This is a genomic window from Natronorubrum tibetense GA33, from assembly GCF_000383975.1.
GTDB lineage: Archaea > Halobacteriota > Halobacteria > Halobacteriales > Natrialbaceae > Natronorubrum > Natronorubrum tibetense.
On sequence record NZ_KB913019.1, the window covers coordinates 173,015 to 230,685 of the forward strand.

Annotated in this window: 40 protein-coding genes and 1 pseudogene (2 of these 41 running past the window's edge); 22 read left to right on the forward strand and 19 right to left on the reverse strand. The window is 59.5% G+C overall.

Features of this window, described 5'->3' with window-relative positions; all coding sequences use genetic code 11:
• Both NATTI_RS0122745 and NATTI_RS0122750 read left to right on the forward strand, forming a co-directional pair.
• Window positions 1–1,439 carry the 3' portion of a hydantoinase/oxoprolinase family protein gene (locus tag NATTI_RS0122745; RefSeq protein ID WP_006091307.1) on the forward strand. The gene continues 655 nt to the left of window position 1, outside the view, so 1,439 of the gene's 2,094 nt are visible here — the last part of the coding sequence; its start codon lies off the left edge, out of view; it ends in the stop codon at window positions 1,437–1,439.
• 6 nt (window positions 1,440–1,445) lie between these two features.
• Window positions 1,446–3,281 carry a hydantoinase B/oxoprolinase family protein gene (locus NATTI_RS0122750; RefSeq protein ID WP_019992186.1) on the forward strand — a complete coding sequence of 612 codons (1,836 nt, stop codon included), beginning with the start codon at window positions 1,446–1,448 and terminating at the stop codon, window positions 3,279–3,281.
• Between the two features lie 69 nt (window positions 3,282–3,350).
• On the opposite strand, the gene NATTI_RS0122755 is transcribed toward NATTI_RS0122750, so the two are convergent.
• Window positions 3,351–4,781, reverse strand: coding sequence for an amidase (locus NATTI_RS0122755; RefSeq protein ID WP_006091311.1), 1,431 nt, complete (start codon window positions 4,779–4,781; stop codon window positions 3,351–3,353).
• A 254-nt stretch (window positions 4,782–5,035) separates the two neighbouring features.
• On the opposite strand from NATTI_RS0122755, the gene NATTI_RS0122760 reads away from it, so the two are divergent.
• The 4 genes from NATTI_RS0122760 to NATTI_RS0122775 all read left to right on the forward strand — a co-directional run bounded on the left by NATTI_RS0122760 (window position 5,036) and on the right by NATTI_RS0122775 (window position 11,214).
• Complete coding sequence (locus tag NATTI_RS0122760) at window positions 5,036–7,060, forward strand: hydantoinase/oxoprolinase family protein (protein ID WP_006091312.1); 2,025 nt, start codon at window positions 5,036–5,038, stop codon at window positions 7,058–7,060.
• A 2-nt stretch (window positions 7,061–7,062) separates the two neighbouring features.
• A complete protein-coding gene (locus NATTI_RS0122765) occupies window positions 7,063–9,033 on the forward strand; it encodes a hydantoinase B/oxoprolinase family protein (protein WP_006091314.1) in 1,971 nt (656 codons plus the stop codon).
• A gap of 146 nt (window positions 9,034–9,179) precedes the next feature.
• A complete protein-coding gene (locus NATTI_RS0122770) occupies window positions 9,180–9,632 on the forward strand; it encodes a GNAT family N-acetyltransferase (RefSeq protein WP_006091315.1) in 453 nt (150 codons plus the stop codon).
• Window positions 9,633–9,801: 169 nt separating this feature from the next.
• A complete protein-coding gene (locus tag NATTI_RS0122775; protein WP_006091316.1) occupies window positions 9,802–11,214 on the forward strand; it encodes an aspartate aminotransferase family protein in 1,413 nt (470 codons plus the stop codon).
• Between the two features lie 30 nt (window positions 11,215–11,244).
• Here NATTI_RS0122775 and NATTI_RS0122780 read toward each other — a convergent pair whose 3' ends face one another.
• Window positions 11,245–11,760: an Lrp/AsnC family transcriptional regulator gene (locus NATTI_RS0122780; RefSeq protein WP_006091317.1), complete on the reverse strand. Its 516-nt coding sequence runs from the start codon at window positions 11,758–11,760 to the stop codon at window positions 11,245–11,247.
• A gap of 111 nt (window positions 11,761–11,871) precedes the next feature.
• Window positions 11,872–13,221: an aminotransferase family protein gene (locus NATTI_RS0122785; protein ID WP_006091318.1), complete on the reverse strand. Its 1,350-nt coding sequence runs from the start codon at window positions 13,219–13,221 to the stop codon at window positions 11,872–11,874.
• Between the two features lie 176 nt (window positions 13,222–13,397).
• Here NATTI_RS0122785 and NATTI_RS0122790 point away from each other — a divergent pair, with 176 nt between their 5' ends.
• The gene (locus NATTI_RS0122790) at window positions 13,398–14,879 is read left to right on the forward strand and encodes a CoA-acylating methylmalonate-semialdehyde dehydrogenase (RefSeq protein ID WP_006091319.1); all 1,482 of its coding nucleotides are present in this window, start codon (window positions 13,398–13,400) and stop codon (window positions 14,877–14,879) included.
• Between the two features lie 181 nt (window positions 14,880–15,060).
• Here NATTI_RS0122790 and NATTI_RS0122795 read toward each other — a convergent pair whose 3' ends face one another.
• The 3 genes from NATTI_RS0122795 to NATTI_RS0122805 all read right to left on the reverse strand — a co-directional run bounded on the left by NATTI_RS0122795 (window position 15,061) and on the right by NATTI_RS0122805 (window position 18,255).
• Window positions 15,061–16,098, reverse strand: coding sequence for an LLM class flavin-dependent oxidoreductase (locus NATTI_RS0122795; RefSeq protein ID WP_006091320.1), 1,038 nt, complete (start codon window positions 16,096–16,098; stop codon window positions 15,061–15,063).
• Complete coding sequence (locus NATTI_RS0122800) at window positions 16,095–17,333, reverse strand: Zn-dependent hydrolase (RefSeq protein WP_006091321.1); 1,239 nt, start codon at window positions 17,331–17,333, stop codon at window positions 16,095–16,097. Before NATTI_RS0122800 ends, NATTI_RS0122795 begins: the two co-directional genes overlap by 4 nt.
• A 151-nt stretch (window positions 17,334–17,484) precedes the next feature.
• The gene (locus tag NATTI_RS0122805; protein ID WP_006091322.1) at window positions 17,485–18,255 is read right to left on the reverse strand and encodes an IclR family transcriptional regulator; all 771 of its coding nucleotides are present in this window, start codon (window positions 18,253–18,255) and stop codon (window positions 17,485–17,487) included.
• A 205-nt stretch (window positions 18,256–18,460) separates the two neighbouring features.
• Here NATTI_RS0122805 and NATTI_RS0122810 point away from each other — a divergent pair, with 205 nt between their 5' ends.
• Entirely contained in the window at window positions 18,461–19,117 is a 657-nt protein-coding gene (locus tag NATTI_RS0122810; RefSeq protein WP_006091323.1) for an isochorismatase family protein, read from the forward strand.
• Here the strand turns inward: NATTI_RS0122810 and NATTI_RS0122815 are convergent.
• Window positions 19,086–19,838, reverse strand: coding sequence for an SDR family NAD(P)-dependent oxidoreductase (locus NATTI_RS0122815; RefSeq protein ID WP_006091324.1), 753 nt, complete (start codon window positions 19,836–19,838; stop codon window positions 19,086–19,088). The two genes, NATTI_RS0122810 and NATTI_RS0122815, sit on opposite strands and share 32 nt — an antisense overlap.
• Window positions 19,839–19,987: 149 nt before the next feature.
• On the opposite strand from NATTI_RS0122815, the gene NATTI_RS0122820 reads away from it, so the two are divergent.
• Window positions 19,988–21,403, forward strand: a complete 1,416-nt coding sequence (locus NATTI_RS0122820; protein WP_027119280.1) for a dihydroorotase — start codon at window positions 19,988–19,990, stop codon at window positions 21,401–21,403.
• Window positions 21,404–22,104: 701 nt separating this feature from the next.
• Here NATTI_RS0122820 and NATTI_RS0122825 read toward each other — a convergent pair.
• Window positions 22,105–22,644 (reverse strand): ABC transporter ATP-binding protein, encoded by a 540-nt coding sequence (locus tag NATTI_RS0122825; protein ID WP_338045773.1) that lies wholly within the window; start codon window positions 22,642–22,644, stop codon window positions 22,105–22,107.
• A 602-nt stretch (window positions 22,645–23,246) separates the two neighbouring features.
• On the opposite strand from NATTI_RS0122825, the gene NATTI_RS0122835 reads away from it, so the two are divergent.
• Window positions 23,247–24,386, forward strand: coding sequence for a tyrosine-type recombinase/integrase (locus NATTI_RS0122835; RefSeq protein WP_006091327.1), 1,140 nt, complete (start codon window positions 23,247–23,249; stop codon window positions 24,384–24,386).
• 22 nt (window positions 24,387–24,408) lie between these two features.
• On the opposite strand, the gene NATTI_RS0122840 is transcribed toward NATTI_RS0122835, so the two are convergent.
• Complete coding sequence (locus NATTI_RS0122840; RefSeq protein WP_006091328.1) at window positions 24,409–24,594, reverse strand: hypothetical protein; 186 nt, start codon at window positions 24,592–24,594, stop codon at window positions 24,409–24,411.
• 898 nt (window positions 24,595–25,492) lie between these two features.
• On the opposite strand from NATTI_RS0122840, the gene NATTI_RS0122850 reads away from it, so the two are divergent.
• Both NATTI_RS0122850 and NATTI_RS0122855 read left to right on the forward strand, forming a co-directional pair.
• Entirely contained in the window at window positions 25,493–27,079 is a 1,587-nt protein-coding gene (locus NATTI_RS0122850; RefSeq protein ID WP_019992190.1) for a succinic semialdehyde dehydrogenase, read from the forward strand.
• A complete protein-coding gene (locus NATTI_RS0122855) occupies window positions 27,067–28,155 on the forward strand; it encodes an SDR family oxidoreductase (RefSeq protein WP_006091331.1) in 1,089 nt (362 codons plus the stop codon). Before NATTI_RS0122850 ends, NATTI_RS0122855 begins: the two co-directional genes overlap by 13 nt.
• Before the next feature lie 428 nt (window positions 28,156–28,583).
• Here NATTI_RS0122855 and NATTI_RS0122860 read toward each other — a convergent pair whose 3' ends face one another.
• Complete coding sequence (locus tag NATTI_RS0122860) at window positions 28,584–34,088, reverse strand: carboxypeptidase regulatory-like domain-containing protein (protein ID WP_006091332.1); 5,505 nt, start codon at window positions 34,086–34,088, stop codon at window positions 28,584–28,586.
• 328 nt (window positions 34,089–34,416) lie between these two features.
• Here NATTI_RS0122860 and NATTI_RS0122865 point away from each other — a divergent pair, with 328 nt between their 5' ends.
• The 3 genes from NATTI_RS0122865 (at window position 34,417) to NATTI_RS25825 (ending at window position 39,516) form a co-directional block, all read left to right on the forward strand.
• Entirely contained in the window at window positions 34,417–36,345 is a 1,929-nt protein-coding gene (locus NATTI_RS0122865; RefSeq protein ID WP_006091333.1) for a sensor histidine kinase, read from the forward strand.
• 185 nt (window positions 36,346–36,530) lie between these two features.
• On the forward strand, window positions 36,531–38,228 hold the full coding sequence (locus NATTI_RS0122870) for a bacterio-opsin activator domain-containing protein (RefSeq protein WP_006091334.1): 1,698 nt from the start codon (window positions 36,531–36,533) through the stop codon (window positions 38,226–38,228).
• Between the two features lie 274 nt (window positions 38,229–38,502).
• Complete coding sequence (locus NATTI_RS25825) at window positions 38,503–39,516, forward strand: tyrosine-type recombinase/integrase (protein WP_006091335.1); 1,014 nt, start codon at window positions 38,503–38,505, stop codon at window positions 39,514–39,516.
• A gap of 154 nt (window positions 39,517–39,670) precedes the next feature.
• Here NATTI_RS25825 and NATTI_RS0122880 read toward each other — a convergent pair whose 3' ends face one another.
• From NATTI_RS0122880 to NATTI_RS0122895, 4 genes and pseudogenes are all read right to left on the reverse strand, one after another.
• Entirely contained in the window at window positions 39,671–39,988 is a 318-nt protein-coding gene (locus NATTI_RS0122880; RefSeq protein ID WP_006091336.1) for an RPA12/RPB9/RPC11 RNA polymerase family protein, read from the reverse strand.
• Between the two features lie 166 nt (window positions 39,989–40,154).
• Window positions 40,155–40,859: pseudogene (locus tag NATTI_RS27200) on the reverse strand (IS4 family transposase); the annotation flags it as partial.
• A 467-nt stretch (window positions 40,860–41,326) separates the two neighbouring features.
• Window positions 41,327–41,998, reverse strand: a complete 672-nt coding sequence (locus NATTI_RS27205; RefSeq protein ID WP_241434369.1) for a hypothetical protein — start codon at window positions 41,996–41,998, stop codon at window positions 41,327–41,329.
• Window positions 41,999–42,155: 157 nt separating this feature from the next.
• Window positions 42,156–42,344 carry a DUF5786 family protein gene (locus NATTI_RS0122895; protein WP_006091339.1) on the reverse strand — a complete coding sequence of 63 codons (189 nt, stop codon included), beginning with the start codon at window positions 42,342–42,344 and terminating at the stop codon, window positions 42,156–42,158.
• Between the two features lie 318 nt (window positions 42,345–42,662).
• On the opposite strand from NATTI_RS0122895, the gene NATTI_RS0122900 reads away from it, so the two are divergent.
• From NATTI_RS0122900 to NATTI_RS0122910, 3 genes are all read left to right on the forward strand, one after another.
• Window positions 42,663–43,520, forward strand: a complete 858-nt coding sequence (locus tag NATTI_RS0122900; protein WP_006091340.1) for a hypothetical protein — start codon at window positions 42,663–42,665, stop codon at window positions 43,518–43,520.
• Window positions 43,521–44,002: 482 nt separating this feature from the next.
• The gene (locus tag NATTI_RS26285) at window positions 44,003–44,665 is read left to right on the forward strand and encodes a DUF7504 family protein (RefSeq protein WP_152423968.1); all 663 of its coding nucleotides are present in this window, start codon (window positions 44,003–44,005) and stop codon (window positions 44,663–44,665) included.
• Window positions 44,666–44,841: 176 nt separating this feature from the next.
• Window positions 44,842–45,051 (forward strand): dodecin family protein, encoded by a 210-nt coding sequence (locus NATTI_RS0122910; protein ID WP_006091341.1) that lies wholly within the window; start codon window positions 44,842–44,844, stop codon window positions 45,049–45,051.
• 777 nt (window positions 45,052–45,828) lie between these two features.
• Here the strand turns inward: NATTI_RS0122910 and NATTI_RS0122915 are convergent.
• Window positions 45,829–47,730, reverse strand: a complete 1,902-nt coding sequence (locus tag NATTI_RS0122915; RefSeq protein WP_049806295.1) for a beta-CASP ribonuclease aCPSF1 — start codon at window positions 47,728–47,730, stop codon at window positions 45,829–45,831.
• Window positions 47,731–48,543: 813 nt separating this feature from the next.
• Window positions 48,544–50,187, reverse strand: a complete 1,644-nt coding sequence (locus NATTI_RS0122920) for an ATP-binding protein (RefSeq protein ID WP_006091343.1) — start codon at window positions 50,185–50,187, stop codon at window positions 48,544–48,546.
• A 120-nt stretch (window positions 50,188–50,307) separates the two neighbouring features.
• Here NATTI_RS0122920 and NATTI_RS25835 point away from each other — a divergent pair, with 120 nt between their 5' ends.
• Window positions 50,308–50,943 carry an IS6 family transposase gene (locus tag NATTI_RS25835; RefSeq protein WP_081630556.1) on the forward strand — a complete coding sequence of 212 codons (636 nt, stop codon included), beginning with the start codon at window positions 50,308–50,310 and terminating at the stop codon, window positions 50,941–50,943.
• 250 nt (window positions 50,944–51,193) lie between these two features.
• On the opposite strand, the gene NATTI_RS0122930 is transcribed toward NATTI_RS25835, so the two are convergent.
• Both NATTI_RS0122930 and NATTI_RS0122935 read right to left on the reverse strand, forming a co-directional pair.
• Window positions 51,194–51,610, reverse strand: a complete 417-nt coding sequence (locus tag NATTI_RS0122930) for a PIN domain-containing protein (RefSeq protein WP_006091345.1) — start codon at window positions 51,608–51,610, stop codon at window positions 51,194–51,196.
• Between the two features lie 9 nt (window positions 51,611–51,619).
• Window positions 51,620–51,850: a hypothetical protein gene (locus NATTI_RS0122935; RefSeq protein WP_006091346.1), complete on the reverse strand. Its 231-nt coding sequence runs from the start codon at window positions 51,848–51,850 to the stop codon at window positions 51,620–51,622.
• Window positions 51,851–53,294: 1,444 nt separating this feature from the next.
• On the opposite strand from NATTI_RS0122935, the gene NATTI_RS0122950 reads away from it, so the two are divergent.
• The 3 genes from NATTI_RS0122950 to NATTI_RS0122965 all read left to right on the forward strand — a co-directional run bounded on the left by NATTI_RS0122950 (window position 53,295) and on the right by NATTI_RS0122965 (window position 56,677).
• Window positions 53,295–55,148, forward strand: coding sequence for an alpha/beta fold hydrolase (locus NATTI_RS0122950; RefSeq protein ID WP_006091348.1), 1,854 nt, complete (start codon window positions 53,295–53,297; stop codon window positions 55,146–55,148).
• A 387-nt stretch (window positions 55,149–55,535) separates the two neighbouring features.
• Window positions 55,536–55,778: a YgaP family membrane protein gene (locus NATTI_RS0122960; RefSeq protein ID WP_006091350.1), complete on the forward strand. Its 243-nt coding sequence runs from the start codon at window positions 55,536–55,538 to the stop codon at window positions 55,776–55,778.
• Window positions 55,778–56,677, forward strand: a complete 900-nt coding sequence (locus NATTI_RS0122965; RefSeq protein WP_006091351.1) for a hypothetical protein — start codon at window positions 55,778–55,780, stop codon at window positions 56,675–56,677. The genes NATTI_RS0122960 and NATTI_RS0122965 overlap by 1 nt, the downstream gene beginning before the upstream one ends.
• Before the next feature lie 182 nt (window positions 56,678–56,859).
• Here NATTI_RS0122965 and NATTI_RS0122970 read toward each other — a convergent pair whose 3' ends face one another.
• Window positions 56,860–57,671: the 3' portion of an amidohydrolase family protein gene (locus tag NATTI_RS0122970; RefSeq protein WP_241434370.1), read on the reverse strand. It continues 241 nt past the right edge of the window; 812 of the gene's 1,053 nt are visible here — the last part of the coding sequence; its start codon lies beyond the right edge, outside the window — the gene reads right to left on this strand; it ends in the stop codon at window positions 56,860–56,862.

Consider the following 57,671-nt stretch of genomic DNA (forward strand, 5'->3'; position numbering starts at 1 on the left):
ACGCGCGGCTGGAACCCGTGCTATCGACGTACCTCAACCGCCTCAGCGACGGGCTCACCGACGAAGGGTTCGACGCGGAGGTACTCATTATGCAGTCCAACGGCGGGATGGCGAGCGTCCGGAACGTGGCCGAACGGCCCGTCACGACGCTCGTCTCCGGACCGGCTGCTGGGGTGCTCTCGGCGGAGTTCGAGGGGAACCACGTCGACGACCCCAATATGATCATGCTCGACATGGGCGGCACCAGCGCCGACATCTCGGTGATTCCCGGGCGCGTGCTCGAGCGCGACCCCCGGGACAGCACCGTGGGGGGCTATCCGACGATCACCCCGATGCTCGATATCGAGACCATCGGCGCGGGCGGCGGCTCGATCGCCTGGTTCGACGACGCGATGGGCTTCAACGTCGGACCGAAAAGCGCCGGCGCGGACCCGGGCCCGGCGTGTTACGCACAGGGGAACGACCAGCCGACGACGACCGACGCGCAGGTCGTCCTCGGACGGATCGACCCCAGCAGCTTCCTCGGTGGCGAACTCGACCTCGAGCCGGAGCGTTCGCGGGAGGCGCTACAGACGAAGCTCAGCAATCGCACCGATCAGGCGCAGTTCGAGACGCCCGAACAGGCCGCACTCGCGACGCTCGAGGTCGCGAATACGAACATGTACCGGGCGATCCGCGAACAGACCGTCCAGCGGGGGTACGACCCGCGGGAGTACACGATGGTCGCCTTCGGCGGCGCCGGGCCGATGCACGGCGCAAGCATCGCCGAGAAGCTGGACGTATCGACGGTGCTGGTTCCGCCGTCGCCCGGGATCGCGTCCGCCCGCGGGCTCCTGACGGGGAACGTCAAGTACGACTACCAGCAGACGGTCAGCAGTCCGCTCGAGGAGGTCGACGGCGAGTTCGTCGACGAGGCGTTCGACCGACTCGAGGCTCGCGGCCGCGAGCAGTTAGAGCGCGACGAGATCGATTCCTCGAACTGGACATTCAGATCGTCGGTCGACTGTCTGTACGACGGGCAGGGATACGAGCTGAACATCGACTTCGACGATACGGACGGCGACTGGCACGCCAGACTCCGCGAGCAGTTCGAGGCGAAACACGAGGCCGAGTACGGCCACTACTTCGAGGACGATCCCGTCGAACTCCTCAACGTGCGCGTGACCGCGATCGGCGACGTACAGTCCTATGCACCCCCCGAAATTGCGGCAACGGGGGATCTCTCTGCGGCCCAGACGACGGAGTCGACGGTCGTCTTCGGAACCGCCGACGAGCCCGAGGAGGTGACCGTTCCGCGATACGACCGCGCGAAACTGGCGACCGACCACGTGATCGGCGGGCCGGCCGTCATCGACGAGTTCGACAGCACGGTCGTCGTCAACCCCGGCTGGGAGGCCACCATCGGCGAGAACGGATCGATCAAATTGCGGACGGAGTGAGTGTTAATGACTGACAACCCCAACGAAACGGAGCAGGCGGCAGCAACGGACGACGAACACGCGGAGACGACGGCGGCGGACGTCCTCCGCGAACGAGACATCGATCCGGTGACGATGCAGGTCATCGGCGGCGAACTCGACACGATCGCCCAGGAGATGGGGTACAAACTCATCCGCTCGTCGTACTCCTCGATCATCCGCGAGAGCGAGGATATGGGCGCAGGGATCTTCACCACCGACTGTCGCGAACTGTGTGAGAGCGACTCCACGCCGATGCACGTCGGCTCGCTCATCGGCTATCTCGACGGCATGTACAAAACGTTCGAGGAGCGCGGTGTCGATCGCGAGGACGTGATCAACGAGGGCGATGTCTTCATTCACAACCACCCCCACTACGGCGCGAGCCACTCGCCGGACATCGCCGTCGCGGTGCCGATCTTCTACGAAGGAGAACACATTGCCTGGGCGGCGAACACTGCCCACCACCTCGACATCGGCTCGGCGACGCCCGGCCTCGCGATCGACCTCGAGGACATGTACGCGGAGGGAAGCCTGTTCCGAGCGACGAAGGTGTACGAGGAGGGCGAACGGGTCGACGGCATCTGGGATTTCATCGAGGACAACGTTCGAACTCCCCGAGAGGTCATCGGCGACCTGCAGGCCCAGATCTCGTCCTGTAACGTCGGTAAGGATCGCTACCTCGACCTCGTCGAGAAGTACGGACTCGAAGAGATCCAACACGCGGGCGAGGCGCTCATGGACTACGCCGAGGCGCTGTTGCGCAACGAGATTCGGACGATCCCCGACGGCACCTACTACGCCGAGGACTACCTCGACGACGACGGCCGCAACCGAGACGTACCGCTAAAAATCGCCGTCGAGGTGACCGTCGACGGCAGCGACATCACCGTCGACATGAGCGAGTCCGCCGATCAGACGCCGACGGGCTACAACATCCCGTTCCACGGCTCGACGGACGTCTGCATCTACTTCACGATCCGGTCGCTGCTGATGGACACGTTCGTCCGCGACGAGTACCTGCCACAGAACTCGGGGACGTTCGCGCCGGTCCACCCGAAGGCCCGACCGGGCTGTATGTTCAACCCGACGCCGCCCACGTCGGCGTTCGCCCGCATCAACCAGGTCGACAAGATGAGCGACCTCATCATCAAGGCGCTCGCCGATGCGATCCCCGAGCGGGTCTGTGCGGGCACCTGCGGCCAGGTGTACTTCGTGAGCTACGGCGGGACGAACGACGCGGGCGAGTACTGGGTCTACCTCGAGGTGAACGAGGGCTCCTACGGCGGCCGACCCGGTGCGGACGGGCTCGACGCGGTCGACGCGCTCGTGCATAACACGAAAAACCGGCCCGTCGAAGACATCGAACTCTCGCATCCGATGCGACTCGAGCGCTACGGGCTCCGCGAGGACGGCCACGGTGCCGGACGGACCCGCGGCGGCCACGGCATCGTTCGGGAGTCGCGCTTCCTCACGGACGCCGTGATGACGATGGAAGGGGACGGAAACAGCTACCGGCCGCACGGACTGTTCGGCGGCGGCGAGGGGACCCACGGCGACCTCAAGCACATCAAAGCCGACGGCGAGGTGCTCGACCTCCACTCGAAGGAGTCCGGCTACAAGTTCGAGGCCGACGACCGCGTGCTCATCAAGACGGCGAGCGGCGGCGGCTACGGCGACCCCCACGAGCGGCCGGCTGACACCGTCTACGAGGACTATCTCGACGGCCTAGTATCGGCGACCGACGCCCGCGAGGAGTATGGCGTCGTCATCGAGGACGGCACGCTCGATACGGCGGCGACGGCGGAACTGCGCGACGAGTAGTCGGGTCTGTTCTTCGGTTTTCACTCGCGAACGTCAGCACGGCGAACGTCAGAACGGTGCGTCGATCGATCAGTCTGCGACGCGCTCGAGTGCTCGCGCAACGCGCAGCGCCCGGTCGTCCTCGAACTGTGGGGCGACCGCCTGCGCGCTCACCGGCAGGCCGTCGACCGATGTCACCGGAACCGTCACGGCCGGCGTGCCGGCGATGTTGAAGGGAGCGGTGTTGCCGAGGATCGGAAGGAGATCCGCTCGAGTCGTGACCGTCTCAACTGCCGGCGGCCGAACGCGAAGCGTCGGCGTGACGAGCGCGTCGACATCGCCGAACGCCGCCTCGAGTCGGGCGGAGAAGGCAAGCCCCTCCTCGCGAGCGGCGGCGTAAGAGGCCCCGCCGCTGGTCATGTCGAGGAACGCGGGCGGGAGGATGCGCCTCGCGACGTGTTCACCGAGCCCCGCCTCCCGAGCCGACTCGAACGCCCGGCGGAGAGTTTCGTCGTAGCCCGTCCCCTGTCCTCTGGTGACGCCGTTGCCGGAGACGAGCCAGGAGAACTCCGCCGCGCCGATGTTCAGGTAGGCCGCTTCGGTGTCACCCAGGTCGAGTTCGACGGGTACCGTCTCGATTCCGAGCGTCGACAGCCGATCGGTAACCGTCCGGACGACGTCGGCAATCTCGTCCGAGGAACGCTCGAACGGCGTGTCGGGGATGCCGACGGTCAGACCGTCGACGTCCTCGAGTTCGTCGGCCGTCTCGAACGCGAGCGACCGATCGGCCGAGGTCGGATCGCGGGGGTCCGGGCCGGCCATCGCCGCGAGCGCGGCGGCGGCCGTCGAGACGTCCTGCGTCATCGGGCCGATCGTGTCCAGCGAGGGGGCGAAGTCGACGAAGCCGTACCGCGGCACGAGCCGATGAGACGGTTTGACGCCGACGATGCCACAGCAGGCCGACGGAATGCGGATGCTGCCGCCCGTATCGGAACCGAGTGCGAGATCGACGGTGCCAGCCGCGACGGCCGCCGCGCTACCGCTCGAGGAGCCGCCAGCGACGATATTGGGGTCGAGCGGATTTGTGACGTGGCCGAAGTCGCTGAACTCGCCCGTGGGCCCCATCGCGAACGGCTCCATGTTGGCCTTGCCGACGAGTTCGATTCCGGCCTCGAGGAGGCGGTCGACCGCTGGCGCGGTGAACGACGGGACCACCGAGTAGGCTGCGGAGCCGCAGGTCATCTCGAGGTCGGCGACGGCGATGTTGTCCTTGACCGCGAGCGTTTTGCCCGAGAGCGGGCCCGAGTCGGTGCGGACCTGCGGCTCGTCGAAGACGGCGAGTAGCGCGTTCTCCTCGTCCTCTGAGCGGCGGCCGACGCCCTCGCTCGTCCGGACGGCGGCCGTCGCGTGCTCCTCGCCGACGGTCGCCGACTCGAGGATCTCCTCGAGGATCGAATCGGGAATGTCGAACCCGAGGCGGTCGGCCTGGGCTCGCATCTCGGCAAGGCCGGACTCGCTCATCGTCGATCATCCTCGGCTCGACTCGGGTCAACGGTTGGACGCCATTGGTCGCCGCGCAGACGGTCGTTCGTGCTTCGAATCTGTCGGCCGTGCTGTCCGTGACACTGGAAACCCAGGCTCATGCGTTCGACTCTCCCCAGTCGGTCTTAGTCGTATCGGCGTCGGCCGCGTCGGTCGTGTTGCCCGTCCAGTCCCGGCGTTCCTGACTAAAACGTTATATACCACTTGCGTGTCCTACTACGTGGGATGATATCATGACTCGAGCCGGTATCGATATCGGCGGGACGTTCACCGACCTCATCGTGTTCGACGAGGAGACCGGGACGATTGAGATTACGAAAACGCCGTCGACGCCGGAGAACTCCGCGAAGGGGGTGATCAACGGGTTGACCAAGGCGGAGACGGATATCGCCGACCTGGATTTCTTCTCGCACGGCTCGACCGTCGGGACCAACGCGCTGATCGAACGGGAGCTACCCCGGACGGGCCTGATAACGACGGCAGGGTTTCGCGACGTCCACGAGATCCGTGACGCAACCAAGGAGGACGTCTGGGACGCCTACACGGATGTCGCAGACCCCTACGTGACGAGGCGGGATCGACTCGAGGTGACGGAGCGAATCGACTACAACGGGGACGTCCTGACGCCGCTGGACGAAGACGACGTTCGCGAGGCCGCTCGAGTCTTCGAGAAACGAGGTATCGATACCATCGCGATCTCGCTGGTCAACGCCTACGTCAATGGCGATCACGAGCGTCGAGTCCAGGAAATCGTCGAAACAGAGCATCCCGGCGCGTTCGTCTGTTGTTCCCACGAGATCCTCCCCGAGATGTTCGAGCACGAGCGGACGAGCACGACGATCGTCAACGCGGCGCTGGTGCCCGTTGTCAGGGAGTACTTGACCGACCTTGCTCGACAGCTTTCCGAACGCGGCTACGACAACGACGTGCTCGCGATGCACTCCGGCGGGGGCGTGATGACCACGGACGCGATCGCCTACTACGCGGCCCGGATCGCCAACTCCGGGCCGACGGCGGGGGCGATCGCGGGGCAGTACATCGCCGAGCAGTGCGGGTTCGACAACGCGATCGGCTTCGACATGGGTGGCACCAGCGTCGACGTCTCGCTCACCTACGGCGGCGATATCGAGATGACCGACGAGTGGGCCGTCGAGTACGGCTATCCGATCATGTTTCCCTCGACGGACATCGAGACGATCGGTGCAGGCGGCGGCTCGATCGCCTGGATCGACGAAGGCGGCTCGCTCCGCGTCGGACCCCGAAGCCAGGGCGCGGACCCCGGCCCCGCCTGCTACATGCGCGGCGGGGACAAGCCGACGATCACCGACGCGAACGTGTTGCTGGGCTGGGTCGATCCCGACAAGTTCCTCGGCGGGGAGATGGACGCGACCGCCGGCCCGTCTCGAGACGTGATCGAACGCGAAATCGCGGAGCCGCTGGATCTCGGTGTCACCGAGGCGGCCTCCGCGATCGAGCAGATCGCCATCGCGAACATGTGCAACGCCGTCAGGCTCGTCTCGACGAGCAAGGGCTACGATCCCCGCGACTTCGCGATCGTCGCCTTTGGCGGCGCCGGACCGATGCACGCCGCCCACGTGGCCGAGGAGATGAACATCCCAAACGTGATCGTTCCGCCGTACCCCGGGATCAACTCCGCGCTGGGCTGTCTGCTCGTCGATGTCGAACACGATCTCTCGAAGACGTTCGTCGCGAACGCGACCGAAGAGGTTGCCGACGACTTAGCGGAGACGCTCGAAGAGGTCGAGGCCGAGATTCTCGACCGACTGCGCGCCGAGGAGATCGAGGACGACGAGATCCGCCTCGATCACGAGGTCAAGATGCGCTACGCGGGCCAGTGGCGGTCGCTGGCCGTGCCGTGTTCGCTGCCGATCGAGAGTGTTGAGGCAATCCGCGAGCGGTTCCACGAGGAACACGAGCGCGTCTACGCCTACTCGGATCGCGACGCGACCGTCGAGATCTACGGCATCCGCGTCACGGGACGCGGCGTCGTCGAAAAGCCGTCGTTCCCGGAGATCGAATCGGGCGACCTCGAGGACGCCCACCTCGGCACGCGAGAGGTGTACTTCGAATCGGCCGGCGAGTTCGTCGAGACCGACCTCTACCAGCGCGAGCGACTGGGCGCAGGCGAGACGTTCAGCGGCCCCGCGATCGTCGAGCAGATGGACTCCACCGTGGTCGTCCCGCCAGCGGCCGAGGTAGAAGTCGAAGCGACGGGGAACCTGATCATCGAGATATAATCATGTCACAATCCAACGCACACACCGATATCGACCTCGACCCGGTCACCTTCGAGGTCCTGCGCAGCTCGTTTACGAACCTCGTCGACCGGATGGCCGAACAGATCCAGCGTACGTGTTACTCCTTCGTGATCTACAACCGCGACTTCAGCAACTGTCTGAACGACGCGGAGGGGAACACCGTGATGCAGGGCTCACAGGACATCGCCGTCCACGTGGGTACCCTCCACTACACCTGCAAGGAGACGCTCGAGTACTTCGAGGGGGACATCAATCCCGGCGACGTCTACATCGTCAACGACCCCTACCTCGGCGCGACCCACATCAACGACGTCCGTATCATGCGGCCGGTGTTCTACGACGACGAACTCATCGCCGTCACGCAGTCGAACGGCCACTGGGCGGACGTGGGCGGGCCGTCGCCGGGCTCGTTCAACATCGAGGCGAGCAGCTACTTCGCGGAGGGGCTACGCATTCCGCCGCTGAAGATCTGGGATCGCGGCGAGTTCCAGGAGGACGTCGCCAACCTGCTGGTGTCGAACATGCGCCTCTCGGAGGACCGCTTGGGCGACATGCGAGCCCAGACCGAGGCGACCAGGATCGCCGAGAAGCGCCTCCTCGAACTCATCGACAAGTACGGCATCGACACCGTCAAGACCGCGTTCGACGAGTCGAAGAACTACGTCGAGCGGATCATGCGCGAGCGGATCCGCGAGTTGCCGAACGGCACGTGGCGAACCCAGGACTACATCGACGGCGACCCCACCGAGGAGGAGGGGTTCGTCACGATCGACGTCGAAATGACGATTGACGACGACGAGGTCCACTACGACCTGTCGGGCTCGGACGAGTACATCGGCAACTTCCTCAACTCCACGTACGGGACGTCGTTCTCCGCGGTGATCGCCGGGACGAAGATGTTCTTCCCGGACGTGCCGCTCAATTCGGGGATGTACCGGGTCGTGGACGCGACGCTTCCCGAGGGAACCGTGGTTAACGCGCCGGAGCCCGTCCCCGTCACCGGCTCGGTCGCGGGGGCCTACGAAAAGGTCATGAACGCCATCTTCGAGATGTGGTCGGAGGTGCTTCCGGAACGGGCGATGGCCTGCGCGTTCAACCTCGAGTATCTGCTCTCGGGCGGCACCGACCGTCGCCCCGACCGCGACGGCGAGGAGTTCATGTGGTACGACTGGATGGCCGGCGGCTGGGGCGGACGGGACGGAATGGACGGCGCGAACGCGACCGCTCCGGTCTTCGGTGCGGGACTGGCCGTCCAGTCGCTCGAGGGACAGGAGCGGGACACGCCGCTGCTGACGAGCGAGCACTCGATCGTCACGGACTCCGCGGGTCCCGGCGAGTTCCGGGGCGGCTGCGGCGTCCGGAAGGGCGGCCGTCTCCTCGAGTGTGAGAACAGCGTGATCTCCTACTGTTCAGATCGGTCCCGATCGATTACGTGGGGGCTCAACGGCGGGCTGCCGGGAATTCCACACGGCGTGTCGCTCACGCGGGACGGCGAAACCGAGGATATGGGGACCGTCTTCTCCAACCGCCCGATCGAGGAGGGCGACGCGTTCGTTCGGCCCTCCTCGGGCGGCGGCGGCTTCGGCGATCCGCTCGAGCGCGACCCCGAGGCAGTCCGTGAGGACGTCATCGACGACTACGTCTCGATCGAACGAGCCGAAACTGACTACGGCGTGGTGATCGACGCCGTCGATCCAGACCTCTGCGAGTACGAGATCGATCGCGAGGCGACGGAGCAAGCACGCGAACACATTCGAGAAAACCGGGAGTCCTGGCTCGAGGCGGACCCCGAATCGGTCGCCGAACGCTACCGCGAGGGCGAACTCGACCAACACGATCTCGTCCGCCAGTACGGCGTCATCCTCGAGTGGGAGACGGAGGAGTTGCTCGAGCGTACGACCGAGCAGTTCCGCGAGATGCTCGGTCGGCGAGCCGCCGCGGAGTGGCAGTAGTGGAGTCTACAGCCGCCAGCGGCCTGACAAAACGCTTTTGCCGGTACTCCGTGTGTACACCACTGCTATCGATCGATCGTCGTCGTCGACGACACCGAGCGGTGGAGTCAGTCGGCCAGCGGCGGGACCGTCGAGGCGAGAGACAGATGAGTAAGATCACCATACAGCAGCTATCGACCGACGCGGAACGGCGCGAGGCGTTCCCGATTCTCAACGAACTGCGGACGCACTTGGACGAGGCGCTGTTCGAAGAACAGTACGAGCAGATGTACGAGGAGGGGTACCGACTGTTCGGTCTCTACGAGGACGGCGAGATCGTCGCCGTCGCGGGGGCCAAAACAGCGACCAACTTCTACCTCGGCAAGCACGCCTACGTCTACGATCTGGTGACCACCGAGTCCCGCCGCTCGGAGGGGTTCGGCGAACAGCTCCTCTCGTTCGTCCACGACTGGGCGGCGACGGAGGGCTGTGTGGCGGTCGAACTCGAGTCGGGCCACTGGCGCGACGAGGCACACCGGTTCTACACCGACGTGCTCGGTTACGAGAAGTACTGCATCTCGTTTAAGTACGATCTCACGGCTGACGACGAGGAGGGGTGAGCGAGTAGACGGAGAGATCTCGATCGCGAACCGTCGAACGGACGACTTTCAGGTGGCTGCGACCGATGGGAAACCGTGACTCGAAGAGCGATCATCGAGTGACGTTTCGGGAAACGTGTATGCGTATAGTTAACAAAAGTCTTTAGGACGCTCCACGAATCCCCTACCGATGACCCGAGGACCACCCATAACAGAGCTCCACTTCGATGAAGCGCCGCACGTCGACACGTCGATTCCGGGACCGCGCTCACAGCAGTTACTCGAGCGACAGGCGGAGATCGACAGCAGCGCCGTCGCGTATCCCAAATCCGTGCCGCTGGCGTTCGCCGAGGGCCAGGGTGCGACGATCAAAGACGCAGACGGGAACGTGTTTCTCGACTTCTTCGCCGGCATCGGCGTGTTGAACGTCGGCCACTCGAATCCCTACGTGCTCGAGGCGGTCAACGAGCAGACGAACGAACTCGTCCACACGATCGACTTCCCGACGGAAGCCCGACTGGACTTCATCGAGGCCATCGGCGAGATCGCGCCGCCGGGGCTGCGCGGGAACAGCAGGATGGTGTTCGGCGGTCCCTCGGGCAGCGACGCCATCGAGGGATCGATCAAGTTGGCGAAACACAACACCGGCCGCCACGGGCTCCTCGCGTTCGAGGGCTCCTACCACGGCGGGTCGGCCGGCGCCTTGAGTCTTACCGGCGGCCGGGGGTACAAGGCCGGCTACGAGCCGATGCTGCCCGACACGGTTCACGTACCGTATCCCGATCCCTATCGCGAGCGGCTCCCGAACGACGGCGCGACGGCGCTCTGTCCACAGGACGACTGCTGTGGACAGGTGTCCTGTGCGCGGTCGCTCGAGGCTGTCAAAGAGAAGTTCGAGGGGGCCTATAGTGGCCACGAGCCGCCGGCGGCGATCTGGGTCGAACCGATTCAGGGTGAGGGCGGCGTCGTCGTCCCACCCGCGGGATTCCTACAGGGACTGCGCGACATCGCGGACGACAACGACGCCCTGTTGATCTTCGACGAGATTCAGTCCGGCTTCGGCCGCACCGGCGAGTGGTGGGGCGGCGAGCACGCCGGCGTGACTCCCGACGCGATGACGATGGCCAAAGGGATCGGTGGCGCGGGCTTACCACTCGGCGCGATGTTGTACCACGAGAAGTTCGACACGTGGGGGCCGGGCGGCCACCTCGGAACGTTCCGCGGGAACCTTCCGGCCATGCGCGGCGGGATCGCCGCGATCGAATACATTCAAGAGCACGACCTGCTCGACCACGCGACCCAACTCGGGGAGTACATCCGGGACCGAATCCGGGCGGTCGACAGCCCCCTGATCGGTGAGGTCCGCGGGCGCGGGCTGTTCATCGGCGTCGAACTGATCGACGAGGACGGCCGGCAGAACGCGGAGATGGTCAAGGCCGTCCAGACCAGCTGTTACGAGCAGGGCGTGCTCGTCTGGAAGGCCGGCCGAGAAAACGGCGTGCTCCGACTCCTGCCGCCGCTCGTCATGACGAACGAACAGGCCGAGATCGGGCTCGATATCATCACCAACGCGCTCGAGTCCTCTACCGACGATAATCGCTAACCCAGGCGCCGCCGGTTTCGTCCGCAGAAATCAGTCAGTGCCGTCGACGGCGTTTCGCACCATCTCTTCGGACATATTCTCGACCGTCCGTGTACTCGTTTTCAGCTCTCTCATCACGAACTTCGAGGCCGTCTCGTTCACGCCGTCGATCGTGACAATTTCGTCGACGAGATCGTTCATTTGATCCCGGTTTTGCACCCGCGAGTGGACGACGAAGTCGACGTCCCCCATCGTGTAGTACACCTGAAACACGCCGTCGATCGCGGTGAGCGATTGTCCGATATCCTCGGCGTAGCCGCTCTCGTGGGCGACCGACACCTCCGTGATGACCACCATGTTGAGTCCCAGCGCGAGCGGGTCGATGTCCGCCGACACGGCGGTGATGACGTTGGCGTCTTTGAGCTTGTTCAGCCTGTAGTGAACCGCAGATTTCGACAGCTCGAGCTCTTCCGCTAGCTCCGCGAGATTTACGTCGGCATCGCGTTCGACCCGTTCGAGGATCGCAACGTCCGTCTCGTCCAGGGCTGGGAATTCGTTCGTGTCCATACCAGTCAGTTCGTCGCCAGCGGGTTACCCGTGCGATTCGCGTTCGACTGCGCTCGAGCGTCTGGCAACTGACGCCATCGGCGTCAGTCCGCACTCGAGGGACTCGAGGGCCTACCGATCCATCGCGGCGTCGGACACTTCGAGTGCGACGTCGAGCGCGGCGACGGCCTCGTCGACGTCGTCTTCGGTGATCGGGAGCGGCGGCGCGATGATGAGCGTGTTGATCATGTTGCCGACGTAGACGCCTTCGTCCCACGCCGCGGCGCTTACCTTGTCGACGACGGTCGATCCCATCGAAATCTTGTCGGAGCGGTGGCCAAAGGGCACGCGCTCGTCGGGGTCTTTCGTCAGTTCGATCCCGCGGAAGAGACCGACACCCCGCGTCTCGCCGACGCTCGGGTGGTCTTCGGCGAGTTCCTCGAGTCGACCCTCGAGATAGGTGCCGACCTGCCGGGCGTGTGGGATCAGCTCCTGATCCTGGTAGCTCGTGACAGCGGCGAGTCCGGCGGCACAGGCAAGCGGGTGACCCGCATAGGTGTGGCCGTGACAAAACATCTCGTCTTCGAAATGGTCGGCGATCTCGTCGGTGACGATCGTCGCGCCCAGCGGCGCGTACGCCCCGCTAAGCCCCTTCGCCATCGACATAATGTCGGGCGTCACGTCGAAGACGTCGCTGCCGAACCACTCCCCGGTGCGACCGAACCCGCTCATGACTTCGTCGCAGATGAGCAACGCGCCGTGGTCGTGAGCGATTCTCTTGAGTCGCGGGAGGTACTCCTCCGGCGGGACCAGGATCCCGTTCGAGCCGACGACGGGTTCAACGAGCACCGCCGCGACGGTGTCGCCCTCGAGCATCAGCATCTCGTCGATGTACTCGAGGCTCTCCATCGGTTCGAGGGTCGAACCGTAGGCGTACGGATCAGGTGCCTTGATCGTCCCCGGAACGCCAGGCTCAGCTAGGAGCCGCCGCGGGTCGCCGGTGACGCTGATCGAACCCGCAGTAGCGCCGTGGTAGGAGCGGTACCGCGAGATGATCTTCTGTTTCCCGGTGTACATGCGGGCGATCTTGATCGCGGCCTCGACGGCTTCGGTGCCGCTGGTCGAGAAGAACGTCTTCGAGAGGTTTCCCGGCGTCACCTCCGCGAGTTTTTCGCCGAGTCGCGCCCGCGGCTCGGTCGTAAAACCCGGCGCGAAGTACGCGCCCTCGTGGGCCTGTTCGGAGATCGCGTCCGCGACGGTGTCCGCGGAGTGACCGAGGTTCGAGCACATGAGCTGGCCCGAGAAATCGATGTACTCTCCGCCGTTAGCGGTGGTGAACCGAACGCCTTCGCCGCCGACGACCTCCGTCGGGGAGACCTCGCTCTGGAAGGACCAGGTCCCGAACACGTACTCCTTGTCGAGCCGTTCTATCTCCGTCGAATCGTCCGAAAGCACATCCTCCGTTGTCTGAGAATCTGACATTGATACGTCCCACATCGTCGCCACGGGTGATTAATCTTTATCAAAGCTCTAGCTGAGAAGACTATCTTCCAACTATTCCGAGCGTCGCAGAACACTGTCCAGTTGAAAGCGGTTCTAATTGAACGGAGTGGGGTGAATACCGAAGAGTTATTTCACCCGTCGTGGTATCCCTCCGCATGGTCGAGTTACAATCACTCTCGGCGACGGGTGACGTACAGAACTACGTCGGCGGCACGTGGAAACGCGCGGACGGCGACGACGGACAGGATGTTATCAACCCGGCGACCGGCGAAGAGCTCGCGTTCGTCCCGTTCAGCTCCGAATCGGACGTCGACGACGCCGTCGCGTCCGGTCTCGAGGCCTTCGAGGAGTGGTCGACGACGCCCGTCGAAGCCCGCATTCAGCCGCTGTTCGAGTTGAAGCAGTTGCTCGAGGACCACCAGGAGGAACTGGCTGAGCTTCTCGTCCAGGAACACGGGAAGACGCTGCCGGAGGCGCGGGGCGAACTCCGCCGCGGCATCGAGAACGTCGAAGTTGCTTGTGGCATCCCGTCGATGATGCAGAGCGGTTCCCTCCTGAACGCCGCTCCCGGAATCGACGAGAGCGCCGTTCGCAAGCCGCTGGGCGTCTTCGCCGCAATCACCCCATTTAATTTCCCCGGCATGATTCCGCTGTGGTTCCTGCCGTACGCCGTCGCGACCGGCAACAGCTTCATCTTGAAGCCGAGCGAACGCGATCCGTTGGTGGCCCAGCGCATGTTCGAGCTCATCGACGAGGCGGGCTTCCCCGACGGCGTCGTCCAGCTCGTCAACGGAAGCGTCGACACCGTCAACACGCTGCTCGAGCACGAGGACATCGCCGGCATCTCCTTCGTCGGCAGCACCCCAGTCGCAAAACACGTCTACGAAACCGCAGCGGCCCACGGCAAACGGGTCCAGGCCCAGGGCGGCGCGAAGAATCACATCATCGTCACCGAGACAGCGGACCTCGAGTTCGCCGCCCAGAAGACGGTCGCGTCGGCGTGTGCCTGCGCTGGCGAGCGGTGTCTCGCCAACGACGTCGTCGTCGTCGAGGAAGCCGTCTACGACGATTTTACCGACCTCGTCCTCGAGGAGGCCGAATCCCAGACGGTGGGGTACGGACTCGACGACAGCGTCGACATTGGCGCGCTCATTACGCCTGAACACGAGCAACACGTTCGCAACTTTATCGAGACAGGCATCAGCGAGGGTGCCGAACTGCTCCTCGACGGCCGCGACGTCACCGTCGAGGGTTACGAGGACGGCAACTTCCTGGCCCCGAGCGTCTTCGCCGGGCTAGAGACGGACATGGTGATCACCCGCGAGGAGATCTTCGGACCGGTGCTCGGACTGATGTCGGTCGCCGACATCGACGAGGCAATCGACGTCCTCAACGAGAGCCAGTTCGGGAACGCGGCGAGTCTATTCACCGGCAGCGGGCTCGACGCCCGCAAGTTCCGCCACCGCGCCGACGTGGGGAACTTAGGCGTCAACGTCGGCACCTCCGCGCCGATGGCCTTTTTCCACTTCGGGGGCCAGCGCGACTCGTTCTTCGGCGACCTCCACGCCCAGGGCGAGGACATGATCCACTTCTACACGGACAAGAACGTCTACATCGAACGCTGGCCGGACAACTGAGTCGCACCGGCGAACATCGTTTCTGACGAAACACCGACCGACGTTCGGTCGCGAACCGTTTTTGCGGCGCATTTTCGGCCGTTGCAACCGTCACGGCGGCAGCTCTCGTTCGGTAGCGTTGGACCGGAAAAAGAGGCGATAAACGGGATCTGGCGGCGATTCGGGCTCGAGCGCGTGTCGCTTACTCAGCTTTGAACTCGGCGAATACGTCGATCACTTCCTTCATGTTCGACCCGAGAGAGTAGAGCGAGGGCTCGGTACAGCCAGCCTCACAGTAGTCGCCGACCTTCTGGACACAGTCCTCGGGCGTTCCAGCCGCGACGATATTGGTGACGACCTCGTCGGGGACCAGTCGGCTGGCGCGCTCGATGTCTTCGGCGTCGGCGGGCCAGCCACCGAGTTCCTCGCCGATTTGTTCGCCGACCTCGGGATCGATTCCCGACGCCTTCGTGATGTGTGGCTGCTGGCCGATGTACTGCGTCACGAGGCCGCGGGCGTTGTCGATGGCGACGTCCGCGTCCTCGTCCATCGAGACGGCGATGAGCTGTGGTCGGTCGACGTCCTCGATCTCTCCCCCCTGTTTCTCGACGCCCTCCGTGAGCTTTTCCATCGCCATCTCGTTGTGCTCCGGCGGGATCAGGTAGTTCATGTAGACGCCGTCGATGACGCCCTTTCCGACCAGTTCGCCGGACATTTTGTTCATCGTCAGCCCGGTCGCGCCGATGTAGATCGGCACCGCTCGCGGATCGGCGTTCGCCCGCACCAGGTCGAGTTCGATGTCCTCGACCTGGATGTACTGGCCGTCGTAGGTGACGTTCTCCAGATCGAGGAGTTTGCTGAGGACGGTGCAGTACTCCCACATGTACCGGAGGGCGTTCTGGCGGTCGATCCCGACCTTGCTCGCGAGCGGATCCCACCACGCGCCGATGCCGAGCATCGCCCGGCCGTTCGACAGTTCGTGCAGCGTCGAGAACGTCTGGGCCATCAACGCGACGTTTCGCGTGTAACAGTTGGTGACGCCCGGCCCGAACTTGATCGAATCGGTCACCTGCGTGTACGCGCCCATGATCGTCATGGCGTCCCGGACCAGCCGGGACTCGCCCTGCCAGACCGAGTCGAACCCCTTCGATTCGGCGTACTTCGCGTACTCGATCTCGTCGGCGACGTTCTCGCTCTCCCAGTTCCAGATACCGAGTCGATCGAACGACGGATCGCTCATTGTACACCTCCGGCGAGGTCGACGGCAGCGTTGGCGATCGTCGACGCCGCGCTGTAACAGTCGTCCCAGCAGGTGTACTCCGACTCGTTGTGGCTCTTCCCGTTCTCGCTCACCGCGAACACCATCCCCGTGTCACAGACGCTGTGCATGTGCGTCGCGTCGTGGCCGGCACCGCTGAAGATCCGCATGCTGTCGTACTCGAGGTCGTCCGCGGCTGACTGGACCGCGTCGACGCATACATCAGCGAACTCGACCGCCGGCGCGCGCATTCGATCCTCGTACTCCCACTCGACGCCCTCCCGCTCGGCGGCCCACTCGGCCTCCTCGAGCACGCGCCGGCGCGCCTCCTCGATCACGTCGTCGGACGGATCCCGGAAGCCCCAGGTGAACGTGACCTCATCGGGAATGATGTTGATCGAGTTCGGTTTCGCGTCGATGTAGCCGGTCGTCCCGACCGTGCGCTCGCCCAGTGTGCTCGGAATGCGACGGATCTGGCTGATCACGTCGGCCGCGGCGACGAGCGCGTCCTGTCGGTAGTGCATCGGCGTCGGGCCGGAGTGATCGGCCTCGCCGTGGAACGTGATTGCTCCCCAGGTGAAGCCCACGATTCCGGTGACGACGCCGACGTCTTTCTCGTTCTCCTCGAGGTAGGGGCCCTGCTCGACGTGGAGTTCCAGGTAGGCCTCGTACTCCTCCTGTGGCTCGCAGGGTTCCTCGCCCTTGTAGCCGATGCGCTCGAGTTCGTCCTCGAACACGTTTCCGTCGACGTCGGACTTGGCGTACTCCTCCTCGAGCGAGTGGGCGCCCGCCCAGACGCCGCTGCCCTGCATCGCCGGCTGGAAGCGCGAGCCCTCCTCGTTGGTCCAGTTGACGATCTCGATGGGGTGTTCGGTCTCGATCTCCTCGTCATTGAGCGTTCGAACCAGTTCCAGCGCGGCGACGACGCCGAGCGCGCCGTCGTAAATCCCGCCGTAGGGCTGGGAGTCGAGGTGGGAGCCGACCATCACGGGCTTCGCGTCGGGGTCGGTCCCCCCACGGCGTCCGAACATGTTTCCGAACTCGTCGATGCGAACGGTGATGTCCTCCGCCGCGAGCTGATCTGCGAACCAGTCGCGGATCCGCTTGTCCTCGTCCGAAAGTGCCAGACGGTGCAGTCCACCGTCGTCCGTGCCGCCGATTTCGGCCTGCTCTTTCATCGTCGAAACAAATCGCTCTCGCTGTAGCGCAACCGGCATACAGCTATGTCTCGGGAATCGTAGATAAGCCTTTGTGTACAACCACCATGCTCAATCGGCTCACACGGACGCAATCACGCACTCGAGCGCAACGTGGTGATCGCAACCTGTCCGCACACGCGACCGTGTTGGGGGTACGGGAAAGTGATATTTATGAAAAGGTGATATCGAGCTCGAGTTCGTTGGCCGTTCCGAGGAGGATCAGCGGAATCTCCTCGGTGAACCAGTCGCCGTTCATTCGGTACGTCGGCCCCGAGACACTGATCGCGCCGAGAACCGCACCCGACTGTTCCAAGACTGGTACGCCGACTGCACTCAACCCCTTCGTGCTTTCCTCGTTGTTGAACACGTAGTTTCGATCCCGGGCGGTCTGGAGCTCCTCGTGAAGCTCGTCGCGGTCCGTGATCGTGTGCTCGGTAAACCGCTCGAGTTCGATCTCCTCGATCAGCGAGTCGGCATAGGAGACAGGAAGCGCGCTGAGAATCGCTTTTCCGGCCGCGGTGGCGTGTAACGGGACGCTCTCGCCGATGTTCGAGTCGGTTTCGACGCCGTGTTCGCTCGTCTCGCGGTGGACGTAGACCCCCTCCCCGTGCTCTTCGATGATGAACTGGGCGCGTTCGTCGGTGCGGTCGGCCAGCCGAGTCACCTTCTCGTGGGCGAGCTTGTACGCCTGTTTCCGCCATCGTGCGTGTTCACCGAGTCGGAGAAACTGGAGGCTGAGGTAGTACTCGTTGCCCTCTTTGACGACGTACCCGTGCTGGTGCATCGTCGAGAGATGGCCGTGAACGGTGCTCTTTGGCATCTCGAGCAACTCCGCCACCTCGGTAACGCGCGCACCGTCGAGTTCGTCGAGGACGTCGATGATCTCGAACAGTCTATCGACCGACTTGACAGACGACAGCTGCGTATCACCTGCATCCATGTTGAATGCTAGTATGACCCATTACTAAATGATCGTTTCGCTGTGTGAATGTCGTGAAACACCACTCGTCCAACATATACTTCGGCATCGCTGCCGTCGGTTTTGATACAACCGTGGGGAAATCTTTTTTATTGCTTCGGTCGATATTGGCGTATCCGATTCGGGCGAGCAGGCTGCCATCAACCGAAGCGGATTCCGTCATTCCATGCCACCAGACACACCGGCGGTATACGACCGTGCAGGACTGGACACGCTCGTCGGCTACGGCGACTCACCCGCGCTAATCGTCGTCGACTTGCAACGCGGCTTCACCGACCCTTCGTGCGTCCTCGGCGGGGACCTCTCGAGCGTCGTCGAACGCACGAACGAACTTCTCGACCCCGCACACGAGACCGACTGTCCCGTCGTCGCGACGCGAATCGTTACCTCCCACCCCGACGGCGCGGACCTCGGAATCTGGGGCGAGAAGATTCCGACGCTCGAGTTGCTGGCCGCAGACTCCGAGTGGGTCGACCTCGACGAGCGACTCGATCTCCGAGAGACCGACCACGTGCTAGAGAAACGGCAGGCGAGTTCGTTCCACGAAACCGAACTCCACTCGATGTTGACCGCATGGGGGGTCGATACGCTCGTCGTCGCCGGCTGTACGACCAGCGGCTGCATCCGCGCGACGGCCGTCGACGGCTGTTCGCACGGGTTCCGCGTGATCGTCCCCGAGGAGAGCGTGGGCGACCGCGCGCCGGAACCCCACGAGGCGAATCTCTTCGATATCCACGCGAAGTACGGCGACGTCAGGCCGTTCGAAGAAGTAGTCGACTACCTCCGCGACCCTAGTGCATTGCGTCCCCACCGTCGGGACTGAGCGTCTGGCCGGTGTAATAGCTACTCTCGTCGGACGCGAGAAAGACCACCGTCGGCGTGATATCTTCGACCTCGCCGAGCCGACCCATCGGGAGCGAGGCCTCCTTCGCCTCGCGCCACTCCTCGCTGATGTCGTCCAAAAGCTCGGTCTGGACCGGCCCCGGCGCGACGGCGTTGACTCGGACCGTCGGCGACACCTCCCGGGCGAGCGCTCGTGTCATACTGATCACGCCGCCTTTCGCGGCCGAGTAGTGGACCAGTTCCTCGCCGCCGACGATGCCGAGCTGCGAGGCTACGTTAATGATCGAGCCGCTGCCCGACTCGAGCATTCCCGGGAGGGCGAAACGGATCGGGAGGAAGGTTCCGCGAAGGTCGACCGCGATCGTTTCATCCCACATGTCGATCGGCATCGACTCGAGGCGCGACTGGGTCAGGATTCCCGCGTTGTTGACGAGGACATCGATCGTGCCGAACGCGGATTCGACCGCCTCGATCATCGACTCGACGTCGTCGGCGTCGCTCACGTCGGCTTCGAACGCGTGCGCCGTCCCGCCGTTCGATTCGATCGTCTCGACCACCTCATCAGCGTGCGTCGAGCCCTCCTGTGGGGGGTAGTTGACGCCGACCGTCGCGCCTTCCGCCGCCAACTCCTGGGCGATGCCGCGTCCGATACCCTTGCTCGCTCCCGTCACTAGCGCCGTCGTTCCGTTCAATCGACCCATACACGATAGTCCCGCAGCGACGGCATAACTGTTCACGTCGCCGGGGGCGACAGCTTCCTACTGAAACCGAAAAGCGGGGCAACGACCTCCCCCTCGTCGCAGCCGACCGTCCTCTACAGTTAAGTCATCGGTTGCTGTCTGTACACAGTATGGTAGAGTCTACCATCCGGGTCGTTAACGCGCGTGTCGTGACACCATCCGGAACGATACCTGGCGGAATGGCTGCCGCAGACGGGAAGATCACCGCGATCGGATCGGAGGAGTCCCTCCCCGAAGCCGAACGGACGATCGACGCCGAGGGGAACTACCTCATTCCGGGGTTCATCTGTCCGCACAACCACATGGGAATCTCACGGTACGAGAACGACTATCATACCCAGTACGAACACGACATGGAGACGGAGACCAAAGCGTGTCTCGCCGGTGGCGTGACGTCGTTCTTTACGTTCCTCCTGCAGGAGGAGCCGTACGTCCCCGACATGGACTTTTTCGTCGAGACCGGCGAACAGGAGTCCTACATCGACTTCGGATTCCACGCGATCGTTCACCAGGATCATCACATCGACGAGATCAACGATCTCGCCGCGGAGGGGATCCGCTCGTTCAAACTGTTCTTCAACATGTACAAGACGTCCGCCCCCGAACTCGGGATCGGACATTCCGACGCCGGCCGCGTCTACACCGTCCTGAAGAAGACGGCCGAGATGGAAAACGCGGTCGTAATGTTCCACGCCGAGAACGATGATCTCGGTCCGGTGAAAGTCGAGGAGATGCAAGAAGCCGGCCGAGACGACCTCAGCGCGTGGGCCGACGCCTCGCCGGGCATCAGCCAGGCGATGCAGATCGAACAGATCGGCATGCTCACCGAACACACCGGCGCGACCTCGTACGTCGTTCACAACAGCATGGAAGAGACGCTCGACGCCCTCTCCCGATATCAGGAGCGCGGCGTCAACCTCTACGGGGAGACCCTGCCGAGTTTCCTCGCCAACCACTGCGAGGACGAGGACGTCGGTCTCTGGGGGAAGATCTCGCCGCCGATCGGCTACAAGGAGGATCAGGAAGCGCTCTGGAAGGCGCTTCGCAACGGCACGTTCCAGAACGTCGGCACCGACCACTGTCCGTACCAACTCGAGTTCAAAGGACCGCGAGACGGGAGCGTCTGGGACTCGCCGCCGGGCGATCAGGGACTGCAAACGTTCCTCCCGCTCATGCTCAGCGAGGGCGTGAACAAGAACCGGATCTCGATGGAGCGGATGGTCGAGGTTTGCTCGACGAACAACGCGAAGCGGTTCGGCATCTATCCGCGGAAGGGCGCGCTCGTCGAGGGTGCGGACGCCGACGCCGTGATCGTCGACCTGACGAAATCGTTCACCGTCGACGAGGACTACCTCTACGGACTGGACAACCGCTGGTGTTCCGCGTTCGGCCGCGAACTCACCGGTGCGCCGACGCACACGATCAAGGGCGGCGAACTCGTCGTCGAGCACAACGACGTGCTCGCCGAAGGCGGGGACGGGCAGTACCTGCCACGCTACGAGGACGGCGTTCCGCTGGCCGAATGAGGTAGTCGTAAGTCGGTCGTCGAGAGCCGTCCGTGTGCAAACTCGGGACGAGGCGATATGCATAGCGATCGACGTCACGTAGCCGGCGTGCCGGACAGCGCTACCGGCCGATAGCTGTCGCTCCAAAAATATTGCACGGCTACCCCCAATGTCTTGTGGTACGAAAAGTACCACCGCGACCGCCGATGGCTCAGTATCTGACAGCATTTGACAGACTCCTCTATTTTGAATGATAGTCAAATTATTTAGAGGTGTGGGTCAGACGAGTGCGGTCGGCCGTTCGGTACTGGGCTCGCAAAGCCGCGCTACAATCCGATTCTTTACGGAGTCCGGATCGCGTCGTAGCCGACGAAACCCCGATCCGATTCGATGACGAGCAGTATTGGTTGTGTGCTCGTTCCGGACCTGAAACGACATATCGACACATATAACGCTCGAATCGGCCAAAAACAAGGTGGCTGCGGACTCATTCTTCGCAGAGTTACTCGAGAAACACGACAGCGAGGACGCTTCGTTCCCCGCCGATTGCGGTAACTCACTGAACTACGCCTGTCAGCACTGCGGCCTCGATTTCAGAGTTAAAAAGACGGAAAACGAAACGGTGCCGAACGTATCTGCTAACAGAGAATGCGGCGAACAATTTTATTTTCAAACTGCTTGTTAGTAACGCACATGCGGAAACAGCCGATGAACAGCTGAAATCAGCGCTGCAACTGTGGACTTCCGTCACCGAGTTCGTCGGCGTCCCAGTACTCGTGGTCGTTGCCAGTCCGATAACACGCCTTCCGGTGAGTATCGCCGAGTTCGTACATCGGCGAGGCCTCCGTACACGTTTTCCGTGCATACGGACATCGGGTGTGAAACCGAGAGCTCTCGGGCGGGTTGCGGGGAGACGGGACGTCGCCGGCGATCGGCGCGACTTCACGATGTCTCTCGTCGATCGAAGTTCGTGGCAGGCTGTCCAGGAGTTTCTGCGTGTACGGATGCGACGGGTTGTCGAAGATCACGTCCGTCGGACCGCTTTCGACGATCTTTCCGAGATACATGATGGCGATCCGGTCGGCTATCTGTCGAATAACGTCGAGGTTGTGTGCGATGACGAGATACGTCAGGTCGTACTCGGCCTGCAGATCCTTCATCAGGTTGATGATCTGGGCCTGGACGGAGACGTCGAGCGCCGAGATCGGTTCGTCGAACACGATAAAATCCGGCTCGAGGCGGTGCGGACGGCTACGAGTCACCAATGGCGGACGACGCGGACCCCTACGACCTGCTCGGAGTCAATCGACTGACGCTCGATCCAGGTCTCGAGCACAACACCGACGCCGCCAGCTCCGAGTGACAAAATCGGGGGTGGCGACCGATCGAACCCATCGACACGTCGCCAGCACTGCCATCGATATCTATCGTTGCCCCTTCAGACAGTCGATTCACGGTCCAACGAGCGCTACCAGTGTTGGAGATGGTGGCGTCAACTCGTACGTCGACGGCGAATAGTTTCAGCTTATTTCTTCTATTGTTGGCTTTCTACCGGTAGTCGACACCAAATGCGGATTGAAGTAGCGAATGGAGACGCCATTTGATTAATATCTTCACGAGAACAAGCCGTTCTTCCAAGCGCTGAATCTTCACCGCCACCCAATTTATATCGCGCTATAGAATTTATACATATTGAATTAGTACCCATTCTGTCTGTAAACGATCGATATCCGCCGAATCGCCGGTAGACCATAACACACTTGATTAGCCCAATAATCAAGTGTGGTTTTATGATGGTCGCCTCCCTCTACGAATCACGAACGATGAATCTCAGCAGAAAACGGCTTCTCGAGGGGGATCGCGCATGAATTCCGAATCGACACCAGTCGCAGAACCACTTGAGGAGTTCTTGCGCTCGAAGTCGAAAGGGGGTGAAGGAAGCGGGAACTACCGCCGAAATCTCGAACGCTGCGTCGAGGACTTTCTTGATTGGCTTGTGATAGATCCCCAATCGGGAATGACGTTCGGCGAGATAGATGAGAGGACATTTCGTCGATACGCCCGCGAACTCACAGCCCGTGATTTAACGCCGGGAACTATCAGAACGTACTACGCACAGGTGAGCGCCTACATTGGGTGGTGCGTGCGAGAAGGACTTCTCGAGGTGAACTACGCGCAGCGAAACGTCGCGAAGGAGCCACTGCCAGAGAACAACGGGCGACGATCGGGGGATCAACAGGCCTGGACCGATGAACATCGGCTACTGATCACTCGTCACGTCGACGAACAAGCTCACGATGCAGCAGATGAGAAGGGATTTGGTGCGATCAAAGAGTTCCGCGATCGAACTCTTGTCTATGTCCTCTGCTACTCGGGGGTGCGGGGCGGGGAAATCTTCGCGGACCCAAAGGATAATCGGCGAAACGGGCTTCGGTGGGGCGACGTTTCCCTCGAGGATCGGAAGATGACCGTTCTTGCTAAAAAGCAGGATTGGTCCGATCGGTCGCTAACGAAACAGGCTATAAATCCCATGCTACGATACAGAAATATACTTGATCCAGCTAGCGATGACTGGCCAGTGTTTCCGACGTTTCACCTGCCCTCACTCTACGAGACGCTTCGGACCGGGTTACAAGACGTTCACGGCTGGTCGACCGACGATATCGAAACGTTCGTTGATGAACTCACCGGACAGACCGATGTGCTCGAAGCCCTGCGCGAATACAATCTCCCACCGACTTCGATCAATACAGACGGTGCTCGGAGGATTATGCGCCGACTCTGCGAGGGAGCGGATCTCGAGCTCGAGGGAAAACATGGCTATCTCGCCCCTCACGGAGGACGCCGTGGCGCTGGAGAGGTGATGGTTCGCCAGCGCGGATTCACCGCTGCTGCCCGACTCTTAGATAACAGTGAGGAGGTCGTTCGCGAGTCATATTCACATATCGAAGCGAAAGAGATGGCAGAGGATGCTGGAAATGCCTTCTCAGAACATGATCAGTGAGTTCCAGTATCTCACAAAGCAGTTACTCACCGACCTCAGGAGGGTAGGATCCTTGATCAGGACTGCAGTAGCTGATCTCATTGAACTCGTCGAACACAGCGTACGTGTTGTCAGAGCTTTCGATTAGGAGGTCTGTCTCGTATTCGCTCTCCTCAAGCGGTACGGTCTTTGCGGTTGCCTCGACTAGCGATATCGACATATCCTCCATTGTCGATGATGATCGAATGGCAGCGCAACGAGCGGCTCACGGCATTGAAGAACATGTCACGTCGGAATAGTTCGGTGGGAATCAATTCGAACCGCACATCGTGGTCGAGACGCGCGACTCAGTAGTAACGCATGACCAAATTCGTGACGTACTCGTAGAAGGGATCACGCTTCACGACAATCCGGCTCTCGGCACGGTGAAACAGGAGGTATTCGTGGGTGGGACTTGAAGACATTGTTGACGCTGTCGAGCACGTTGAGTCGTTGTTAGCCAGGCTCCGTTCAAGATTCATTCTCGTGGCAGCAAACGGATGCTGACGTACAACTGGAGAAAACGTGTGCGATGCTCGGAACGTGCGTCAGTTACGCAACGGAACGATTGACATCCTCCTGCGCCTGAAGACGCAGGAATCTCGAGCGGTGGGAGTTTCAGGTTTGCAACCATGACTTTACCACTGTACGGGAGTTCGCGTCTAACGGCTCTGTTGAACCACTATACAGCGTCGAGATAGGCAACTAAATCAAAGGAGTTGAAACGGGAGAATCGAGTTGTCCATGACCCAAATCTCCCGCTTCATTGGGGAAGTTATGTCGATCCTCTCGCTCTCGTCGGTTCCGCTCAGTTCTTCCGGATCGTCTAGCGCCTCGGCTCACTCGCGGAATGCCTCCTCGAATCCGACAGGAAGAGATACCCTCGGTGATGTGACACGGGGGATCACCGGCGTTTCAGAACGTGCGCCACTGCTCACGCAGTTTGAAGACCCACGAGCCAGTTTTGCCTCGACACCCTCATCGCCGAGGAGCGCCCTTTCGGCGATGATCGAGACGTCTCGAAGGGCGAGACTCTCGCAACTTCTTCTAACCAAAACTACAGGTGCTCTCGGGCCGAGAATGGAGTCATGACACGGACGGGTGGATCGCGGATCGTCGAGGAGACGACCCTCGAGAGCGGGCGCCTCGAGCGGCTGACGGCTCGCATCGAGACGCCCGAAAAGAGGCCGTCGCTCGAGGTTCGGACGCCGGTCACTGACGAACCGATCGGAGCGATCCCGGCCTGTACGGCCGACGACGTCGCGGTTGCGGTCGAACGTGCTCGTTCGGCCCAGACCGGCTGGGAACGGGCGACGGTCGACGAGCGAATGGCGATCCTCGAGCGGTTCGGAGACCTCGTACTGAAACGCCGTGGGGAGTTGCTCGACGTGGTGCAACTCGAGACCGGAAAGTCCCGTCACCACGCCCTCGAAGAGATACTCGATGTCCCGCTGACGTGTTCGTACTACGCGGCGAACGGGCCCTCGATACTCGCGGACGCAGACCGGTCGGGTGCGATTCCGCTGGCCTCGGACGCGACGATCACGCACGATCCCGTCGGCGTCGTCGGCGTGATATCGCCGTGGAACTACCCGCTGACGCTCGCGATGACCGACGCGATTCCTGCCCTGCTCGCCGGCAACGCCGTCGTCTGTAAACCCGACGAGCGCACGTCGTTTATCGCGCTGGCGCTCGCGGAGCTGCTGGCGGAGGCTGGTCTGCCGGACGACCTGTTCCAGATCGTTACCGGCGAAGGGGCGACAGTGGGTCCCTCGCTGATCGACGAAGTCGACTACATCGCCTTTACCGGCGGCACCGAGACGGGTCGAACGGTTGCCGAGCAGGCCGGCCGGAACCTGATCGGCTGCTCGCTCGAACTCGGCGGGAAGAACCCGATGCTCGTCCTCGACGACGCCGATCCAGAGACGGCCGCTCGCGGCGCGGTCAAGGGTGCGTTCACCAACGCAGGGCAGCTCTGTCTCGCTCCCGAACGGATCTACGTCGACGAACGACGGTACGACGAGTTCCTCGACGCCTTCGTCGGCGCCACGCGGCGTCTCGAAGTCGGTCTCGAGTTCGACTACGGTCCCGATATCGGTTCGCTGATCGACGGCGATCACCTCGACAGCGTCCGCGAGCACGTCGAGAGCGCGGTCGCGGACGGCGCATCGCTGCTCTCGGGTGGCCGCACCCGTCCCGACGTCGGCCCGTTCTGTTACGAGCCGACGATCCTGACGGACGTCGACCCTGACTCGCGGGTCGCCTGCGAGGAGACGTTCGGTCCCGTCGTCTCCGTCCATCCCGTTTCGAGTGTCGACGAAGCGATCGAACGGGCGAACGACACCGAGTATGGTCTGAACGCCAGCGTCTGGACAGGCGACCGCGAGCGCGGCCGTGCGGTCGCCCGCGAGATCGACTGTGGCACCGTCTGCATCAACGATCCGTACACCGTCGGCTGGGCGGCGACGGACGCGCCGATGGGCGGCTTCGGCGACTCGGGACTCGGCCGTCGTCACGGCCCTGAGGGACTCCAGCGGTACGTCGAGGCCCGGACGGTCGCGACCTCGCGGATCGGCCCGCTGGACGCGCCGCCGGGCGTCTCGCCGCGCTGGTTCGCGCGCTTTATGATCGGACTGACGAAGCTTCAGCGGCGACTCACCAGGTGGTTGCCGTGAGCGACACCGAAGTCTTCTTCACCGGCTTCCCGGGCTTTCTCGGCTCGGCACTGCTCGAGCGCGTCCTCGCCCGCGGCGACGGACCGGTCGCCTGTCTCGTCCAACCGCAGTACCTCGAGACCGCACGCCGGCGAGCGCGGGAAATCACCGCCGGAATCGACAGGGTCGACGACGACGCGGTTCGGCTCTACGAGGGCGATATCACCGAACCCGACCTCGGACTGGGCGAGGAGTCGTTCGCGGACGTTCGCGAACTCTACCACCTCGCAGCCGTCTACGACCTCGCCGTCGACCGCGACCTGGCGGAAGCGGTCAACGTCCGGGGAACCGAACACGTCCTCGAGTTCGCCGACGGCCACGACGTGGATCGGTTCCACTACGTCAGCACCTGCTACGTCAGCGGCCGGTACGATGGCGTGTTCACCGAGGACCACCTGCGGGAGGGCCAGACGTTCAACAACCACTACGAGGAAACCAAGTACCGCGCGGAGGTCGCGGTCCAGGACCGGATGGATGCCGGCCTGCCCGCGACGATCTACCGGCCCGCGATCGTCGTCGGCGACAGCCGGACGGGCGAGACCGACAAGTACGACGGCCCCTACTATCTGCTTCGCCTCTTGCTGGCCCAACCCGACTGGCTCTCGGTGGCGTTTACGCTGCCGGACTCGAGCGACGCCGAGCTAAACGTCGTTCCCAGGGACTACGTCGTCGATGCGATCGCTTATCTCAGCGCCCGCGAGGAGACTGTCGACGAGGTCTACCAGCTTTGCGATCCCGCGCCGCTGGCCGTCCCGCGGTTCGTCGACGTCCTTGCCGAGGCGGCCGGTCACCGCACCGTCACGCTGCCAACGACGAAACCGATCGCACGAACGGTGTCGAGCCGGCTCTCGTCATCGCTGCCGCTCGAGCCCGCTACCTTAGACTACCTCGACCATCCGACGCGGTACGCCTGTCCGAAGACGATGCAGGCGCTCGAGGGAAGCGGGTTCGAGGTACCACCGTTCGAGTCTTACGTCGATCGTCTCGTCGCCTACGTCCTCGAGAATCCCACCGTCGGCGACGGGCCGATGGTCTAGCTGGGGTTTCGAAGTCCGAAGCTCTGTTTAGGTTCAAAGCAATTGATATTATCAAGTATCCGTGCAAAATATATTCGTCGGTGCTGGCGTAACCGATACCTCCGTCAGACCAACTTACTGATTTTCAGACCGCTCCACTGTTCAAGTGCCGTTCGTCAGCTTCGAATTGATCGATCAGCCGAATTGGACGGTACGGATAGGGAGCTCAAACTGGAATGTCACTCCACCAGTCGATTGTAGAGCCGACCGAACAGGTATCCGAGGACGAATGCATCGACAACCCCGAGAATCGTCCTCCAGACGATCTCGCCCGGTACGGGAAACCCCGCCGTCGTCGGGCATAGCCCGACTGCTTGAGGGAGCGAAGCTCCCTCTCTGTTCACGCCGGGGAGGATGTCATTGCCAGCGGGTACCCGGAGTGACCGAACTTAATTGTGCTTGTTACCGTTTCGGAATTGACGGTCAGCGACGAGAAACACGACGATCGCCAGCAGCGTGACACCAACTCCGAAACCGGGTGTCCCGTCATCGACGTCTTCCGACATGCTGTCACTGTCAGTCTCGTGCGCGCTCGAGTCCTCATCGTCAGACGGATCATCGTCATCCATCTCATCAGCGCTCGAGTCATCATCGTCCACGTCAGGTAGTCCGACACCAATGGCAAACTGCGAGAAGCTGTCGACACCAGCACTGAAGCGAAGTTTGTCTTCCGTTTCGTCGATCACCGTCGTCTCGAGTGGTCGCCACTCGTCGGCGTCGGGGTCGAAGTGGTACAGCGAGACCGCGTTTGCGTCACCGTCGGCGACCGCAAGCGCCTCGCTCGGCACGCTGAACTCGATCGTCGCCGAGTCGAACTGGTCGGGCTCGAAGTCGGTAGCGATCTGGAGGTAGCCAACTGCCTCGAGACCCTGATCGAGGTCACGAGTGTCGTCGCTGGTCGGTTCATTACCCTCTCGGATCGTCATCGCCGTGTCGATCGACTCGGTGAACTCGATGGCGAATCGTTCGGTCGTCGCTACTGGGCGGTCCTCGTCTGCGGTGTCGTCGGTGAAGAACCGGAGTTCGATCGTTCGAGTATTGCTGAATTCGAGGTGTGATTCAGAGACGCCGTCGCTAACGGAGGGAGTGATGTCTGCTCGAAGCTCATCACCCACAGTGCGAACCGATGTCGTCAGGTCGCTGTCTACTGACGTGCTGGGACTGCTTGCCCCGCTTCCGGTGGAGGGCACAGCTTCGACGGACACCGTTGTCGGACTGGATTCTATCTCGTTCAGTTCAGCAGCCACCTCGTATTCGCCAGCGGCAGTTTCCTCGAACGTGCCATTGTCTGCGTTCGTCCAGTTGAATGCGTCGTCGTCATCTTCGACGACATTCCCGAATTCATCGAAGGCGGTCACCTCGAAGTCGACCATCTCACCAGCGTCGATTGTCTGCTCTGCGGCCGGATCGAGTTCGACCGACGCTACGTCTCCGGGCTCGACGGTGACAGATCCCGTAGCGTCGGTTGTAGTCTGCTGTTCGGTAAAGACGATTTCGACGGCGTCCTGTGCCGTCGTCGAATTCACCGCGAAGGTAACCTCGCCGTCAGCGTCGGTAGATGCAGTCGTCGTCTTCTCGTCGCCGTTGAGATAAAGACCGGTACCATCACTGCCATCGGCTTCTACGTCGACGTTTGCGACCGCGTTGTCGTTCATATCAGTGATGGCGACGGTGTAGGTGATCGCGTTCTCGCCGTCGGCGACGATTGTCTCGTTGGCGGGGTTGGCAGCAATTGCAACGTCAGCAGGGTCGCCTGATTCGAACGTTACGGTGGCGTCTGCAGTTCCCGCATCGGACTCGCTGAACTCGAGAGTGTACACACCGGCGTCACTCGAGGTCGCGGTGAACACTGCCTTACCGTCTGAGTCGGTCTCACTGGTCTCACCAGTAAGATCTTCGAGCCCGTCAGCGTCGTCTACCTCGACAGTTGCCGCTTCGACGGGGTTTTCGAACGTGCCCGCGACGGTCACCTCGATTTCGACTTCTTCATTGTTGTCGGCAACCGCCCCGTCAACGGTTACGGTCGCGTCGATCTGCTGGGGGATGGCTTCGACGGTCACCACCTCACTGTCGGTGTCGTCGCCGCTCGTCACGGTCACGCTTCCCGTCCCGGCGTCACTGACTACGGTGTCCCATCGTAGGGTACGCTTTTCGGTGTCACCGCTCTCGAGTGTGACCGCTTCGGTGTCCTGTTCGTCGCCGTCGAAATCACCCAGTTCGATAGTCCGGTCGCCGTCTGCACCCCAGTTGGTGACGTTTGCGGTCACCTTGAGGGTCGTCCCTTCGGTGACTGGGGCGTTCGTCTCAGTAATGGCCACCGAGTAGAAGGGATCGGTGTCCTCCCACGCGAACGTGGGGTACTGGTCGGTGGCGTGCCAGGTGTCGGGAAAGGCGAAGCCGTTCATGATCACGGTGGCGTTTTTCCCGTGCATCTGCCAGATTTCGAGGCCCTCCCCGCCGCTGGAGTCGGACTGTCCCGTGGTCTGCGTGTCCCAGTAGGAGTCCGTCACGTCGCCGCCGGTGCCCACGAGTCCGCCGACGCTACCAGATTCGTCCCCGTCGTTCACTTCGCCGGCCGCGTACGATCGTTCGATCGTGCCGGGGTTGGAATTGGACGAAGGGTTGTGCCCGACCAGTCCACCGACGGCTCCGTCGCCGCGGACGTCGGCGGTCGCGTACGAGTCGGAGACGGTCGCCTCGTACCCGTTCCACCCGACCAGCCCGCCAACTCGCTGACTTCCGTGAACATCACCGGTCACGTACGACCGCGCGATGGTACCGTAATTTGCACCGACGATCCCCCCGGTATCCGACCCGCCCACGATAGACGCGTTCTCGAGTCCGACGTCGCGAACCTCGCCTTCGAAGTCGTGGCCGCCGATGGCAGTGAACAGGCCGACTTCATCCTCGTCTAGTCGGTCGATCGTCAGGGCCTCGACGACGTGACCATCGCCGTCGAACTCGCCCGCAAATGGCGACTCCGAGTCGCCGATCGGGTCGAAACCGTCGCCGTCGTGCCAAACGTCGGCCTCGGCGGCATCGACGTCTCCCTCGAGGACGTAGTGGGCATCGAGTTCCGCCCCGATCGCCTGCAGTTCGGCCGCGTTCGCGATCCGGTAGGGCTCCTCGTCCGTACCCTCACCTTCGTGGGCCAGCCAGAGCGAGTGGTCCACCACGAGCGTCCCGGCCGACGGCGTGGCGTTCGTCGAGTTGGATCGGTAGCCGTCCGCCTCGAAGGTCATCTCGTAGACGCGCTCGCCCGGAACGACCGTGAACTCGTAGGTGCCGTTCGCGTCGGTCGTCGTTTCGGAGACGGTGCCGTTCGCGTCGGTCGTCGTTTCGGAGACGGTGCCGTCCGCGTCGGCTGTCACGGTCGCCCCTCCGAGCGCGTCGCCGGTTACCCGGTCACTTACGCTTCCCTCGATGGTCGAATCGCCCTCGAGCGCGATCGGAACCGAGACCGTCGCACCCGAGTCGACTTCGTCCGTCGTGGCAGTCGACTTCTCGTAGCCCGTGGCATTCCCGGTGACGGCGTACTCGTCGCTCGTTCCGGGAACCGTGACCCCGAGCGTGCCGTCTTCGCCGGTCGTCTCCGCCGGTTCGAACTGTGCACCGTCGTCATCGCGCTCGATCGTCAGCGAGACGTCCTCGAGGCCCTCGTCGGTGAGCGAATCAATGGCATTTACCTCGAGCGTGGCGTCGCCGTCGAGCGAGACCGGCTCGGACGGTGTCGTGACTCCGGGCTCCTCGATGAGTACGTCGAACTCGACCAGCTCGTAGCCAGCCGCCGCCACGACGACGGCGTACTCGACGCCGCTCGGCAGCTCGGTGACGGTATAAGTGCCGCCCCCGTCGTGGCTTCCTGCGTAGGTGCCATCGCCGTCGACCGGCGTCGCTTCGACGGTCGCACCCTCGAGGCCGTCGCCGAACTGCTCGCCGACGACGTCGAGTTCGAGTGCGCCGTTTCCGGCCAGCGCGACGTCGACCTCCTCGGTCCCGTCGACGCGAATGGATTCCGTCCCGGCGTCGAAGCCGTCGGCTTCGGCGGTGAGCGTGTAGTCGTAGCCGCCGACGACCTCGGTCAGCTCGTAGCTGCCGTCGGCGTTCGTCTCGGTCTCGTAGGCCAAGTTGGCGTCGACACGCTCGTCGTCGATCTCGAGCGTAACGTTCGCGTTGGCGATCGGTTCATCAGTCACCGCGTCGGTTACCGCTCCGGAGACGGTTTCCTCGCCGGGTTCCAGGAGGTCGACGTCGATCGTCTCGCTGTTGCCGGCTCGCAGCACTGCTTCGCCGCGTTTGGTCTCGGCTTCGTAGCCGTCGGCAAAGGCCGACACGTCGTACGTCGTATCGATGTCCATATAGCCCGGGACGGCCACGTCGTACTCCCCGTCGGCGTCCGTCGCACTCTCGATAGTGAACGTCGTCCCGGTCGCATTCTCGGTGACCTCGAGGTCCACAGCCTCGATCGGCTCGCCGGTGAGTCGGTCGGCCACCGTGCCATCGATCGATGCCGAGTACTCGAGCGTGGCCTCGAGTTCGGCAGTCTCGCCCGGCTCGAGGTCGACACCCTCGATTGTCACCATGTCGTAGCCGTCCTTCGAAATCTCGAGATCGTACGTGTCATCGCTCGAGACGGCCTCGAACGGGACCGAACCGTCGTCAGCGGTCGATCCCGTGTACGGTCCTGCGCCGTCGGAGCCAACTGCCTTGACTGTCACGTCCTCGAGTCCGTCTCCGGTGCGTTCGGAGACGACGTCCACGTCGATTGCGGCGTCGCCTGCCAGTTCGGCGTCGAGTTCGTGGTCGGCTTCGTCCGTGATGCTCTCTTCGGAGGTGGTAACTGGTTCGTACCCATCTCTCTCGATCGTCACCTCGTAGTCTTGACCGCCGGGAAGCACGTCGACCTCGTAGCTGCCATCCGCGTTGGTCGTTGCACTGTACGCACCTGCGCCGTTTTCGGCAGTGACGGTCGCGCCTTCGACTCCGCCGCCGCTCTCGCCGTCGGTGACCGAGCCGGTGAGTTCGGCGTTGCCGCCTATCGCGTAATTTAGAACGGGGCCCGGAGTCATGGGGATTGTGCGATCCCTGTATCCGTCTTTCGAGCCGGTCAGCGGGTAGAGCGGCCCGCTGGGAACGTTGAACTCTATCCGATCGAAGCCATCGCCCGTAAACGCCGTTTCCCCCAAGCTTTCGCTCTCGACTGTCACTGTGACTCCCTCGAGTCGCTCATCCGTACGGTTATCTTTCCAGGACACCCCTACGTCCGCATCGCCCGTGAGCTCGAGGTCGACGCCGGTGACGTCCTCGCCATCACCGATTGACGCCGTCGTCATCGAGTTCTCGCCCCAGCCGTCGGGATCGGCGCCCACAGTGTACTCCTCGCCCGTTCCGGGCACGGCGATCGCGTATGATCCTCCCTCGTTCGTTTCGCTGGTATACGTTCCCGCGCCGTTTTCGGCCGACACGTCGATATTGGGCACGCCAGTTTCGAACGTGGTATCTGTAATCTGGCCGCTCACGGTTGCGTTGCCCTCAAGTCCAATGACAACGTCGTCGACATCGTCGTCGACGGTGACGGTCGTGGCGTTCGCCTCGTAGCCCTCTGCGGTCGCTTCGAGTTCGTACTCCTCTCCGGTTCCGGGCACGTCCTCGAACGTGAATGCGCCGTTCTCGTCCGTCTGCACCTCGTCTTCGGTCCCATCGGGTGAAACGAGGATGAGGCTCGCATCCTCGATCGGGACATCCAATGGAGAGTGTGCGTGCACATCGACGACGGTTCCCTCAAGGTTCATGCCGTGATCGACCGGATCGGACGCTGCCGTCCCGATGAGTCCGCCAGTGAAGGCACTCACCGCGATGACAAAGACGATCGCCGCGGGGCGAAGCCCCCTCATTGCTCCTCCGCGGCCGGTTTCGGTTCCGGGACAGTTCGGCGTCCTCGAGTAGTCTGCCATTGGGTCCGTGGGCGACGGAGAATCTCACACAGCACCTGAGAATGTCGTGATGGTCGACACCGAACGGATATCCGGCGGTGAATAGATGGCATTGCTTGTTCACTGATACTGATAGATAGCGCATAAACCGAATACCAGCGGATAGTGGTATGGCGAGAGATGCACACTGCAGCGGCCACCATTGATCGGTTGGACGATCTGTCTCCAGGCTGAACTAAATCGGATCGATAGAGTCGTACTGGCTGGCGTACAAAACACTGACAAACTCATGTACGTTGCCGGGCTGATCGCCTACGCCGGATCGGCACTCATCGGCGGTCTGCTGGCGGTCGCACTGCTGACAAAATACGACCGTCGACAGCCCTCCTTTACCTTCGGACTGTTTCTGCTCGTCATCGGCTTTTGGGCGGCGACGTACGTTGGCTATCTGGTCGTCTCGAGCGAGCAGTGGCTCCTGTTTTTCATCCAGCTCTCGTATCTCTCAGTCGTCTCTGCACCCATCGTCTGGCTCGTCTTCGCACTCCAGTACACCGATCACGAGGCCTGGCTCTCGAGGCGACGGATCGCCCTGCTGTCAGTCGTTCCTGCGGGCGTCCTCACACTTGTCTGGACCGCCCCATATCACTCGCTGTTCTACACCGACACCGTGGTCACGATAATCGACGGCGTCGCCCTGCTCGACACACCGCCCGCGGTCGGCCACCGAATTAATATCATGTACGGGTACGGACTGCTCCTGATCGGAACCGCCCTGATCGTCGCGGAGATCTTCACCACAAACCGGCTCTACCGTCGACAGTCGCTGGTGCTTTTGGCCTGTCTGAGCGCGCCGTGGATCGCAAACGGCGCGTTCCACCTCGGTGTACAACCGATTCCGACAGCGGATCTCACCCCAGTCGTCTTCGTTCTCGCCGGCATCCCACTGGCAGTAATCGTCCAGCGCGCCGAACTCACCGGCTTCGTCCCAGTCGCCCACGAACGGGTCTTTCACACCCTCGACGACCCCGTCTTCGTTGTCACCGACTCGAATCGGATCCTCGATGTCAACCGTGCTGCCCGCATGCTGGTCGACGCCGACGCCACCGTCACACCCATCGAAGGCAGCGAGATCACTGACCTGCTCCCAGAGTCGCTACTCGACGACGGCGACCTCCATCCCGATCTCGAGACTGCCATGGGATGTGTAATTGACGTCGACGGCAGGCCCCGGCAGTACATCGCCCGCGTTCGCGCTATCGATCCGGGCCGTCAGGATCCACGGGGCGGTATCGTTTCGTTGACTGATGTTACGGATCAAAAACGACAGCAGGAGAACCTCGAGGCCAAAAACGAACAACTCGAGCGCCTCGCCAGCGTCGTCTCGCACGATCTCGCGACGCCGCTTGCAACCGGCGAGAGCCTGGTCCACCTCATCCGTGCCGATGTCGACGATGGAGATCCGGAACTCGAGCAGTCGCTCGATGATCTCGAGGCCGTCCACGCCCGGTTGCGGGAGTTCGCCGATGCGCTCCCCGAACTCGCGCGGGAAAGCACCGACGTTGAATCACCGATCGAGTGCGATCTCGAGTCCGTCGTGCAAGCGGCATGGGGTGTCGTGGACACTGGCGATTTGGCTCTCGTGATCGAGTCAACACGGACTATCAGAGGCGATCCGCGGCGGCTGCAACAGGCATTCGAGAACCTGTTCCAGAACTCCGTAGAGCACGGCTCTACGAACCCTGCTTCGCGGACTCAGAAGGATTCCGTCGAACACGGTTCGCCGAAATCCCGTCCGGATGACTCCGGGATCGCCGTCGACGCCGATGTCGTCGGGCAGAACCGGGATCGGAACGGATCCTGGGCGGGCGGAATCACCCCTTCCGGGGGGCACACAGGTGGTGTGAGAGCAGCGAACGGCACTCGAGTGACGACGATTCGAGTCGGAACGGTCGGTCCGGTCGTCGACGGTAGGAGCGACGGGACCGACTCCGCCGATCGAGAAACCGTCCGGAAACGTGGCTTCTACGTCGAGGACGACGGTCGTGGAATCCCGCCCGAGCGGCGCGAGCATCTCCTTGAGTTCGGTGTCAGTACGGGCTCCGGTGCAGGCTACGGGCTTGCCATCGTCCGAACCATCGTCGAAGCACACGGCTGGTTCCTCGAGATCGGGGAGTCGACCGACGGTGGAGCGCGGTTCGAGATTCTCGAGGTCGACTGACCGACCTTCGGCGCACCACCGCATGGTGGTATGCGTTTTAGTACGTTGGGTTCCGACTTGTGATCAGTGATATCACCAGAGCGACTGATCGATCGACCTGCCTCCCCGCAGAAGGGATGCCAGATCGGTCGCGACGGACTCGCGAATACGGGAGACGCCCCAGTGGGGGAAGAGAAGACACGTCAATGACAGCACTAAATACCGACGCCGATTCAAACGACCGACACGTCCTGTCTGGGACGGTCGACGCGTTGCTCGTCGACGATGACGAAACGTGGGCCAGAACGCAGCGGCGAGTCCTCGAGCGGTACTACGACGCCGTCTCAGTCTCGACGGCCCACACGCTTCAAGACGCCCTCTACGCCCTCGAGACGGGTTCGCCAGATTGTCTCATCTGTGACTACCAGCTCGGCGACGGCACTGGGCTCGAATTCCTAGAAGCGGTCAGACGCGACCACCCGAAGCTGCCGTTCGTGCTCGTCACCGGACAGGGGGACGAATCAGTCGCGAGCGAGGCGATCCGAGAGCGCGTCACCGACTACGTTAGAAAGGACGATCTGGCGAGTCAACCTGACCTCCTCGCCACGCGGCTTACGTCTGTCGTGGAAGCCTACCGAACGGAACAGGCACTTGAACGCGAACAACGGAGCAAAGACGCGTTGCGCAGACTGGTCACCGCCAGCACGAATAGACAAGAACTCGGCCGGGGCGTCTGTCGTCACTTCGTCGACGAGCAACGGTACGCGTTCGCGTGGATCGGCGTCCTCGATCGCAACGGCGCGGTCGTCCCGTTCGCCACGGCCGGCGACAACAGCTACCTTGAAGCGGTCCTCGAGCCCGGTACGAAGCCTGGTCACGGGACCGAGCCAGCGGTGACAGCGCTCGCACGCGGCGACACAGTCGTCGAATCGCTGATAGACTCCGCCAGCGAACCACCGGAGTCCGTCAATGCTGAATCGAGAGCTGAAGACGCAGACTATGAGCCCGATTCCAGCGAAGGGATCGACGGGGCCCAAAGCATAGCACAGTGGCGACAAGCGGCGCTCGAGCACGGCATCGGCTCCGCGATGGCGGTCCCCATCGAGTACGACGATGTCCAGTTCGGCGTGCTCGCTGTCTATGACAACGGAGTCGCGTTCGACTCCCAAGCGAGAGAGCTGCTCTCCGAGTACGCGGAGACGGTTGGCTACGCGTTCCAGGCAACAGAGTGGCGACGGGCACTGTTCTCCTCGACCGCCACGTCCCTCGAGATCACCGTCGCGGACGAATTCTCACCGCTCGTAGCGCTCTCCCGCGAGCTGGCGCGAACGGTGACAATCGAGGTCGGAACCGTCATTCCCAGAAACGACGATGAGGTGCTCTATCTGGCCTCCATCTCGGGTGCATCTGCGAGCTCGATCGAGGATGCCGGTGAAGCCGTCGCATCCGTACGCTCGGTCGAGGTGTACGAGACCGGCGACCCCGTTCGATGCGGGCTCGTTGTCGAGACACCAGTACCCGAAACGGTCCTCGTTGAGGTCGGCAGTCGATTCCGGCGAACCGTCGTTGCCGACGGTCAAATGCGCATCTCGGCCTCTGTTCGGGCTACAGAGGCGGTTCGTCCCGTAATCGATCGTCTTGAGGACGCGTTCGCCGACGCATCGGTAACGACGGTTTGGTCCGATCACTCCCAACCGGAGGACCCCGACGGGGGTGGGCTGGAACGACTGACGGACCGGCAGCGTCAGGTGCTGGAACTGGCACTCAACGCAGGATACTTCGAGCGACCGCGCCGGCACAACACCGGCGAGCTTGCGGCTATGCTCGATATCTCTCGAGCGACGTTCACTCAGCACCTACGAGTTGCGCAATCAAAGGTGTTCGAGGAACTGGTCTCTGTGTGAATCAAGTTCGTCGACTGATCCGCAATCTATCAGTCATTGACAGACGACCACCTCACCAATGATCGTTTCGACCGACCCTATTGAATCGCCAGACGGAGTCGCATTAACCCGTTAGAACTAGGGAGCGCTGTATAGTGGCAACCCGCGGTGAGTAATCTCTGACGGGGAACATCCAGAACGTACTGGGGCGTCAGCTAGCTGTTATTCGACGCAGGAAGCGCTCAGACACCTACTCAGCAGATCGCTGTTTCGTGTCTTCGCGAGTGAGACAACTATGACGAACGATCTCGAACCACTTGCGCCAGAAACAGCCAGACAAATGTACCTTGACGAACGGCGACACGAACTCGCGGATGCAACCTTGCAGTCACACGACTACCGACTCGAGCAGTTTGTACAATGGTGTGAAAGTGAGGAAATCAACAATCTAAACGACTTCTCCGCGCGAGACATCCATCGCTTCCGAGTCAAGCGGCGAAACGAGGACGAACTTGCCACGGCGTCGATGAAGGGACAGTTGGCGACGTTACGTGTCTTTCTCCGGTTCTGTGTGAGTGTTGATGCTGTTCAATCAGGACTCGATGAGAAGATTATCCTGCCAACAACTACAGCAGCGGACGCACGCGACGAATTGCTCAGTAAGGATCGGGCTCAGAAAATACTGGATCATTTGGAACGGTATCGCTACGCAAGACTCGAACACGCGCTGTTCGAAGTACTCTGGCATACAGGTCTACGAATCGGGGCTGCGACCGGAATTGACGTCGAAGATTACGATCCAGATGACCAGTACCTCGCTCTCGTACACCGACCGAATACTGGGACTTCTCTGAAGAACGGCTCGAAAAGCGAACGACTAGTCGCACTGAACGAACGTGTTTGCCGGGTTCTGGACGACTGGCTCGCAGTTAATCACCCACGGGTCGTCGATGACTACGGTCGAACACCGCTATTCGCTACGAAGCGAAATCGTCTCAGCCGTAACCGTGGTCGAACAATTGCATATCAGTATACGCGCCCGTGCATATACGAGAACGACTGTCCGCATAACCGAGACATCGAGGAGTGTGAAGCACGTCCAACAGAGTACGCGCACAAGTGCCCATCAGCGCTGAGTCCACATCCTGTTCGAAGGGGTTCGATTACACATCATCTTCAATCGGATACCCCTGAACGAATCGTGAGCGATCGGATGGATGTTGGTATAGACGTACTGGAGCGACACTACGATCAGCGATCCGCTAGAGAAAAGCTTGAGCAACGTCGCCGATATCTTCCAGACGAATAGTATCAATAGTCATTTTCGGACAACAAACATACTATTCGTCTTCTGTTTAGAGCAGAACCAGCAGACAGCAGTTGCTTATCGGCGTTCCTTTCTGGAAGGAATGAGGAGGGGAGTCTGTGCGTATTTAAGGGGTGAGGGTCCGCGAGATGCGCCGTCAGGACTCGCGCCACTTATGGCCACACTCGACGCAGGTTAACAGCCGAACCTCGTAGGAACCGCCCGGCTTCGGCATCATCCCGTAGTAGGCCCGGTCGCTGTCGCAGTCGTCCGCTGGACAGGGCTCCTGCATCGTCTCGGTGGTGCCTTGGGTCGTGTCGGCCACGGCAGGTGCCCCGTCGTCCCGCTGCCCCTCCCGGATCGCCATCGCCGCTTCCGCTTGCGATTCCCGCGGGTCCTCGTTCTCACAAGAGCGACACACCCACGTGTCGCCCTCCGTGTGCATCATCGAACCACACTCGTCGCAGAATTGCATTATAAATGAATCTACGCACGTGGCAGATATAGGTTTTTAATTCAACTACGTTCAGAAATCAGCGAGCTGTAACGGTCATTCACTAAGAGCGTCAAAATCATCCTCGGATTGTGGTACGTGGTACCGAGTCGAATAACCTTCCTCGACAATCTCAGCGGATTTCTTATTCACTTTCCACGTCGATATACTGGCGATAGAGGTCCTCCGTAACATCGTGTATCTGTTCGCCTTCCAAGGGAATGGCGTCGCCGCACCATTACCGTAGTTCCTCTGTTATCACCGGGTTAGCGTTGTCTTTCAATGGGGTCACGAAGTAGCCGCCGTTTTCGTCAATCAGCGCGAAACGGCAGTAGCAGAGGTACGCCCGATCAAACAGAACGAGGCGATCTTCAAGCCGCGGCCCTGTGGCGAATTGCGTACTGTCGTGGGTTTCTCGTCGGTGACGGTGTAGTCGTCGATGGTTTGATCGGTGATGTTGTGGAGCAGGTGGAGTCGTGCTTCAGCCTGCTCCTTTTTGCGGCCTGCGAAATCGTCGGTAAGTAGCTCGTGCAACCACAGGACAGTGCCGTCTGCACTGATAATGTCCCAAAGCGGTTGATCTCTCGGGAGGTGGTGTCTGGAACCATGATCTCGTCGAAGACGCGCTCGACGAGGTCACTCAGATACTCCGCGAGTTCTGGCGTCAGCTGTTGGTAAAAGCCACTCGGACAAAGTGTGTCGTCGGCGGTAGCGTTGTAGCTGCGCCGGAAGTCAGCAAGAGAGCGACTCTCCTCGGTGGCAAACCGAACACGAGCGACCAGACCAGCGGTGGCATCTGGAGTTTGCGGTTGCGTTCGGCCACGCCAACCTCTTCGGCGTGGTCTTCCAGCATCAGAGAGGGAAAAAGGCTAGTAAGGCGACGCTTTATCCGGCGTGAGGAGGCTTCTTGGTACACACAGTCGCTTCCTCATTCCTTTCAGAAGGGAACGCCGATAAGCAACTGCTGTCTGCTGGTTCTGCTCTAAACTGACGACGAATAGTGCTCTGGATTTTCTTGCTGATGTTCTTCAGCTGTACGTTCAACCTTCCGCAGTTCTGTTGCTGGTTCGTCCCAATTGCATGTCTCACAACTTGCCCGCAGCACCATACTCTTCGATACTTTCCCAGTACACGTTAATCGTTATATGAAATTATACTTTAATAGAAGATCTCTGAGAGAGTGTATTAAAGCCGGAATCGGTGTGTGCTCTAGAGTCTCCCAACCGAAATCGATAGTTTCTGTGAAACCCTATATGATTGATCTCGAACTCCTAATAGTAAATACAGTGCGTTTAAACCTTATTCAATCAGGAGCGTTTATCACTCGCGATAGATGCTGATACCGACCACTGCCGTCCAGAGGTAGAGGATCGGAAGGAGGAGCGTCGCGATATCGAATACCACGTGCCCCTCGGAGCCACCACCGACAGCAGAGACGAGCGAGATCACCGCGAGAACGACCGTGAGCGTCCCGAGTCCGACGCCACTCCAGTTAACGTATCGGTGGGTAAGAGCTGTCCGATTGAGAGCCCAGCTGAACAATGCAATTCCGCTTCCGAGGAGAATAGCGTACATAAGCAGGTGGCCAGCGCCAAACGGAACGATAATCGAATCAACGACGGCATCGTGTTCACCCTCCTGTGCACCCCGCACGTCTACGTACGCCCACGTCACCCACTGAAGGCCATGAAGGACACCTAGCCCAAGGACGCCAGCCGACAGATAGCCGGCGAGCCCGCGTCTCAGAGCGGGAGTCCATCGAAGGAGCGCGACTACGCCGAGCGTTAAAATTACAATCGCGAGCGCCCATAACGCGTGGCTAAGCATCCCGAGCGTCGGAGAACCCGATGGCGGTGTGTCGGTCTGGATTACGATGATCCCACCGAGAAAGAACGGAAGACCAGCGGTGATCAACGCTCTACTCGCGAGCGAAACATCCTTTGTTGACTTCTGTCCGGTTGATGAGGGCGAGTTTTGGGGATTTTCAGACATGTTCTTGCTAGACGTAGACTGTGGTATTTGTTAACCGTTAGTAAACTACGCTATTTCACTAAATTTGATAAGAAGCGAATGCTGTGAAAGAGGATCCACACTGATGCCCTCAGCCGCGAAGCATCATTGGGCAGAACACGGGAATTAAACGGTGATATTACTCGTCTTCTTTCTTCTCTTTAATCTCCTGTAGTTGTCCGATCAGTTCATCGGCCGAGCCACCAGTCTCGACGGTCATCTCTCCCTCATATTCGTTCTCGTGGACGTTTACAGCAGTATCTTCGGCGTCTTCATCATCCACATTCTGTTGCTGCTGCTCAGATTCGTCGTAGCTACCAAAACCCATATTATACGTTTTACAGGCCAGACGTATATTTCTAGCGGTGCAATTGTCCAGAGCGTTGGTATGCCATATCCCACGGGTACCGCAGAAGATGCAGCCAATTGTCAAGAATATATGAAAACATCCGTTGAAATAGTTATGAATATTTCGATGTTTAGAGGGAGTTGGTCTTTGGTTACCTATGCTTGGGTCACAACCGATCGAAAACGATAGCCCACTGTTTCACATCGACGGCTATTTGACGATAGACTCACCGGTATTACTCGAGAGGTTTCCCGGCTTCTAGCTGTTCGCAACCGTTAGCCGCCGGATTGATCATCCATGACGAGCGAACTGCAACTCGATTTCGACGTTGACCCCGAAAGCCAAATCGAACTGTTAGCCGAGATCGTCCGTGAAGAGTACCCGCCAGCAAAAGTCCGAGATGTCGAAGAAGTAATCGCTGTCGACGGCGGCCCCATCGATTACCTCGGATGGCTCGCACTCGAGGACTACGAAGAGCACTGCTTTTTCTACAAAGATGAGGAGCCCGACCAGCAGGCACTTCGCTGGCTACTCTCGATCTCACCCCAACAGTCGGATATGCCACAGCTCAAGCGGTTTCTTCGACAGTCATACGAGAGCTATGCCGAAAGTGATCACGGAGTGGTCATCGAAATTTCGGATACGTTTCTTCCCGGAAGTACACCGAAAGCGAACATTGGGTTCTATCACAATCCGATCACGGACGATGTCAACTCCGGTATAGTTACGACTCCGGTGAATCAGCAAAAAGAGATCTTAGCGGACGTTTCGAAGTTGGTTCCGGCCAGAGATCTCGAGACGTTTGTGTTGAATACCGCACGGACACTTCGAACGGAACTCCGCAAAGACGCAGAACGGCATACACTCGAAGGGGACGTGAGTTCGATTCTCGAGCAGGATCCGAATTTTCGACGAGAAACGGTCCGTGACCTCCCTCAAGGGATTCATCCGGGGTACGTCGGTACTGAAGTGGAACTCTGGCAAAAACCGGTCTCACGGATTGATTATCTCGATGGGGCGCAAGGATTCGTTCAAATCTGGATGCCGATTGCCGACGATGATGTCTGCCTACTATCAGTCACTCGAGGTGAGTTCAATCGAGAGTCAGCGATAGACGAAGTTCGTTCTACACTCTCTAATAAAATTCAGCAATAATAACATAATCGGATTACAACTGGACAGCAAGAGGGGAGAAAGTACCCGAATCCAATACAGCGAAACGTATTTACGGACGAAAGAAAAATAGATATACAACTTCGGCTGCGGTTTCATTTCCTTCGGTGCGCCACTCAAGCGCTATTCGCTGGCGGTGATCGATCTGATCGCACCGAATGGAGACAGTGGACGCATTTCAGTAGTTCACCGCCACCGGGGACACGAGAACGGCACAGCAGACCATGACATCAGAATTTGACCTACCCTGTTCGGAATGTGAAGGAGACCTACGAGAGGCGACCATCAATCCACACGAACTCGGGATCCAGATAACGAACGATACTCCCGTTCTCGTTGCTGAATGTCGGGATTATGGTGAGCGACACTATCCAGCGCAAACGCTCAGAGAACTCGGACGCCACAAATCACAGAAGTCGTGAACGGAGCAGTATCGAACCGGTACTAATCACACAAATACATATATGACTCATTTCAAGACAGACGACTGGACGACCACCGAGTCACTCATCGATTTCGATGGGATACCAGACACAATTTCGAGCAGTTCGACACTCTGTATCGCTAAACCAGCACCGCTTACGGAACATGCACTACCAATGCGTATTACAAATCGGTATGCGGACCGCGGCGATTGTCGAATTATCGTAACGTCATCGGCCGGTGCTGAAGAAACGATTCGGCAACAAAAGGCGATCGAACCATTGGAAGAGTCTCGGATCGGTGTTGTCGATACCACAGCTAACGACTACCTTGCAGCCCTCTATCAGGAAAACCCGACTATTTCTCTTCCACATTCAAGAGAATTAACGCAACTTTCTCTTGCAGTATGGGATTTGCACGAAACGCTTTCGGAACCGTGTGAGAAAACACACATAATCATCCAATCACTCACACCAATACTTGCTGAAGGGCGTCTTGAAAGCGTAATAAACGTACTCGAGCGATGGATCGAGCAACAACGAGCTACTTCCAGCCTCACTGTGTTCAGTATCGAGTATACTGAGCACGACGAAGCCACGATGGTTGCACTCGAAAGGCTCGTCGATGGAATCGTCTGGGTCGAACAGACGGAGAGACAGAAACTTCGACTCGACTATCAGCGGGCACGAGGCCGAGAGCAGTAGCTAGCCTATTGACCGGCAGTAACTCGCACAAGATTTTCGTTTAGGTTGCTTTCTTAGAATCGTATTTTAAGTACTTCGACATCCACCTTCGGACAACTCACATGAATATCCAAGATTTGACCAGCACTCGCACCCTCCAACTCTATAGGCATTGATAAGGTCCATTTCAATGGTTCATGGGAGAAACAATCAAAGTAATCGAATTGGTCGGTACCTCAACTGACTCGTGGGAAGACGCCGCGCAGAATGCGTTAAACGATGCAGATGAATTACTCGAGAATCTCAGTGGAATCGAAATCGAATCACAGACGGCAGACATTGAAGACGGACAGATCGAACGCTACAAAACAACAGTCCACGTGGCGTTTGCGCTGCAGGATCGATGAGTAAAATCGATCAGTTCGTCTCTTTTACTGGCGGAAGATACAGTCCTGTTACGAACGTATCTCGTCGAAATGCTGTTTGCAAAGGAGGTTGTTTCTCTTGTGCGTTAGTTCGTTCCCAGCTTCACCGGCGTTCGTCTCTGTCTCGAGCGTTACGTACTCTGTTGTCCGGTTGCAGTCGGAATAGCCACACGTTCCTGCAGGACCGACTTCGACACCACTCCAGACGAGATCGTCTTCACAGTCGACACAGAGTTTACCGACAACAGTGTTAGGGTCAGTATCAACTGCAATACTGAGCAGTCGATCTTCAGTTTTCTCACACCGTAAGCACTCTTCCATATTTTCTGGTAAGGAATTACAGACCAAAGGTGTATTCCTATCCAGCTCTCGCATACATGTGCTATTATTTGGATATGCTGTCGTGTCTTTTGTTTGGTTAAACACTGTGTGATTCACTCTGAAATCTCAGGAGACAAACTCAACTGTTTCTGAGCCTGATGCGTTGGACAGTCTCTAATCAATCATAACAGACAAGTAAAGCAGTAGTTCGGAGGGACCACAAAGCATATTCCATTGAACAATGACACATATAGTAGGAAGGTGGACAGCGGGTAGGGGTACTCGCGGTTTCTGTCCACCAATTTATCGCCTATATTGAGAGGGTTGTATCTATCCAAGCATTAAAATCTGTTTTAGCTGACTTACAGATTTAGACATGGAAACACAGTACGACCCTCGTGAACAGAATAGCATGACCGCTCTGTCGAGACGGAGATGTCAGGGGAAGCGGAACGTCTCCAGATTCTTCGGCTGGTGAGTCCTAATATTGTGCTTCTGGTAGAGGGCTGAAGAGAGTTGGTCCGTCGCCTGATCGTCACCGTGAACGCAGAGAATCGTTTCCGGTTGCGGATTCATCTCTTTGACATACTGTTCAAGCCCGTTCCGATCTGCGTGGCCTGAGAACCCGCTGACGGATTCGATCCGACAGTGGAGTGTGAGGTGATTTGCGCGCCCCTCGAGCGTGACCTCCGTGCGACCGCTTTTAATTCTCCGACCGAGCGTCCCGTCTGCCTGATAGCCGACGAAGAGCAGCGTATTGTTCGACTCCGGACCGAGTAACTCGAGCCACGACATGATCGGTCCACCAGTCACCATCCCCGATGTCGAGAGGATAATACTCGGTTCGTCGCCAGCGATCTCTTCGCGCATCGGTTGACCACCGTCGACTTGCTGGAACTGATCGGCCATGAACGGATTCTCATCCTCGTGAAGGATTCGCTGTCGAAGTCCGTCGCGGAGGTACTCCGGATACGCCGTATGAATTGCGGTCGCTTCCCGAATCATCCCGTCGAGATAGATCGGCATCGTCGGTATCTCGTCCTCCCGCATCGCCTCCTCGAGGACGAGCATCAATTCTTGTGACCGGCCAACGGCGAACGCTGGAATGACGACGATGCCGTTCTGGTCGTACGTTTCCCGAATTATCTCCCTGACCCGTGCCTCACTCTCGTCCGTGTCCGCTTGGAAATCGTTTCGGCGACCGTACGTCGATTCCATAAACATCGTTTCGGCTCGAGGGAAGTCGTTAATGGCGCCGTTGAACAGCCGTGTCGGTTCGTAGTGAACGTCGCCGGAGAAGACGATATTGTGGAACCCATTCCCCACGTGAAAGTGGGCCGTTGCACTTCCCAAAATATGCCCAGCATTATGCATCGTCAACTTGATATCCGGTGCGATATCGGTGACAGCGCCGTAGTCAACCGGGATCGTATGTTTGATCGCTTGTCGTACTTGCTCACTCGCGTACGGCGGTGTTCGCCCTTCTTTCGAGGCGACGTCGAGATAATCGAGTTGTAGCAGCCCCATCAGGTCCCGTGTGGGTTCCGTCGTATAGATCGGTCCGTCGTAGCCGTATTTGAACAATAGTGGCAGTAGCGCACTGTGGTCCAAATGAGCGTGTGTCAGAACCACAGCGTCGAGTTCCGTGAGCGGCATCGCTTCCGGGACGTGAAGGTACGGTACCTCTCCTTCAGCACCGGGTTTGTCTCCGCAATCGATGAGTATCTTCGTATTTGGAGTGTGAAGGACGAAACTCGCCCGACCGACTTCCCGACAGCAACCGAGTGTCGTTACTCGGACCCAGTCGACGTCTTTGTCGGGAGAACCGTGAATTTTCTCGCCAACGTTCGCGAGGAAGTCACGTCGTTCAGCTCGTTCTTGTGTGAGGTAGTTCCTGACGTTGTTTACCGTCGACGATTCCATCGGTGGTGTCCGGACAACTTCCGGATTCCACCCCACCTCCTTCGTAATCTCGCGGACCGTACTTCCGCGTTGGCCGATCACTAACCCCGGCTTTTCGGCATTGATGAAAACCTCTCCAGTTGACGACTGAAACTCGAGATTCTGGATGTTCGCGTTTTCGGGGACGACATCATGAATGACCTCCTTCGCTTTTGCTGGACTCGATTGCGTTCCCGGGACAGGTCGAATCGTTACCCGTTTACGGAGTGCGTGGGCAAGCGTTCCGAGAATATCGTCATCTCGTGCGAACTCTCGAGGTGTTTCAGTATAGATGACAAGATCTGGACCTTCGTATTGGACATCGGTGACATCCAGATGAGAGGGAACTTCGTTTCTAACGCGTTCGTGCAAGTCGGAATGGATCGTGTCGTCGCTCATAGATAGGATCGCTGTCTCACCGGTGATCGCTTCCCTCTCGCTCATAGACCGACAACCAGAATCTCTCAGGGATGATCGGCCAACCAAATATACGAAGAGGGCTGATGAACTGGTAGTAGTGACTTTGTCAGGAGGAATAAAAACCTTCGTACCGCGGAGCGCGTTCTATGCCACCGATACACATGATGGTAACTTTTAAACGCAGGCGTCCGCTTCATTCAGGTAACGAGCCGGTTTTCCACGCCCGATGAGGCCTCTTGGCTGAGGGCAAGCTGGCAGAGACCCAGTTCCAACGTCTTGAAAAACCTTGGCCATGTTATCCTCACGATTTGGAGGTCGTGAGTGAACTACCGTGGGCCTCTGCCTGCTGTTTCGCCTCAACAATAATCTGAACCGACAGCGATGACTAACGGAGAAAGAGAGGCAATATTATCGCTCAAGCAAAGAAGCAGTTATTTCCGAAAGTGTAGCGGCTCGGCCAGTACCGTCATCATAAGGGGCTCAGAGGGGTAACTATTCGTCATCGCCGCCACAGATGTATCCCCGAGTGCGAGTGATTTGAGTCTTGGCTTCTGCAGTCAAAATCACAGCTAGCATAAGCCGGTAACCAATGGTTCGCCGATATGAGAGACCACAATCATTAGTCATGATCTTATTGATTTTTATTTTCAGATGTGTTTTAGCGAAGAACACGCGCTCACTACAGATGCTCATTGGGCGTATTTCAGTTGATATTTTTACTCGAAAATAATTAGTTACAGAACCTTCTTATGGAACTCTCTTCCCATTCGGGTGGCGCACGGTCGTACAATATTAGAGTTCCTGTTCTGTTGGCTCTGGCAGCGTAAACGAAAAGGTTGCTCCCTCGCCGGGTTCAGACTCAACCCAGATTTTACCGTCATGACGTTTGACAATCCGTTCACAGAGCGCTAACCCAATTCCGGAACCGGAGTGATCGTCGTGGGGAACATGGCTGTGGAATACGTCGAAGATACGATCTTGCTCGGCGGGGTTGATACCTACACCTTCGTCTCGAACTGACACGATCCAGTCTGTACCGTTTTTTTCGGCGGAAACGTACACCCGTGGCTGACTATCTCCGCAATAGTCGATCGCGTTTTTCAACAGGTTCTGGAACACCTGCCGAAGTTGGCTTTCGTCGCCGCGGACGCGAGGCAACTCTTCAATCTGCACCTCGGCGTTACTCTCTGTAATTCGGGGGTCGAGGTCTCTGCGTACGTCTGCAATCACGTCATTGAGATTAACCGGTTCAAGTGATTCTCCCCGAGAATCTACCCGCGAATAATGAAGCAAGCCGTCGATCATTGCACTCATTCGGTCGGCTCCGTCAACGGCAAATTCGAGAAATTCCTGTCCGTCGTCGTCAAGTTCGTCTCCATAGCGACGCTCGATGAGTTGCAGATACGACGAGACCATTCGCAGTGGCTCTTGGAGATCGTGCGAGGCGGCGTGGGCGAATTGCTCCAAGCGTTCGTTCGACTCCGCGAGGTTATTCACTAACTGTTCAAGTTCGTGCTGGTAGGTTTTATCTGCGATTGCTTCGGCGAGAACGTTTGCGACGCTCTGGACGAAGGCAACGTCCTCGTCGGTAAACGATTTGGGGGCCATATCGTGGGTGCCCAAGATACCCCACGGCTCGTCAATTGGCCCAATAACCGTACTGATGCCGCTACGGACGTTATGACTCGTCAGCAATTCCGGGCCGCTAAATCGCGATTCCGTTTCAAGGTCTTCAACGACAATCGGGTGGTTGTTCTTCAGCGTGTACGAGGCTTGAGAGTCGTCTTCAACGGCAGAGATCGTCGCTTCGCCAACAAATCCGTCCTTCCACCCGACACCTTGGCGAAGGAGCAGTTCTTGGCGTTCCTCGTCGAGATCGAGTATCTTGCAATACTTGTTGTCGAGAACGTCCGCCACTTGACGGGAGGCTTCGTGCATGATCTCGTCGAGGTCATCAGTTTCGAGTGCGAATTGCCCAAGGTCGGCGACGACCTGTTGCTGTCGAGATCGACGCTTGAGTTCCAACGCACGAGTTTCCGACCGTGCGTCGTTAATCCCCCCGGCAAAAGCGGGGACGAGTACAAATGCGGTGATAGCGAGGAGTGCTCGAGCAGGGTTACTGATAGCTGTACCGGGTGCGAAGTGGTAGAGAGTGAGGATGCCGCCCAGAATACCGATAGCACCGAGACACCATTTTGTAATGGTCGGATAGAATTGGGGGGTTACGTCAGTCCGTGGTAGCCAGTAGCCACCAAGAAGGAGGACGACACCCGGCACGCCAATAAAACCGGAAATGAAGAGAGAGTCCACCACAGGATCTCCTCGCACGATTTCGATATAGGCCAGTCCGATTGCAAACAGAATATACAGAACTCCGAGGCTAATGATAGCTCTCCTACCACCGAAATCGGACGCGATCGACTTCCACGTATCCACGAGAGAACAGTTGGTACGGAGGGGTATTGTGTGTTCTGTATCAAAATAATTCAGCCCTCTCTTCTAGGTGGTGTTCAGATAAGGTTGAAGGAGTGAGGCGTGACGTTTTCAAAGTGACTTATGCCCGAAAACGCACGCCTCAGTCCTAGTATCGGCCAGATTGACTTGGGTTTTGTGGAGCGAGAGGCAACACCGCGACTGTTGATGAAGCTCAGTATTCAGCTTCATCTCGCTGGACTCTCGCTTTCGAATACTGTTCGTATTCTCGAGATATTCGGTGTTGATCGAGCTCGATCCACCGTCCATAACTGGGTTCACAAAGCTGATCTACAGCCAGATTCTGGTCGAGATCCGGATCAGGTTGCGGTTGACGAAACCGTGATCCGACTCAATGACGAGCAGTACTGGCTGTATGCTGCGGTCGATCCCGAATCGAACGATTTGCTTCATACACAGCTTGAACCGACCAGAACCAAAGTGATAGCAAGTTCATTCATTGCGGAACTGCGCGAGAAACACGACGTCGACGACGCCGTGTTTCTCGTCGACGGCGACAAAGCACTGAACTACGCCTGCCAACGACATGATCTCGATTTCAGATACGAACGCCACGGAAATCGGAATAGCGTTGAACGTGTATTCCGAGAGGTAAAGCGACGAACTTCTTCGTTTTCAAACTGCTTTAGTCATGCACACGCGGAAACAGCTGATGAGTGGCTTAGATCGTTCGCCTTTGCATGGAATCAGCTTATCTGAACACGATGCTCTTCTACAAGCATATTTATTAGCCGCATGTGATATATTGTCTCGTCCGCTCATTGCTCTGGTACTCATTACGATGCTTCTCTCGCGAACAAATTGAGATCTTAGAAAATAGCTTCAGATCTGGGGCCGATTCGGTAACTGTTTCACCTGTACTGAGCGATTTGGTGCGCTGTATAGTGGCGATCAGCGATGAGTCATTTCTGCGAGTGCGCGCGTGGAACTGAGAGTCTGATCCGCCGAGCTAGAGCGTGTCAAACGAGTTGATCACATCACTCGTCGAGTACGTATCGACTAGGTTCTGTTTGTCAAAGTCAGAATCGTCGCTCCAGATGGCCCTATTACTGGCGATTGCACACGCGAGGTACAGCACATCGTCGGGGTCGGTGTCTCCGATAGCTGCGTCTGCCTTCTCGATAGCCGGATAGAAGTCGTCGGCAGGGATGATCTCAATGTACTGGAACAGGAGGTCAATGAACTGTGCCACTCGATCCGGTTCCATTCCGGATTTCTCTACGATCAGGTCTTCGTAGTTCTCGATTTCGTCGTGGACAAACGCGGGCGTCAGGAGATCCGGTTCGAGTGTAACGATGAGCTCCCGCGTTTTCGAATTGGCGATGAGTGCAGAGATGACGACGTTGGCGTCAATGACCAGCTTCATTCGTCGAGTCTACGCCGATTCTTCTTCGACGCGCTTGCGCCCACGTTCGTTGATTGTATCGGCGATTTCCTGAACATCGCGCTCGGTAAGTTCGCTCTCACTGGTGAGTTCGTCCATCATTTCGAGCGTCTCGATCTTTTCTTGGATGGCCTGTCGTGTGACCTCGCTCCAGTTGATCTCCGGGTGCCGTTCCATTCGCTCTTTGAGATTGTCGTCCACGTTGACTGTGATACTGGGCATACAGGAATCTATGTGGGCACAGAATACTGTGTCTTTCGGTGCATCCCGTGTCAAGCGACATCGAGTTCCTCGCACTAGATAGGACGGGAGAGTTCGAGCCGATAGACCTACAAAGTTCCAAATTCCACTGGTTCAGAAACCTGCACATTCTGGATTGTCTCGTCAGATCGAAGAAGTATGTAATAGAATAAGTGCCGCTTTTGGCCCTCAGAGCGCCTTCTACACCAATTCTCTCAAGCCATGGGCCCTGACGGGGAGCGTCCAGAATGTGCTGGGGCGTCACCTAGCTGTTATTCGACGGAAGAAGCGCTCAGACACCTGCTAAGCAGATCGCTGTTCCGTGTCTTTGCGAGTGAGACAACTATGACGAACGATCTCGAACCACTTGCGCCAGAAACAGCCAGACAAATGTACCTCGACGAACGGCGACACGAACTCACAACTGCCAGCGTGTAGGGACAGCTGGCGAAACTTCGATTGTACCTCCGATTCTGTGCGACGGTCGATGCAATCGAACCAAGGCTCGTCAAACACACGCTGATATTCGCATTAGCCCGAAAATTGACTACCGGATAGTGAGAATCGGAAACTCCAGTGAGCTCCCAACACTGTTCGATAATCATGGAATCTCGGCGTCTTCATCGTGGAGTCGATTTATGTTACTTGCTGTGGTGACAGACGCTGTAATGTCTGAGCGGACCTTTGGAACAGCGCGAGCGACGAAGGGTTTCGGTATCTTCGACGACCACGAGACAGACTGGACGTGACTCCGAACGCTGGCACAGATGACCGAGAAGGGTGCTGAAGTCGGCGAGTGTCTCTCGGCTGCTCGGCGAATCAACGAACGCGACATCGAGAGTTGGATTTCGGAATGGGCAACCCTCGCGGAACGTCTCGAACAGGATGCCGAGGACGCTCTCGACAAAGGTCACGAAATCAGTGCTCGAGAATTGTTCCTCCGGGCACAGAATTACTACGGGGCCGCTGAATACGGTTGCTCTCCGTCTCACACCCGGTTTTTCGAGCTGTGGGAAAAGAGTTAGGAGTGTTTGGCTCTGTCGAAATCCTCAAAACATGATAGGTTTGGCACCGTCCGCGGTAAGTACAGGTGAAGGACTTACCACTGCGGTCGCGTCGCAAACGCAGCACCCGCGAGCGACCGTCGGGAGCGAGCGGCCTTTTTAGCGTAGATTTTTGGAGGAGCGGTGAGCGAGCAACGCGAGCGAACCCGACGAGAAAAAGGTACTTCTGCACGTGTATTGAACGTGTGTTTCACGCTAAAACACATCTGAAAAATGGGATTTCAACAGAGCCAAATCTACCAAACGGCTTGTCGTTGGCGTCGAGGTGAAAGATAAGAAGCCGTCATGATGAACTCGCACTCTATCTATCACACGGTGGGTGCTGCCATCGCCTATATCTGATTTGGCGACCCACTCGAGATATGAATATCCTCGTCTTCGGCGCAGGTCCGCTGGGCAGTCTGAAGGCAGCACGACTCCACGAGGCAGGGCACGACGTTCATCTCCTCGCCAGGGGGCAACGGTTAGTGGACCTGAAAGAGCACGGAATCGTTATTCACGAAGAGGGGACCGATGGGGAGGAAGTCGCTCACGTTCCCGTGGTAGAGTCGTTCGAACCCGACGACGACTACGATCTCGTTCTGATTGTCATGGGGGAGCACCAAGCCGTACAGATTCTGGATACGTTGGCAGAAAACGACCACGTCCCGACGTTTCTCTTCATGGGGAACAACGTCAACGGGTCTGACGAAATAGTTCAGGCGCTCGGCAAAGAGCGCGTGATGCTGGGGTTTCCGTACCCTGGCGGGAAACGAGAGGGCCACGTCATGCGCGTGCTCCCGATCGACGAGGACGAGAAATACACAATCCCGATCGGCGAGGTCGATGGAACGGTTCGACCCAGAACTCGACAGGTAGCCGCCGTGCTCGAGGACATGCGCGGGTACGACGTCAAAATCCGGACGGACATGGACGAGTGGTTGAAATACCACGTCGCGTTGCTCATGTCCGGGCTCGTGCCCGCGCTGTACGCCGCTGATACAAGTATGAAACGGCTTGGCGAGACCAGAGACCTGCTGGTGCTGTCGGTTCGTGCGACGAAGGAGGCGCTGCGAGGATTACGTAACGCAGGGTATGCACCCAGTCCGCCGGTCGTCAGAGTCTTCGAGTACGTGCCGGAACCGATCTGCGTTTGGATTATCGGATGGCTCATGCGAAACGAGTACGCGAAGATTTCGGTCGAAGGGCACGCCCGAGATGGCCGAGACGAAATGCGATATCTGTTCGACGGATTCCGTTCGATACTAGACGAAACGGATGTGGAAACGGAAGCCATCGACCAGCTGGCTCCGTATTACGATCCAGAGACAGCGCCGTATCCCGAAGGCAAACGAAAGCTATCCTTGCAGTGGGGCGGGCTCGTTGCCCCCGCAATCGGAGTTGGAGCACTCGCGCTCGCACTTCGAAGTTTGCGCTCGAGAGCGAGCGCCGATTCCGCGGCCGAACGCGAATTTCGTGGCGTCTATTACGAGGTGAGCGGCCCCGAAGACGCGACCGCGGTGGTGTTCACACACGGATTCGCCCTCGACCGCGAGACGTGGCGGGAGCAGACCGCGACGCTGTCGGAGTCGTATCGGGTTCTCTCGTGGGATCTCCCCGGATGTGGCGACGCAGCCGCAGTGAGCGATCCAGTGAGATTTGAGGCCGCAGCACGGAAATTGCTCGGTATACTGGACGAAGAAGGAATCGACCAGGCCGTCCTGGTCGGCCAGTCGATGGGAAGCCTGTTGAGCCAATACATTGCGTACCACCACCCCGACCGGGTTCAAGCACTCGTTCACGTCGGAGGCTTCCCGTTGCACAAGGGGTTCTCTGAACGCACGATCAAAGTGATGGGGTTGCACGTGAGGGCGCTGAAGCGTATGCCCGAACAACTGCTGTACGACGTATTTGGACGGTTTGTCGCTCACACACCCGACGCTCAAGCGTACGCGAGACGGGCGAGTGCATGCACCGGGAAAGAGAATATGGTCTCCCTCGAACGGAGTCTCCTCGAAGACATGGACGAAGGAATCCCCGAACTAACTGAGCTCCCTCAATTAGTCGTCGTTGGAGAACACGAGTACTTGCTACTCCGGAAGAAAGCGACGGAGTGGAACGACCGACTCCCCAACAGCGGGTACAAGGCGGTGCCAGATGCAGGACACATAGCGAACCACGATAACCCGACGGCGTTCACCGAGATTCTGTCCTCGTTTCTGGAGTCACTGGACTGATCGACAGCTGGATTGTACCATCGTACCGATCGAAAACTGGATATATTCCCGAAGGAGCGCGGGCTAGTCGTCCCGTGTCCTGCCTGTCTCACCGTTCTCACCCAGTTCGATGGTGGAGCAATGAAGGAGATTGATCTCGGAGTCGAAGAATTGACTGGTATACTTACCTTTGCCCGCGACGAATTATACACCGATCATGAAACTCTTGTCCAGATTCGTGGGCACGACCGACGAACCGTCTGCGCACTCAGTGGATCGAAGCGAGCCAACTGACCAGTCGAAATCACGACGAACCAAGTTCCTTCAGGGAGCCGTCGTTTTCATCGTCATGTTCGTAACGCTCTGGTGGCTGCTATCCCGCGGTGAAGAGCGATCGGAGTAGCTGGTATGGAGAGAAACGTTGGCGGAACGGACCGAACGATCCGAATCGCTGTCGGACTCGTCTTGGTTGCAGCGATGATGGTGACGGTCGCCTTCGGGGAATCACTCGGTGATCCCACACAGGGAATCATCGCAGCAGCCTTGCTACTCGTCGCCTTCGTACTGTTGGCCACGGTCGGGGCAGAGAAGTGTCCGGCGAATCGTGTATTGGGTCGGAACACGTACGACGAGCATGAGTCCGAACGCTGATGAACAGACACGAACTGATCGACGTCGGGACGATCTCGATGAGTGGGTTGCTCTTGCGGAATTCCCGGTTCTTTTCCCGGTCGGTTTCCAGCGCTCCGATCGGTGACGTCGTCAGCGGTACGGCGATCGACATCGAGACCGTTCGAACCGGGGGTGTTCAGGAAGTCGCTGCATCCACTCCCGTCGGAGAGTTCCGGGCAGCATATCTCGTCACCCAGTGGCGAGGGCCAGACGCACCGACGCTACTGTATCACCACGGAAGTGGCGAGCAGCCCTTCGACTTCGGGCGGTTCAGTTCGAACTCGTTCCGTCGCCTCTTTGGGACAGACGGCGGCCCGGACGTCAACCTGATCGCCCTCCGAGCACCGTTTCACGACGGCTCGAATAGGGAGTACATACGGGCGATGGACACCCTCGAGAACTTCGTTGGGATGCTTGCGACATCGGCTTCGCTCATCGAGGCACTGACCGCGCAGGTGCGAGACGCAGGCTGTCCTGCCACCCTTGCTGCAGGTATCAGCCTTGGCGGCTGGGTTGTCAATCTTCATCGCGCCTACTACGGGGGTGTCGATCGGTACGTCCCGATATTCGCCGGGGCACAACTCGGGGAGTTGTTCGTGTCGTCGATTTATCGGAAACTGGTGGCCGAACCGGCGCTAGCGAATCCAGAAGTAGTTCGCACTGTCCTCGACTTCGAGGACGACTTTGCAGCCGTCGGTTCCGCCGACTGTGACCCGCTTCTCGCTCGCTTCGATCGGCTCATCGAGTTCGAGAGACAGCGAACTGCCTACGAAGGGGTCGACGTTGCTACTCTGGAGAAGGGGCATATCACTGGTTCACTCGCAACTGACGCACTGCGGAGTCACATCCAGCAATCCATCGCCAATACGCGTGAGTGATATTCTGACGCTGTTCCGTCTCTCACACCCACGGAGACAGCGCACCTCCAGTCGTAATCTGATCGTCTGCAATGAGTCTGTCGTGGAGGACGCAGAGTCCAGTAACGAGCAGTGCAGCACTGATGCCGGCGACACCGCAGGACGGTCGCGGTTGCACCGGAAATAACGTACAGTAAACCGTATCAGCGAAGCAGGGCCTCGATGTTCCGATACCGAATGTTCGCCCAAGCATCCAGACCAAGGTCGAACTGATCGAACAGGTCGAAGTGCGGAATCTCCTGCCCGGGAAAGAGGTAATCGGTCCCGAATACGAGCTGGTCGTGGTGTGACTCGAGCAACGCCTGCCCGTGCTCGTGGTCGCGGGTAAGTGCGTTCCATCCGCCCAGCGTAGAAATGTCGCCGTAGATGTTGTCGTACTCCGCAAGCAGGTCCCAGATCCGACCGCGTGACGTGATCGAGCCCTCCGGGATGCTGCCGAGATCGACTGGTTCGACATCCGAGTCGATGTGTGCCCACCACCCGTGGGCGTGGGCGACGAAGTTGACGTCCGGATACGACGCGAGGACGTCTTCGAGCCGCGGGAGACCGACCTCGTCGGTCATCGACTGCTGGTCGGTGTGAAAGATGATCGGGAGACCGTAGTCGGCACACAGTTCGTACAATGATTCGAGGCGTTCGTCGTCAATGTCCATCTCAACCTTTAGTTCGCCAAATCCACGAGCACCACGGCTGATGTAGTGCTCGAGGAGGTCTCTGGCAGCGTCCTCGCCGTCGACTTCCCGCGGATCGATCGAGCAGAACGGAACGAGTCGGTCGGGATACGCCTCGAGTTCGTCGAGCACCCACGAGGTTGGTATTTCGACCGGAAAGCTCTCGGGAAAACCGAGCGGAAGCACGACCGCACGATCGATCCCATTGGCATCCATCCAGTCGACGAGCTGATCGGCGGAAAGCGGGTCTCGCCCCCGTGCTTCCGCCGGGGTGATGTGCGTGT

Bases quoted from the DNA above. Each gene is read 5' to 3' on its own strand.
- NATTI_RS0122900 (WP_006091340.1), top strand. From the start codon at position 42,663: ATGACGAGCGAACTGCAACTCGATTTCGACGTTGACCCCGAAAGCCAA.
- NATTI_RS0122950 (WP_006091348.1), top strand. From the start codon at position 53,295: ATGAATATCCTCGTCTTCGGCGCAGGTCCGCTGGGCAGTCTGAAGGCA.
- NATTI_RS0122840 (WP_006091328.1), bottom strand. From the start codon at position 24,594: ATGGAGGATATGTCGATATCGCTAGTCGAGGCAACCGCAAAGACCGTA.
- NATTI_RS0122910 (WP_006091341.1), top strand. From the start codon at position 44,842: ATGGGAGAAACAATCAAAGTAATCGAATTGGTCGGTACCTCAACTGAC.
- NATTI_RS0122895 (WP_006091339.1), bottom strand. From the start codon at position 42,344: ATGGGTTTTGGTAGCTACGACGAATCTGAGCAGCAGCAACAGAATGTG.
- NATTI_RS0122915 (WP_049806295.1), bottom strand. From the start codon at position 47,730: ATGAGCGACGACACGATCCATTCCGACTTGCACGAACGCGTTAGAAAC.
- NATTI_RS0122935 (WP_006091346.1), bottom strand. From the start codon at position 51,850: ATGCCCAGTATCACAGTCAACGTGGACGACAATCTCAAAGAGCGAATG.
- NATTI_RS26285 (WP_152423968.1), top strand. From the start codon at position 44,003: ATGACTCATTTCAAGACAGACGACTGGACGACCACCGAGTCACTCATC.
- NATTI_RS0122860 (WP_006091332.1), bottom strand. From the start codon at position 34,088: ATGAGGGGGCTTCGCCCCGCGGCGATCGTCTTTGTCATCGCGGTGAGT.
- NATTI_RS0122795 (WP_006091320.1), bottom strand. From the start codon at position 16,098: ATGAGCGATCCGTCGTTCGATCGACTCGGTATCTGGAACTGGGAGAGC.
- NATTI_RS0122810 (WP_006091323.1), top strand. From the start codon at position 18,461: ATGCCACCAGACACACCGGCGGTATACGACCGTGCAGGACTGGACACG.
- NATTI_RS0122805 (WP_006091322.1), bottom strand. From the start codon at position 18,255: ATGGATGCAGGTGATACGCAGCTGTCGTCTGTCAAGTCGGTCGATAGA.
- NATTI_RS0122750 (WP_019992186.1), top strand. From the start codon at position 1,446: ATGACTGACAACCCCAACGAAACGGAGCAGGCGGCAGCAACGGACGAC.
- NATTI_RS0122800 (WP_006091321.1), bottom strand. From the start codon at position 17,333: ATGCCGGTTGCGCTACAGCGAGAGCGATTTGTTTCGACGATGAAAGAG.
- NATTI_RS0122815 (WP_006091324.1), bottom strand. From the start codon at position 19,838: ATGGGTCGATTGAACGGAACGACGGCGCTAGTGACGGGAGCGAGCAAG.
- NATTI_RS0122775 (WP_006091316.1), top strand. From the start codon at position 9,802: ATGACCCGAGGACCACCCATAACAGAGCTCCACTTCGATGAAGCGCCG.
- NATTI_RS25825 (WP_006091335.1), top strand. From the start codon at position 38,503: ATGACGAACGATCTCGAACCACTTGCGCCAGAAACAGCCAGACAAATG.
- NATTI_RS0122930 (WP_006091345.1), bottom strand. From the start codon at position 51,610: ATGAAGCTGGTCATTGACGCCAACGTCGTCATCTCTGCACTCATCGCC.
- NATTI_RS0122820 (WP_027119280.1), top strand. From the start codon at position 19,988: ATGGTAGAGTCTACCATCCGGGTCGTTAACGCGCGTGTCGTGACACCA.
- NATTI_RS0122870 (WP_006091334.1), top strand. From the start codon at position 36,531: ATGACAGCACTAAATACCGACGCCGATTCAAACGACCGACACGTCCTG.
- NATTI_RS0122850 (WP_019992190.1), top strand. From the start codon at position 25,493: ATGACACGGACGGGTGGATCGCGGATCGTCGAGGAGACGACCCTCGAG.
- NATTI_RS0122785 (WP_006091318.1), bottom strand. From the start codon at position 13,221: ATGTCAGATTCTCAGACAACGGAGGATGTGCTTTCGGACGATTCGACG.
- NATTI_RS0122835 (WP_006091327.1), top strand. From the start codon at position 23,247: ATGAATTCCGAATCGACACCAGTCGCAGAACCACTTGAGGAGTTCTTG.
- NATTI_RS0122755 (WP_006091311.1), bottom strand. From the start codon at position 4,781: ATGAGCGAGTCCGGCCTTGCCGAGATGCGAGCCCAGGCCGACCGCCTC.
- NATTI_RS0122960 (WP_006091350.1), top strand. From the start codon at position 55,536: ATGGAGAGAAACGTTGGCGGAACGGACCGAACGATCCGAATCGCTGTC.
- NATTI_RS0122880 (WP_006091336.1), bottom strand. From the start codon at position 39,988: ATGCAATTCTGCGACGAGTGTGGTTCGATGATGCACACGGAGGGCGAC.
- NATTI_RS0122965 (WP_006091351.1), top strand. From the start codon at position 55,778: ATGAACAGACACGAACTGATCGACGTCGGGACGATCTCGATGAGTGGG.
- NATTI_RS0122780 (WP_006091317.1), bottom strand. From the start codon at position 11,760: ATGGACACGAACGAATTCCCAGCCCTGGACGAGACGGACGTTGCGATC.
- NATTI_RS0122760 (WP_006091312.1), top strand. From the start codon at position 5,036: ATGACTCGAGCCGGTATCGATATCGGCGGGACGTTCACCGACCTCATC.
- NATTI_RS0122790 (WP_006091319.1), top strand. From the start codon at position 13,398: ATGGTCGAGTTACAATCACTCTCGGCGACGGGTGACGTACAGAACTAC.
- NATTI_RS0122765 (WP_006091314.1), top strand. From the start codon at position 7,063: ATGTCACAATCCAACGCACACACCGATATCGACCTCGACCCGGTCACC.
- NATTI_RS0122770 (WP_006091315.1), top strand. From the start codon at position 9,180: ATGAGTAAGATCACCATACAGCAGCTATCGACCGACGCGGAACGGCGC.
- NATTI_RS27205 (WP_241434369.1), bottom strand. From the start codon at position 41,998: ATGTCTGAAAATCCCCAAAACTCGCCCTCATCAACCGGACAGAAGTCA.
- NATTI_RS0122865 (WP_006091333.1), top strand. From the start codon at position 34,417: ATGTACGTTGCCGGGCTGATCGCCTACGCCGGATCGGCACTCATCGGC.
- NATTI_RS25835 (WP_081630556.1), top strand. From the start codon at position 50,308: ATGCCCGAAAACGCACGCCTCAGTCCTAGTATCGGCCAGATTGACTTG.